Annotated in this window: 62 protein-coding genes and 1 pseudogene (2 of these 63 cut by a window edge); 43 read left to right on the forward strand and 20 right to left on the reverse strand. The window is 38.3% G+C overall.

The window, feature by feature from the left end; genetic code table 11:
* The 9 genes from AC58NB_RS13655 to AC58NB_RS13695 form a co-directional block, all read left to right on the forward strand.
* Nucleotides 1–631, forward strand: partial view of a methionine ABC transporter permease gene (locus tag AC58NB_RS13655; protein WP_497427394.1) — the 3' portion only. It extends 38 nt beyond the left edge of the window; 631 of the gene's 669 nt are visible here — the last part of the coding sequence; its start codon lies beyond the left edge, outside the window; its stop codon occupies nt 629–631.
* Between the two features lie 12 nt (nt 632–643).
* Nucleotides 644–1,477, forward strand: a complete 834-nt coding sequence (locus AC58NB_RS13660) for a MetQ/NlpA family ABC transporter substrate-binding protein (RefSeq protein WP_497427395.1) — start codon at nt 644–646, stop codon at nt 1,475–1,477.
* Between the two features lie 300 nt (nt 1,478–1,777).
* Entirely contained in the window at nt 1,778–1,930 is a 153-nt protein-coding gene (locus AC58NB_RS13665; RefSeq protein ID WP_491133301.1) for a YuzK family famiily protein, read from the forward strand.
* 360 nt (nt 1,931–2,290) lie between these two features.
* Nucleotides 2,291–3,076 carry a Fe-S cluster assembly ATPase SufC gene (gene sufC, locus AC58NB_RS13670; protein WP_497427396.1) on the forward strand — a complete coding sequence of 262 codons (786 nt, stop codon included), beginning with the start codon at nt 2,291–2,293 and terminating at the stop codon, nt 3,074–3,076.
* A gap of 17 nt (nt 3,077–3,093) precedes the next feature.
* Entirely contained in the window at nt 3,094–4,398 is a 1,305-nt protein-coding gene (gene sufD, locus AC58NB_RS13675; protein ID WP_497427397.1) for a Fe-S cluster assembly protein SufD, read from the forward strand.
* The gene (locus AC58NB_RS13680) at nt 4,398–5,627 is read left to right on the forward strand and encodes a cysteine desulfurase (RefSeq protein WP_497427398.1); all 1,230 of its coding nucleotides are present in this window, start codon (nt 4,398–4,400) and stop codon (nt 5,625–5,627) included. Before sufD ends, AC58NB_RS13680 begins: the two co-directional genes overlap by 1 nt.
* Entirely contained in the window at nt 5,617–6,051 is a 435-nt protein-coding gene (gene sufU, locus AC58NB_RS13685; RefSeq protein WP_497427399.1) for a Fe-S cluster assembly sulfur transfer protein SufU, read from the forward strand. Before AC58NB_RS13680 ends, sufU begins: the two co-directional genes overlap by 11 nt.
* Nucleotides 6,052–6,115: 64 nt before the next feature.
* Nucleotides 6,116–7,513, forward strand: a complete 1,398-nt coding sequence (gene sufB, locus AC58NB_RS13690) for a Fe-S cluster assembly protein SufB (protein ID WP_497427400.1) — start codon at nt 6,116–6,118, stop codon at nt 7,511–7,513.
* Between the two features lie 175 nt (nt 7,514–7,688).
* Nucleotides 7,689–8,570 (forward strand): mechanosensitive ion channel family protein, encoded by an 882-nt coding sequence (locus AC58NB_RS13695; RefSeq protein ID WP_497427401.1) that lies wholly within the window; start codon nt 7,689–7,691, stop codon nt 8,568–8,570.
* A 112-nt stretch (nt 8,571–8,682) separates the two neighbouring features.
* Here AC58NB_RS13695 and AC58NB_RS13700 read toward each other — a convergent pair whose 3' ends face one another.
* Entirely contained in the window at nt 8,683–8,985 is a 303-nt protein-coding gene (locus AC58NB_RS13700; RefSeq protein WP_497427402.1) for a c-type cytochrome, read from the reverse strand.
* 400 nt (nt 8,986–9,385) lie between these two features.
* On the opposite strand from AC58NB_RS13700, the gene adhE reads away from it, so the two are divergent.
* The 7 genes from adhE (at nt 9,386) to yunB (ending at nt 17,953) form a co-directional block, all read left to right on the forward strand.
* Complete coding sequence (gene adhE, locus AC58NB_RS13705) at nt 9,386–11,989, forward strand: bifunctional acetaldehyde-CoA/alcohol dehydrogenase (protein ID WP_497427403.1); 2,604 nt, start codon at nt 9,386–9,388, stop codon at nt 11,987–11,989.
* Nucleotides 11,990–12,111: 122 nt separating this feature from the next.
* Complete coding sequence (locus tag AC58NB_RS13710; RefSeq protein ID WP_497427404.1) at nt 12,112–12,957, forward strand: DUF72 domain-containing protein; 846 nt, start codon at nt 12,112–12,114, stop codon at nt 12,955–12,957.
* A gap of 260 nt (nt 12,958–13,217) precedes the next feature.
* Nucleotides 13,218–14,042: a sulfite exporter TauE/SafE family protein gene (locus AC58NB_RS13715; RefSeq protein ID WP_497427405.1), complete on the forward strand. Its 825-nt coding sequence runs from the start codon at nt 13,218–13,220 to the stop codon at nt 14,040–14,042.
* 10 nt (nt 14,043–14,052) lie between these two features.
* Nucleotides 14,053–15,420, forward strand: coding sequence for a bifunctional metallophosphatase/5'-nucleotidase (locus tag AC58NB_RS13720; RefSeq protein ID WP_497427406.1), 1,368 nt, complete (start codon nt 14,053–14,055; stop codon nt 15,418–15,420).
* Between the two features lie 65 nt (nt 15,421–15,485).
* Complete coding sequence (locus AC58NB_RS13725) at nt 15,486–15,785, forward strand: YunC family protein (RefSeq protein ID WP_497427407.1); 300 nt, start codon at nt 15,486–15,488, stop codon at nt 15,783–15,785.
* Nucleotides 15,786–16,026: 241 nt separating this feature from the next.
* A complete protein-coding gene (locus tag AC58NB_RS13730) occupies nt 16,027–17,139 on the forward strand; it encodes an HD-GYP domain-containing protein (RefSeq protein ID WP_497427408.1) in 1,113 nt (370 codons plus the stop codon).
* Between the two features lie 49 nt (nt 17,140–17,188).
* Entirely contained in the window at nt 17,189–17,953 is a 765-nt protein-coding gene (gene yunB, locus AC58NB_RS13735; protein ID WP_497427409.1) for a sporulation protein YunB, read from the forward strand.
* Between the two features lie 140 nt (nt 17,954–18,093).
* Here the strand turns inward: yunB and AC58NB_RS13740 are convergent, their stop codons facing one another.
* Nucleotides 18,094–19,086 (reverse strand): M23 family metallopeptidase, encoded by a 993-nt coding sequence (locus AC58NB_RS13740; RefSeq protein ID WP_497427410.1) that lies wholly within the window; start codon nt 19,084–19,086, stop codon nt 18,094–18,096.
* Between the two features lie 247 nt (nt 19,087–19,333).
* On the opposite strand from AC58NB_RS13740, the gene AC58NB_RS13745 reads away from it, so the two are divergent.
* Nucleotides 19,334–19,609 (forward strand): YutD-like domain-containing protein, encoded by a 276-nt coding sequence (locus AC58NB_RS13745; protein WP_491077637.1) that lies wholly within the window; start codon nt 19,334–19,336, stop codon nt 19,607–19,609.
* 49 nt (nt 19,610–19,658) lie between these two features.
* Here AC58NB_RS13745 and AC58NB_RS13750 read toward each other — a convergent pair whose 3' ends face one another.
* Complete coding sequence (locus tag AC58NB_RS13750) at nt 19,659–19,925, reverse strand: DUF3055 domain-containing protein (protein WP_497427411.1); 267 nt, start codon at nt 19,923–19,925, stop codon at nt 19,659–19,661.
* Nucleotides 19,926–20,128: 203 nt separating this feature from the next.
* Between AC58NB_RS13750 and AC58NB_RS13755 the strand changes: the two genes are divergently transcribed.
* The 3 genes from AC58NB_RS13755 to AC58NB_RS13765 all read left to right on the forward strand — a co-directional run bounded on the left by AC58NB_RS13755 (nt 20,129) and on the right by AC58NB_RS13765 (nt 23,069).
* On the forward strand, nt 20,129–21,427 hold the full coding sequence (locus AC58NB_RS13755) for an EAL domain-containing protein (RefSeq protein ID WP_497427412.1): 1,299 nt from the start codon (nt 20,129–20,131) through the stop codon (nt 21,425–21,427).
* A gap of 46 nt (nt 21,428–21,473) precedes the next feature.
* Nucleotides 21,474–21,923 carry a DUF86 domain-containing protein gene (locus tag AC58NB_RS13760; RefSeq protein WP_497427413.1) on the forward strand — a complete coding sequence of 150 codons (450 nt, stop codon included), beginning with the start codon at nt 21,474–21,476 and terminating at the stop codon, nt 21,921–21,923.
* Nucleotides 21,924–22,304: 381 nt separating this feature from the next.
* Nucleotides 22,305–23,069 (forward strand): TIGR01457 family HAD-type hydrolase, encoded by a 765-nt coding sequence (locus tag AC58NB_RS13765; protein WP_497427414.1) that lies wholly within the window; start codon nt 22,305–22,307, stop codon nt 23,067–23,069.
* A 65-nt stretch (nt 23,070–23,134) separates the two neighbouring features.
* Here AC58NB_RS13765 and AC58NB_RS13770 read toward each other — a convergent pair whose 3' ends face one another.
* Nucleotides 23,135–23,632 (reverse strand): phosphatidylglycerophosphatase A family protein, encoded by a 498-nt coding sequence (locus AC58NB_RS13770; RefSeq protein WP_497427467.1) that lies wholly within the window; start codon nt 23,630–23,632, stop codon nt 23,135–23,137.
* Between the two features lie 433 nt (nt 23,633–24,065).
* On the opposite strand from AC58NB_RS13770, the gene AC58NB_RS13775 reads away from it, so the two are divergent.
* Genes AC58NB_RS13775 through thrB form a run of 3 tightly spaced genes read left to right on the forward strand, consistent with a single transcriptional unit; the run spans nt 24,066 to nt 27,323 of the window.
* Nucleotides 24,066–25,358, forward strand: coding sequence for a homoserine dehydrogenase (locus AC58NB_RS13775; protein WP_497427415.1), 1,293 nt, complete (start codon nt 24,066–24,068; stop codon nt 25,356–25,358).
* 1 nt (nt 25,359) lies between these two features.
* Complete coding sequence (thrC, locus tag AC58NB_RS13780) at nt 25,360–26,421, forward strand: threonine synthase (protein ID WP_497427416.1); 1,062 nt, start codon at nt 25,360–25,362, stop codon at nt 26,419–26,421.
* Nucleotides 26,418–27,323, forward strand: a complete 906-nt coding sequence (gene thrB / locus AC58NB_RS13785; protein WP_497427417.1) for a homoserine kinase — start codon at nt 26,418–26,420, stop codon at nt 27,321–27,323. The genes thrC and thrB overlap by 4 nt, the downstream gene beginning before the upstream one ends.
* A gap of 46 nt (nt 27,324–27,369) precedes the next feature.
* Here thrB and AC58NB_RS13790 read toward each other — a convergent pair whose 3' ends face one another.
* Complete coding sequence (locus tag AC58NB_RS13790; protein WP_497427418.1) at nt 27,370–27,606, reverse strand: NifU family protein; 237 nt, start codon at nt 27,604–27,606, stop codon at nt 27,370–27,372.
* Between the two features lie 114 nt (nt 27,607–27,720).
* Here AC58NB_RS13790 and AC58NB_RS13795 point away from each other — a divergent pair, with 114 nt between their 5' ends.
* Nucleotides 27,721–28,074 (forward strand): YuzD family protein, encoded by a 354-nt coding sequence (locus tag AC58NB_RS13795; RefSeq protein WP_497427419.1) that lies wholly within the window; start codon nt 27,721–27,723, stop codon nt 28,072–28,074.
* A 91-nt stretch (nt 28,075–28,165) separates the two neighbouring features.
* Here AC58NB_RS13795 and AC58NB_RS13800 read toward each other — a convergent pair whose 3' ends face one another.
* Complete coding sequence (locus AC58NB_RS13800; protein ID WP_497427420.1) at nt 28,166–29,233, reverse strand: NAD(P)/FAD-dependent oxidoreductase; 1,068 nt, start codon at nt 29,231–29,233, stop codon at nt 28,166–28,168.
* Nucleotides 29,234–29,580: 347 nt separating this feature from the next.
* On the opposite strand from AC58NB_RS13800, the gene AC58NB_RS13805 reads away from it, so the two are divergent.
* Nucleotides 29,581–29,817 (forward strand): YuzB family protein, encoded by a 237-nt coding sequence (locus tag AC58NB_RS13805; RefSeq protein WP_497427421.1) that lies wholly within the window; start codon nt 29,581–29,583, stop codon nt 29,815–29,817.
* A gap of 61 nt (nt 29,818–29,878) precedes the next feature.
* On the opposite strand, the gene AC58NB_RS13810 is transcribed toward AC58NB_RS13805, so the two are convergent.
* Nucleotides 29,879–30,679 carry a TraR/DksA C4-type zinc finger protein gene (locus AC58NB_RS13810; RefSeq protein ID WP_497427422.1) on the reverse strand — a complete coding sequence of 267 codons (801 nt, stop codon included), beginning with the start codon at nt 30,677–30,679 and terminating at the stop codon, nt 29,879–29,881.
* Between the two features lie 215 nt (nt 30,680–30,894).
* Here AC58NB_RS13810 and AC58NB_RS13815 point away from each other — a divergent pair, with 215 nt between their 5' ends.
* Nucleotides 30,895–31,260, forward strand: a complete 366-nt coding sequence (locus AC58NB_RS13815; RefSeq protein WP_497427423.1) for a HesB/IscA family protein — start codon at nt 30,895–30,897, stop codon at nt 31,258–31,260.
* 126 nt (nt 31,261–31,386) lie between these two features.
* On the opposite strand, the gene AC58NB_RS13820 is transcribed toward AC58NB_RS13815, so the two are convergent.
* The gene (locus tag AC58NB_RS13820; RefSeq protein WP_497427424.1) at nt 31,387–32,385 is read right to left on the reverse strand and encodes an NAD(P)/FAD-dependent oxidoreductase; all 999 of its coding nucleotides are present in this window, start codon (nt 32,383–32,385) and stop codon (nt 31,387–31,389) included.
* A gap of 312 nt (nt 32,386–32,697) precedes the next feature.
* Here AC58NB_RS13820 and AC58NB_RS13825 point away from each other — a divergent pair, with 312 nt between their 5' ends.
* The 5 genes from AC58NB_RS13825 to spsC all read left to right on the forward strand — a co-directional run bounded on the left by AC58NB_RS13825 (nt 32,698) and on the right by spsC (nt 36,365).
* Complete coding sequence (locus AC58NB_RS13825) at nt 32,698–33,906, forward strand: NAD(P)/FAD-dependent oxidoreductase (RefSeq protein ID WP_497427425.1); 1,209 nt, start codon at nt 32,698–32,700, stop codon at nt 33,904–33,906.
* 97 nt (nt 33,907–34,003) lie between these two features.
* Nucleotides 34,004–34,483, forward strand: coding sequence for an NUDIX hydrolase (locus AC58NB_RS13830; protein WP_497427468.1), 480 nt, complete (start codon nt 34,004–34,006; stop codon nt 34,481–34,483).
* A gap of 563 nt (nt 34,484–35,046) precedes the next feature.
* On the forward strand, nt 35,047–35,172 hold the full coding sequence (locus tag AC58NB_RS13835) for a YuiA family protein (protein WP_497427426.1): 126 nt from the start codon (nt 35,047–35,049) through the stop codon (nt 35,170–35,172).
* 91 nt (nt 35,173–35,263) lie between these two features.
* Nucleotides 35,264–35,587: a YuiB family protein gene (locus AC58NB_RS13840; protein WP_497427427.1), complete on the forward strand. Its 324-nt coding sequence runs from the start codon at nt 35,264–35,266 to the stop codon at nt 35,585–35,587.
* Between the two features lie 115 nt (nt 35,588–35,702).
* A complete protein-coding gene (gene spsC / locus AC58NB_RS13845; RefSeq protein WP_497427428.1) occupies nt 35,703–36,365 on the forward strand; it encodes a stationary phase survival protein SpsC in 663 nt (220 codons plus the stop codon).
* 69 nt (nt 36,366–36,434) lie between these two features.
* Here the strand turns inward: spsC and AC58NB_RS13850 are convergent, their stop codons facing one another.
* On the reverse strand, nt 36,435–37,286 hold the full coding sequence (locus AC58NB_RS13850) for an alpha/beta hydrolase (RefSeq protein ID WP_497427429.1): 852 nt from the start codon (nt 37,284–37,286) through the stop codon (nt 36,435–36,437).
* A 248-nt stretch (nt 37,287–37,534) separates the two neighbouring features.
* On the opposite strand from AC58NB_RS13850, the gene AC58NB_RS13855 reads away from it, so the two are divergent.
* The 6 genes from AC58NB_RS13855 to ymaG all read left to right on the forward strand — a co-directional run bounded on the left by AC58NB_RS13855 (nt 37,535) and on the right by ymaG (nt 43,976).
* Nucleotides 37,535–38,509, forward strand: a complete 975-nt coding sequence (locus AC58NB_RS13855; protein ID WP_497427469.1) for an iron-hydroxamate ABC transporter substrate-binding protein — start codon at nt 37,535–37,537, stop codon at nt 38,507–38,509.
* Between the two features lie 15 nt (nt 38,510–38,524).
* Nucleotides 38,525–39,529 (forward strand): FecCD family ABC transporter permease, encoded by a 1,005-nt coding sequence (locus AC58NB_RS13860; RefSeq protein ID WP_497427430.1) that lies wholly within the window; start codon nt 38,525–38,527, stop codon nt 39,527–39,529.
* Nucleotides 39,522–40,544, forward strand: coding sequence for a FecCD family ABC transporter permease (locus tag AC58NB_RS13865; protein WP_497427431.1), 1,023 nt, complete (start codon nt 39,522–39,524; stop codon nt 40,542–40,544). The genes AC58NB_RS13860 and AC58NB_RS13865 overlap by 8 nt, the downstream gene beginning before the upstream one ends.
* Nucleotides 40,545–40,558: 14 nt before the next feature.
* Entirely contained in the window at nt 40,559–41,344 is a 786-nt protein-coding gene (locus AC58NB_RS13870) for an ABC transporter ATP-binding protein (RefSeq protein ID WP_497427432.1), read from the forward strand.
* A 746-nt stretch (nt 41,345–42,090) separates the two neighbouring features.
* The gene (locus AC58NB_RS13875) at nt 42,091–43,599 is read left to right on the forward strand and encodes a leucyl aminopeptidase (protein ID WP_497427433.1); all 1,509 of its coding nucleotides are present in this window, start codon (nt 42,091–42,093) and stop codon (nt 43,597–43,599) included.
* 134 nt (nt 43,600–43,733) lie between these two features.
* Nucleotides 43,734–43,976 carry an inner spore coat protein YmaG gene (ymaG, locus tag AC58NB_RS13880; RefSeq protein ID WP_497427434.1) on the forward strand — a complete coding sequence of 81 codons (243 nt, stop codon included), beginning with the start codon at nt 43,734–43,736 and terminating at the stop codon, nt 43,974–43,976.
* A gap of 42 nt (nt 43,977–44,018) precedes the next feature.
* Here ymaG and AC58NB_RS13885 read toward each other — a convergent pair whose 3' ends face one another.
* Both AC58NB_RS13885 and AC58NB_RS13890 read right to left on the reverse strand, forming a co-directional pair.
* On the reverse strand, nt 44,019–44,441 hold the full coding sequence (locus AC58NB_RS13885; protein ID WP_497427435.1) for a YuzC family spore coat inner layer protein: 423 nt from the start codon (nt 44,439–44,441) through the stop codon (nt 44,019–44,021).
* Between the two features lie 115 nt (nt 44,442–44,556).
* Nucleotides 44,557–44,736 carry an asparagine synthase gene (locus tag AC58NB_RS13890; RefSeq protein WP_497427436.1) on the reverse strand — a complete coding sequence of 60 codons (180 nt, stop codon included), beginning with the start codon at nt 44,734–44,736 and terminating at the stop codon, nt 44,557–44,559.
* Nucleotides 44,737–44,926: 190 nt separating this feature from the next.
* Here AC58NB_RS13890 and AC58NB_RS13895 point away from each other — a divergent pair, with 190 nt between their 5' ends.
* On the forward strand, nt 44,927–45,313 hold the full coding sequence (locus AC58NB_RS13895; protein ID WP_497427437.1) for a hotdog fold thioesterase: 387 nt from the start codon (nt 44,927–44,929) through the stop codon (nt 45,311–45,313).
* 52 nt (nt 45,314–45,365) lie between these two features.
* On the opposite strand, the gene mnhG is transcribed toward AC58NB_RS13895, so the two are convergent.
* The 7 genes from mnhG to AC58NB_RS13930 are packed head-to-tail and all read right to left on the reverse strand — an operon-like array spanning nt 45,366 to nt 51,119.
* Complete coding sequence (gene mnhG, locus AC58NB_RS13900) at nt 45,366–45,722, reverse strand: monovalent cation/H(+) antiporter subunit G (protein ID WP_497427438.1); 357 nt, start codon at nt 45,720–45,722, stop codon at nt 45,366–45,368.
* Complete coding sequence (locus AC58NB_RS13905; protein ID WP_497427439.1) at nt 45,709–45,990, reverse strand: Na(+)/H(+) antiporter subunit F1; 282 nt, start codon at nt 45,988–45,990, stop codon at nt 45,709–45,711. The genes mnhG and AC58NB_RS13905 overlap by 14 nt, the downstream gene beginning before the upstream one ends.
* A complete protein-coding gene (locus tag AC58NB_RS13910) occupies nt 45,990–46,466 on the reverse strand; it encodes a Na+/H+ antiporter subunit E (RefSeq protein WP_497427440.1) in 477 nt (158 codons plus the stop codon). Before AC58NB_RS13910 ends, AC58NB_RS13905 begins: the two co-directional genes overlap by 1 nt.
* Before the next feature lie 7 nt (nt 46,467–46,473).
* Nucleotides 46,474–47,958: a Na+/H+ antiporter subunit D gene (locus AC58NB_RS13915; protein WP_497427441.1), complete on the reverse strand. Its 1,485-nt coding sequence runs from the start codon at nt 47,956–47,958 to the stop codon at nt 46,474–46,476.
* Nucleotides 47,951–48,292: a Na(+)/H(+) antiporter subunit C gene (locus tag AC58NB_RS13920; RefSeq protein ID WP_497427442.1), complete on the reverse strand. Its 342-nt coding sequence runs from the start codon at nt 48,290–48,292 to the stop codon at nt 47,951–47,953. The genes AC58NB_RS13915 and AC58NB_RS13920 overlap by 8 nt, the downstream gene beginning before the upstream one ends.
* Nucleotides 48,292–48,714 (reverse strand): Na(+)/H(+) antiporter subunit B, encoded by a 423-nt coding sequence (locus AC58NB_RS13925; RefSeq protein WP_497427443.1) that lies wholly within the window; start codon nt 48,712–48,714, stop codon nt 48,292–48,294. The genes AC58NB_RS13920 and AC58NB_RS13925 overlap by 1 nt, the downstream gene beginning before the upstream one ends.
* Entirely contained in the window at nt 48,711–51,119 is a 2,409-nt protein-coding gene (locus tag AC58NB_RS13930) for a Na+/H+ antiporter subunit A (protein ID WP_497427444.1), read from the reverse strand. The genes AC58NB_RS13925 and AC58NB_RS13930 overlap by 4 nt, the downstream gene beginning before the upstream one ends.
* A 359-nt stretch (nt 51,120–51,478) precedes the next feature.
* On the opposite strand from AC58NB_RS13930, the pseudogene AC58NB_RS13935 reads away from it, so the two are divergent.
* Both AC58NB_RS13935 and kapD read left to right on the forward strand, forming a co-directional pair.
* Nucleotides 51,479–51,694 (forward strand): annotated as a pseudogene (locus tag AC58NB_RS13935) (hypothetical protein); the annotation flags it as partial.
* A gap of 407 nt (nt 51,695–52,101) precedes the next feature.
* Nucleotides 52,102–52,722 (forward strand): 3'-5' exonuclease KapD, encoded by a 621-nt coding sequence (gene kapD / locus AC58NB_RS13940; protein WP_497427445.1) that lies wholly within the window; start codon nt 52,102–52,104, stop codon nt 52,720–52,722.
* A 41-nt stretch (nt 52,723–52,763) separates the two neighbouring features.
* On the opposite strand, the gene kapB is transcribed toward kapD, so the two are convergent.
* Entirely contained in the window at nt 52,764–53,150 is a 387-nt protein-coding gene (gene kapB, locus AC58NB_RS13945) for a kinase-associated lipoprotein KapB (protein ID WP_497427446.1), read from the reverse strand.
* A 130-nt stretch (nt 53,151–53,280) separates the two neighbouring features.
* Between kapB and AC58NB_RS13950 the strand changes: the two genes are divergently transcribed.
* Both AC58NB_RS13950 and AC58NB_RS13955 read left to right on the forward strand, forming a co-directional pair.
* Complete coding sequence (locus AC58NB_RS13950) at nt 53,281–54,021, forward strand: peptidylprolyl isomerase (protein WP_497427447.1); 741 nt, start codon at nt 53,281–53,283, stop codon at nt 54,019–54,021.
* 159 nt (nt 54,022–54,180) lie between these two features.
* Nucleotides 54,181–54,384 (forward strand): hypothetical protein, encoded by a 204-nt coding sequence (locus tag AC58NB_RS13955; protein ID WP_497427448.1) that lies wholly within the window; start codon nt 54,181–54,183, stop codon nt 54,382–54,384.
* A gap of 120 nt (nt 54,385–54,504) precedes the next feature.
* Here the strand turns inward: AC58NB_RS13955 and AC58NB_RS13960 are convergent, their stop codons facing one another.
* Entirely contained in the window at nt 54,505–55,677 is a 1,173-nt protein-coding gene (locus AC58NB_RS13960; RefSeq protein WP_497427449.1) for a MalY/PatB family protein, read from the reverse strand.
* A 220-nt stretch (nt 55,678–55,897) separates the two neighbouring features.
* Here AC58NB_RS13960 and AC58NB_RS13965 point away from each other — a divergent pair, with 220 nt between their 5' ends.
* Nucleotides 55,898–56,387, forward strand: the 5' portion of a protein-coding gene (locus AC58NB_RS13965; protein WP_497427450.1) for an Lrp/AsnC family transcriptional regulator. Its footprint extends 11 nt past the window's final position; 490 of the gene's 501 nt are visible here — the first part of the coding sequence; its start codon is at nt 55,898–55,900; the stop codon falls past the right edge of the window.

Raw genomic sequence — 56,387 nt, forward strand, 5'->3', positions numbered from 1 at the left:
TATCTATGAAAGTACATGGGAAACCATCTATATGACAGGTATCTCATTAGTAGCAACTTTCTTCTTAGGAATTATATTGGGTCTCCTTTTATTCCTGACCTCCAAGGGAAATATGTGGGAAAACAAAGTGGTTTACGGAATTGTAGGTGCTTTCGTTAATATTTTCCGTTCCATTCCTTTCATCATATTGATCATTCTGCTCATTCCTTTCACAAAGGCGTTGGTGGGAAGCATTATTGGTGTCGAGGCTGCTTTGCCAGCTTTAATTATTGGAGCTGCCCCGTTCTATGCACGAATGGTTGAAATTGGTTTGCGCGAGATTGATAAAGGTGTAATTGAAGCTGCAAGATCTATGGGTGCCAGTTCATTTACGATTATTAGAAAAGTGCTCATACCAGAATCATTACCTGCATTAGTTTCAGGTATAACAGTTACCGCGATTGCGTTGGTTGGGTATACAGCGATGGCTGGTATGATAGGTGCTGGTGGACTGGGGAACCTTGCCTATCTTGAAGGATTTAGCCGAGGCCAGACAGATGTCACGTTTGTTGCTACTGTTTTAGTATTGGTTATTGTGTTTATTCTCCAATTTATTGGAGATTTTATAACAAGAAAATTAGACAAACGATAGGGAGGAACCAAAGTGAAAAAGTTATCATTCATACTTGTTTTAGGATTAACTCTTCTATTGGCAGCTTGCGGAGGGTCAGGAGATGAAGCCAATTCAGGTGACAAAGATCTAAAAACGATTAAAATTGGTGCTTCAAATGTTCCGCATGCGGAAATTTTGGAAGAAGCGAAATCTCTTCTTGAAGAAAAAGGTATTAAACTCGAAGTTGAAGTATTTACAGATTATGTAATGCCGAATAAAGCATTAGAAGATGGTTCAATTGATGCAAACTATTTTCAGCATATCCCTTATTTCGAGAGCCAAGTGAAAGATAATGGGTATGATTTTGCTAATGCAGGCGGTATCCATATTGAGCCGATTGGTGTCTATTCCAAGAAGTACGATAGCTTGGACGATCTGCCTAAGGGTGCAACGATTATCATGAGCAGCTCGGTAGCTGACCATGGACGTATGTTATCCATGCTTGAAACAGAAGGCTTAATAAAGCTGGAAGATGACATTGATAAAACAACTGCAACTGTAGATGATATTGCAGAGAATCCTAAGAAATTAAAATTTAAAACAGATATTGAAGCACCTATGTTAACGCAGGTTTATAATAATGATGAAGGTGATGCGGTACTGATTAATTCCAACTATGCAATTGATGCAGGTTTGGTTCCAGCAGAGGATGCCATCGCTCTTGAAAGTGCTGAAAATAATCCATATGTTAATATCATTGCCGTTAAATCCGAAGACAAGGATAAAGAAGAAATTAAAACTTTAGTTGAAGTCCTTCATTCAACAGAAATCCAGGATTTTATTACTGAAGAATACAAAGGGTCCGTTGTCCCTGCAACTAAATAATTTTTGAAATAAAAAGTACAGCCAAATTAGTGGCTGTACTTTTTTCTTCTATTATAAATAGTGTCTCTTAAGCCTGTGCTTCAGCCGCTTTTTACCATGATTATAAAGTCTCTTGGGTATCATTTTTCCGAATAGTTAAGAATTTCCTTGAATAAATACGCCAAATCGCTTTTAAGATGTGCTCAGTGTGGTATATAGACTTTGAGGGTTCTTCTCTATAGTGATACCCTTATTATAATAAATAGAAAGGAATGATTTATTATTTTTGACAATCAGTTACAACTTCGAGTAACAGATGAAATGGATAAGGCGATGAGACAGGCACATGGGGTTGGATATCAAGTATATAGCCAAAATTTGAATGTGCGTATGAAAGTTGAAGAGAAGCGTGAACGCAGTTATATGAAGAGCAATCAAATCTTAAATGATGTGAATAGAAGAGTTTATGGATAAGTGAATATAGTCTTAAAGGGACTATCTAATACGTTCTTAAATAAAAACAGGCAGAGGAAAAATGAGTTTTTTTCCTCTGCCTGTTTTTATATTTTTAGATTTCCCTTTTAAAATTAACGGATAAATCGTTATTTCTAGTGGTTGTGTGTTTCAGAAAATGCTGGTCCTTTTCTTTCGTCAAATTTAACTTTATAATGTCAATAAGGTAGACATTATGGTGGGATATTGTGTCCATTATATGTAATTTTCTCGTTTCAAAAAGTTGAATCTAGATTTGATTTGTTATAAGATTGTAATGAGAATAAATTGAGAATAGAAATAATCTAAAACATTAGATGACTATATATTGGAGGTATAAGAATGGCTGGTTCAGTTCTTACAATTAAAGATTTACATGTTGCAATAGAAGGTAAAGAGATTCTTAAAGGGGTAAACCTTGAAGTTAAAGGTGGAGAAATTCACGCAATTATGGGACCGAATGGTACAGGAAAATCTACATTATCTTCAGCTATCATGGGTCATCCGAAATATGAAGTAACAAGTGGATCTATCACGATGGATGGTGAAGATGTACTTGAAATGGAAGTTGATGAACGCGCTCGTGCTGGTCTGTTTTTAGCTATGCAATATCCAAGTGAAATCACTGGAGTTACAAATGCAGACTTCATGCGTTCTGCTATTAACAGTAAACGCGAAGAAGGCGACGAGATTTCTTTGATGAAATTCATTAAAGAAATGGATAAAAAAATGGATCTATTAGAAATGGATCAAGACATGGCTCAACGTTATTTAAACGAAGGCTTTTCCGGCGGAGAAAAGAAACGTAATGAAATCCTTCAATTATTAATGTTGCAACCTGCTATTGCGATCCTTGATGAAATCGACTCCGGTCTAGATATCGACGCTTTAAAAGTTGTTTCCAAAGGAATCAATCAAATGAGAAGCGAAGATTTTGGCTGCTTAATGATCACTCACTATCAACGCTTATTGAACTATATTACTCCTGATTATGTTCACGTTATGATGCAAGGTAAAATCGTGAAATCCGGCGGTGCAGAACTCGCGCAACGTTTAGAAGCAGAAGGATATGACTGGATTAAAAAAGAATTAGGTATTGAAGACGAAACAGTAGAAATTGAAGCATAAGCTATAGGAGGATCGTTATGACAATCGAAACTACATTACTCGAAAAAGACGTTGTATCTTCTTTTTCAAAAGGACATAGTGAGCCTGCCTGGCTTGAAAGCTTCCGTTTAGACGCCCTTTCAGCCTCTGTTGAGCTCCCTATGCCGAAACCTGATAAAACGAAGATTGATAAATGGAATCTAGAGGATATGAAAGTGAACTCCGTTACAAGTGAGACATTTGCTTCTATTGATGAGCTTGCTGATGACGTGAAAAAACTAATCAATCCTAATGAGAATAGAAGTTTATATATACAACGAAATCATACAGCTGCGTATTTAACATTATCACAGGAGCTTCGTGATAAAGGGGTTATTTTCACTGACATAAGGACGGCTGCTAAAGACCATCCTGAACTTTTGCAAAAATACTTCATGACTACGAGCGTACCTGTAAAAACAAATAAACTGACAGCTTTGCATGCAGCACTTTTTAATGGAGGAGCTTTTCTCTATATTCCACGCAATGTGGTAGTAGAAGAACCAATCCAAGCTATATTCATGATTGATAATGCAGATACAGAACTATATAATCACGTGCTTGTTGTTGCAGAAGACAGCAGCTCCGTCACATACGTTGAAAACTATATTTCATTGGCTGACGGGAAAGAAACGATTGGAAATATTATTTCTGAGGTAGTAGTCGGAAACAACGCAATTGTTAAATATGGCGCAGTTGACACATTATCCAAAAACATGAGAACCTATGTAAACCGTAATGCCTATGTAGGAAATGATGGAAGAGTGGAATGGGCATTGGGCTTAATGAACGATGGCAACACGATTTCTGAAAATATTACAAACCTACATGGTAATGGTGCTTATGGTGATACTAAAACCGTAGTTGTTGGTACTGGTAAACAAACTCAAAACTTTACAACGAAAGTGGTTCATTTTGGTAAAAACTCAAATGGATATATCCTGAAACATGGTGTTATGAAGGATGAAGCATCTTCTATTTTCAATGGCATCGGTAAAATTGAACATGGTGCAACTAAATCTGACGCCGTACAAGAATCCAGAGTATTAATGCTTAGTCCAAAAGCACGTGGGGATGCAAATCCTATTCTGTTAATTGATGAAGATGATGTAACAGCAGGTCACGCCGCTTCTGTTGGCCGTGTAGATCCTACTCAACTTTATTATCTAATGAGCAGAGGGATCAGTAAGTCTGATGCAGAACGTTTAATTATCCATGGGTTCCTTGCCCCTGTAGTTAATCAATTACCTGTAGAGGCTGTTAAGAAGCAGTTGACAGAGGTAATTGAAAGGAAAGTTAAATAATGATTCCAACTACTATTAAGGAACTTTTCCCAATTTTAAATGAGAAAGTCAATGGTCATTCATTGGTATATCTGGACAGTGCAGCAACATCACAGAAACCAGCATCCGTTATTCAGACTATTGATGAGTATTATAAACGGTATAACTCAAACGTACACCGTGGTGTTCACACGCTTGGAACACTGGCTACGGATGCTTATGAGGGAGCTCGTGAAAAGGTAAGAAAGTTCATTAATGCCAAATCCATCGAAGAAGTTGTCTTTACAAGAGGGACCACGACTTCTATTAATACTATTGCAGCTAGCTATGGAAGATCAAACCTTCAAGCTGGAGATGAAATTGTAATCAGTATGATGGAGCATCACAGTAATATCATTCCGTGGCAGCAGGTAGCTAAAGCTACTGGTGCCACTCTAAAATATATCCCGCTTGAGGAAGACGGTACAATATCGATTGATACAGTTAGAGAAGTAATCACTTCAAAAACTAAAATCGTGTCAGTTATGCATGTATCGAATGTACTCGGTGTGATTAATCCAGTTAAAGAAATCGGCCAAATTGCACATGAACATGGCGCGGTAATGGTAGTAGATGGTGCGCAAAGTACACCGCATCTCAAAGTAGATGTTCAGGAACTTGATTGTGATTTCTTCGCCTTTTCAGCTCATAAAATGTGTGGGCCAACAGGCATTGGTGTCATGTATGGGAAAAAGGAATATCTTGAGAAAATGGAACCAATTGAATTTGGTGGAGAGATGATTGATTTTGTAGGATTGCAAGATTCTACATGGAAAGAGCTTCCTTGGAAGTTTGAAGGTGGTACACCGATTATTGCGGGTGCCATTGGACTGGGAGCAGCAATCGATTTCCTAAGTGAAATTGGTCTTGATCATATTGAAGCGCATGAGCATAAGCTTGCTGCTTATGCAATTGATAAATTATCAGATATTGATGGGCTGAAAATCTATGGCCCTAAAGATCCAAAATCAAGAGCTGGGGTAGTTACATTCAATCTTGAGGATGTTCATCCGCATGATGTGGCTACCGTTCTCGATGCTGATGGAATTGCAATCAGAGCAGGGCACCATTGTGCACAGCCTCTTATGAAATGGTTAAACGCTTCGTCAACGGCGAGAGCTAGTTTCTATCTATATAACACGGAACAGGATATCGACCGTTTGGCAGAAGGACTCGTTAAAACAAAGGAGTATTTCAGTAATGGCTTCTAATAATTTAGATACCCTTTACAGGCAAGTGATCATGGATCACTATAAAAATCCACGGAACAAAGGAAGCCTGGAAGACGGCAGCCTTGTAATTGATATGAATAATCCGACATGTGGAGATCGAATCCATCTTACTTTAAAAGTAGTTGACGGAATGGTGCAGGATGCGAAATTCGATGGAGAAGGTTGTTCCATCTCTATGTCATCTGCTTCCATGATGACTCAAATCATCAAGGGAAAAAGCATTGAGAATGCATTAAAACTTGCAGGCATTTTTTCCAATATGATGCAAGGTAAGGAATACGACGAAGGTGATTTGGACCTTGGTGATATAGAAGCCCTTCAGGGTGTATGTAAGTTTCCAGCACGCATAAAATGTGCGACGCTTGCCTGGAAAGCGATGGAAAAAGGGCTTAACGAAAAATAAAATGACAAGGCATGAGCTGGATATAGGAATCAGCTCATGCCAGAAAGAATGGAGGAAGCGATCGATGGCTAAAAAAATGCCTGATATCGGTGATTATAAATACGGCTTTCATGATAAGGACGTTTCCATCTTTCGTTCTAAACGCGGATTAACTAGTGAGATAGTTGAAGAAATCTCTCGCATGAAGAACGAACCACAATGGATGTTGGACTTCCGCTTGAAGTCTCTTGAACTTTTCTATAAAATGCCAATGCCACAATGGGGCGGCAATCTTTCAGGTTTAAACTTTGATGAAATTACGTATTATGTAAAACCATCCGAGAAATCCGAAAAATCATGGGATGAAGTACCTGAAGAAATTAAACGTACGTTTGATAAGCTTGGTATCCCTGAAGCTGAGCAAAAATATCTTGCTGGTGTTTCCGCTCAGTATGAATCTGAAGTTGTGTACCATAACATGAAAGAAGATTTGGAAGAAATGGGAATCGTCTTCAAGGATACAGATTCCGCTTTACGCGAAAATGAAGATATTTTCCGTGAACACTTTGCAAAAGTAATTCCACCATCTGATAATAAATTTGCTGCATTAAACTCTGCAGTATGGTCCGGCGGATCATTTATCTATGTACCACCAGGTATTAAAGTGGATACGCCATTGCAAGCATACTTCCGTATTAACTCTGAAAACATGGGTCAATTTGAGCGTACTTTAATCATCGTTGATAAAGATGCGTCTGTACATTATGTAGAAGGATGTACAGCTCCTGTTTACACAACTAATTCACTTCACAGTGCAGTTGTTGAGATCATTGTTAAGGAAAATGCTTACTGCCGTTATACAACGATCCAAAACTGGGCGAACAATGTGTATAACCTTGTTACGAAACGTACAGTGGTTGATGCAAATGGTACAATGGAATGGGTTGATGGTAATATCGGTTCCAAATTGACAATGAAATATCCGGCTTGTATTTTACGCGGAGAAGGCGCTCGTGGAATGACTCTTTCCATCGCGATTGCCGGTAAAGGTCAGCATCAGGATGCCGGTGCAAAAATGATGCATTTAGCTCCAAATACTTCATCCACTATTGTTTCTAAATCGATTTCCAAGCATGGTGGTAAAGTATCTTACCGTGGTATTGTCCACTTTGGTAAAAAGGCTGATGGAGCACGTTCCAATATCGAGTGTGATACGCTTATTATGGATAATGAATCGACTTCCGATACTATTCCATACAATGAAATCCACAATGATAATATTTCTCTTGAACATGAAGCGAAAGTTTCCAAAGTATCTGAAGAGCAGCTCTTCTATCTAATGAGCCGCGGTATTTCAGAACAAGAAGCAACAGAAATGATCGTTATGGGATTCATTGAGCCATTCACGAAAGAATTGCCAATGGAATACGCTGTTGAAATGAACAGATTAATTAAATTTGAGATGGAAGGTTCTATCGGTTAATACTGATACAACAAAATCTCACATATAGGAAAGAATCCGAATTTAAATTCGGATTCTTTTTTTTAAGAAAAGCAAAGAAGTTAGAATTAATTATAAGGATCCTTCTGCTATACTTGGATAACAACAGAGTTTTTTAGTAGAATTTAGTAAGCTTGATGCTAAATGGGGGATGGAAATGGATTTTTTTAATAGAATACAAAATACTATCAATATTGACTGGTCTCAACTTAAAAGTTATGGCTTATCTATTCTTTATACAGTTATAATCACGTATGCATTAATCTATTTGGTTAGGTTTATTCTGCACAAATTTTTTAAACATACCCATTTTCTTAGTGAGAAAAAGGAACAAACAATTGAATCTGTCGTACGAAACACGTCTACTTATTTAGCCTTTTTTATTATTATTCTCGCTATGATTAAACCATTTGTAGATATTAAAAATATACTTGTGGCTGGTGGAGTATTAGGAATAGTAGTGGGGCTTGGGGCCCAAAAGATTATGACTGATCTTTTAGCCGGGTTTTTCATGATATTTGAAAAACAATTTCAGCGTGGGGATTTTGTCCATGTGAATGGGGAGATAGACGGTGGAACGGTCGAGGAAATGGGATTTAGAGTGGTGAAAATCCGCTTAGTGAATGGAAAGCTAATGACTGTACCCAATGGTGAAATCCGCAAGGTTGAGAATGGAAATGTTGAAAAAAGAAGGATTTTTGAGAGTGTAATTGTTAGTTTCAAAGAGAACCCTGCTAAAATAGAAGAGTTACTTGCTGAGGCCTGTGTTGAGCTTAACGAAAAGTATTTCTATTATCTCAAAACGGATATAAACAATGAATATCTTGAACCCTATCAAGTCCATGGATTATCTTCTTTAGATAGCAGCCCCTTTGGCTATCGATTCTCCGTTAAGGCTACTGTGGATGATGAACATTATTTAGACGCAGCCTTATTAGTAAAGAAAGTCATGGCTCAAAAAATGTATGATAATCAGATTTGTTTAGCGTCACAACAATTTTCTATACAAGATAGACAAAAAGAATATACAGAACAATAGGAAATGCCGTCATCATATGGTGACGGCATTTCTTATAATTCTTGCTTTCTTTTTAACCCTAGTTTCTAAAATTTATAAAGAGAATGGACCGATTGATCCTTTTTTGCATCCTTTATTTTTTCTTCGCAAGCCATGCAGCTACCTTATCTGCCTCTTCCCCCTGAATTAACTCCGATGGCATTCCATTCCCGCCATTATTGATGATTTCCAGGATTTCTTCTTTGCTCATTTTACTTCCTATATCTTCTAACTTTGGACCGGCAGATCCTTCTAACGCATTACCATGACAGGAAGCGCAATTATTAGCATATATTTTTTCTTCTTCCGTTTGAGGCTTTTGAGATTCTTCATTGTCGGAAGAGCAGGCAGCTAATGAAAAAAACAAGCCTACTAGTATGAGTGCTTTTTTGTACATTAGATTTGTTCTCCTTTCTAGTCTATATAAGAATTACTTTACTTGAGATTCTTTTATTGTCCACTATAAACACTTGATTAATAGTCGTACTCTGTTGCTTCAAGAAAGAGAGGAAACCGAATAGTAAAGTCCTAGGATAAAGGACTCAATTTTAAAAATCAGCTGTAAAAGATAGACATCTGCTTACAATGAGAATATACTAAGTATGTGAAATGTTTCACAAATATTTCGAGATATAGGTTAAGGTGTTCACAATTTATTTACAGATTATTTTTGAATAATCTGATAGTATTTAGTTGTTAGATAGTACGCCAAAATTTTTTTCGCTAATAGGGACACTATTTATCCCTGTGGGACTATTAGTGACCAGCAAATGGTTTTCTACAAGGAGGAAATAAAAATGGGTATTAAAGAAGAACAAATAGAAGAAGTCCTTGCCGTGTCTGAGATGATTGAAGCGTTAATTGAAAATGGAAAATCTGCCCTTCGAACATTTGAAACCTTTGATCAGGAAAAAGTCGATGATATTGTTCATCAAATGGCGATTGCCGGTCTTGACCAACATATGCTTTTAGCTAAAATGGCAGTAGAAGAGACTGGAAGAGGGATTTATGAAGATAAATGTACGAAAAATATATTTGCAACTGAATATATTTGGCATAGTATTAAATATGATAAAACCGTTGGTGTTATATATGAAGATGAACAAGCAGGTGTACTGGACATTGCAGAGCCTGTTGGGATTGTTGCCGGGGTTACGCCTGTTACGAATCCAACTTCCACTACTATGTTTAAAGCCCTAATATCGATTAAAACACGTAATCCTATCATATTTGCTTTCCACCCATCCGCACAGCAAAGCTCGAAGATGGCAGCACAAATCCTACATGATGCGGCTGTGGCTGCCGGCGCACCTAAAGGATGCATCCAATGGATTGAATATCCATCAATTGAAGCAACCAAGCAATTGATGAATCATAAAGATATTGCGTTAGTACTGGCTACAGGTGGAGCAGGAATGGTTAAATCAGCTTATTCCACAGGTAAACCGGCACTAGGTGTTGGTCCTGGTAACGTACCATGCTATATCGAAAAATCAGCTAAGTTAAAACGTGCAGTCAATGATGTCATTTTATCCAAATCGTTTGATAATGGGATGATCTGTGCATCTGAGCAAGCGATTATTGTCGATGATGAAATTTATGAAGAGGTTAAACAAGAGTTTATTAAAAATAACTGCTATTTTGTAAATGGCAAAGAATTGAAGAAGCTTGAAGGTCTTGTTATTAATGAAAGTACTTGCGCTGTTAACGCCAATATTGTTGGTAAATCTGCTACTGATATAGCTGAAATGGCTGGAATTAAAGTACCGGAGCATACAAAAATCTTAATTGCCGAAATTGAGGGTGCTGGTCCAGAATATCCTTTATCTCGTGAAAAATTAAGCCCGGTATTGGCTTGTATCCGCGTGAAATCTACAGAAGAGGGATTCAGTGCTTGTATGGATATGCTGAACCTTGGCGGACTTGGACATTCAGCCGTTATTCATAGCACAGATGAGCAGATCCAACGGGAATATGGCTTGAAAATGAAGGCTTGCCGTATCATTGTCAATGCTCCATCTGCTCAAGGGGGAATTGGTGATATCTATAATGCCTTCATCCCATCTTTAACACTGGGCTGTGGCTCTTATGGAAATAACTCAGTTTCTGAGAACGTATCAGCTACTCACCTAATTAACGTGAAGAAGATGACACAACGACGTAATAATATGCAATGGTTCAAATTGCCGCCTAAAATTTACTTTGAAAAATATTCAACTCAATATTTAGCAAAAATGAGGAAAATCAAACGTGCTTTTATAGTAACGGATCCTGGTATGGTAAATCTCGGTTATGTGGATATTGTCAAAGAATATCTATGGAAAAATAAAGGGATTGAAGCCATTGAAATGTTTGCGGATGTAGAACCGGATCCTTCTGATGAAACAGTTTTCAAGGGAGCTAAATTAATGCACAGTTTTGAACCCGACGTGATTGTTGCTTTAGGTGGAGGCTCAGCGCTCGATGCAGCTAAAGGCATGTGGTTATTTTATGAACAACCGGAAACGACATTCTTTAACATTAAACAAAAATTCATTGATATCAGGAAACGTACGTTTAAATATCCTGACTTAGGTGAAAAAGCCCAATTTGTTGCCATCCCGACAACATCCGGTACTGGCTCTGAAGTAACGCCATTCGCCGTTATTACAGATAAAGAAACCAATGTGAAATATCCATTGGCTGACTACGCCCTAACACCGGATGTAGCTATTCTGGATTCCCAGTTTGTGATGACTGTTCCAAAAAATATCACTGCAGATACGGGGATGGACGTGTTAACACATGCAATTGAAGCGTATGTATCCGTTATGGCAAATGATTATACAGATGGATTAGCTTTAAAAGCAATTGAAATTGTCTTTAAAAACCTAAAAACAGCATACTATGATGGAGCCAATGAAGAGGCCCGCGAGAAAATGCATAATGCGTCCTGTATGGCAGGGATGGCTTTCTCCAATGCGTTCCTTGGAATCAATCATAGCCTGGCCCATAAGATTGGAGCTGAATTCCATATTCCACATGGCCGCTCCAACGCGATTCTTATGCCGCATGTTATCCGATATAATGCGATACGCCCAAGAAAACATGCGCTCTTCCCTAAATATGAATACTATTGTGCGGATGAGCGATATGCGCAAATTTCAAGAATGCTTGGACTTCCTGCAGGCACAACAGAAGAAGGCGTTCAATCCTTAATCCAAGCTGTCACCGAGCTTGGTAAATCATTAGAAATCGATATGAGCATTAAAGGACAAGGAATCACAGAAGAACGTTTTGAAGAACAAGTAAAAATCTTGGCAGAACGTGCATTTGAAGATCAATGTACAACAGCTAACCCAAAATTACCGCTAATCAGTGAACTTGAAGGAATTTTAAGAGAAGCCTATACAGGTATTTAAACGTTTAAAAAGACAGCACTTGGTGCTGTCTTTTTTTGTACAATAGTGTTTATCAACGAAGGAGCTCCATTATCCAAGTATCTATATTCTTATGCTATGATATGACGTAGGAGGGATCCTTTATGATTTATATTGGAGTAACCGGATGGGGTGACCATGATACCCTATATCCTGCAACTATAAAAGCTAAAGATAAACTGGCTGAGTATAGCAGCCATTTTCCCGTAGTGGAAGTTGATGCATCCTTTTATGCGGTTCAACCGATTAGAAACGCCGAGAAATGGGTAAAAGAAACACCGGATTCTTTTCGTTTCGTAGTGAAAGCCTATCAGGGAATGACAGGGCATCAACGGGGCGATATACCTTTTGAGACAAAGAAAGAGATGTTTGTTGCTTTCAAGGAATCCTTAAAACCATACTTAGATGCAAATAAATTAGCAATGGTACTCTTTCAATTTCCACCATGGTTTGATTGTAAAAAAGAAAATGTCCAATATTTAAGATACTGTAAAGAAATGATGGGAGATTGTAAGGTAGCGTTGGAATTTCGGCATCGCTCATGGTTTAGTGAGAAGTATCGCGAAGCAACGCTATCTTTTATGAAAGAGGAAGGGTGGATTCATTCCATAGTAGATGAACCGCAGGCGGGAGAAGGTTCTATCCCGACAGTACCCGTTGCCACGGATTCAGAACTGACACTTGTACGAATGCACGGAAGAAATGTGTATGGCTGGAATAAACCGAATGATGCGAATTGGCGTGAAGTTCGTTATCTATATAAATATAATGAAGAAGAGCTACTGGAATGGAGAATGAGAATTGAAGAGTTAGCAAAGGATACAAAGAATATCATTGTGTTATTTAACAATAATTCCGGTGGCGATGCAGCTGGTAACGCAAAGGAATTTCAAAAGTTGTTGGGGATTGATTATCAAGGTCTGGGCCCAAGACAAATGGGCTTATTTTAACTTGAAACAGTAGAAGCCTTCCACCATAGATAGGTGGTTATTGAATACGAGAATAAGAAATTAAATTCAGTGGTAACTCAAGTTCCGAACTACTTCAAATGATAAGCCTCTGGCAGATGGCAGACAAATCGAGAGGATTTAAATCTTATACCTAGTGATATTTCGTCACTATAATGATGAGTTGTTATGGGTTATATAAACGAAAAGCGGCTATAATCAAGCAGCTTTGTCTATATATTGAAAAGTGAAAGGCGGTTTTTATGAGTTATATTTTATTAGTGATTGTTGGATTGGCAGCCGGTTTTTTCGGTTCCCTGGTTGGATTGGGAGGAGGAATTATCATCGTTCCGATTCTTCTTTTTTTATCTGGTGGAATTCTTGGCAACCTCAGTCCTCAAATGGCGGTGGGCACTTCTCTGTTCACCTTGATTTTTACGGGGTTGTCATCAACCCTCGCCTATTTAAAACAGAAAACTGTAGATTATAAAAGTGCTTATTTATTTCTGATTGGGATTGCACCGGGCAGTTTAATCGGAGGATGGGCCAATTCCTATTTAAATGTGGATGCCTTTAATATTCTCTTTGGGATTCTTATGATCTTCATGTCCTTCCTGTTAATGATCAGGAACAAACTAAAGCCTAAGAAGAGTGATTTTAATGGCATGGTTACCCGTACATACATCGATAAGGAAGGGCAAGAGCATCTATATGGATATAAAAAAAGCAGTGCCATATTAGTATCCTTTGTTGTTGGTTTTATATCCTCTTTATTTGGGATAGGCGGAGGCTCGCTCATGGTTCCAGTTATGCTGTTAGCTTTCCATTTTCCTCCTCACGTCGCAGTAGGTACATCGATGTTGTTAATATTCTTCTCATCCATTATTGGATCCGTTAGCCATATCTTGCAAGGCCATGTCATGTGGCTCTATGCATTGGCTCTTATTCCTGGCGGATATATCGGAGCAAAATTAGGTGCATATGTTAATACAAAAATGAAAAGTACAACCTTGGTTATCGCACTCAGAATCATGCTGGTAGTAGTAGGCATAAAATTAATCTGGGAAGGGGTACAAGCGTTTATTTAGAGGTGGAAATATGAAGGAAACGATTCATTTGTTTCATATAAATGATTTACATAGTCACTTTGAGCATTGGGATAAAATGGTGACATATATGAACAACCAGCAAGCCGGATACGAAGAAGCGGGAGATACCGTGTTCAAGCTTGATATTGGTGATCATGTTGACCGGTTTCATCCTTATACGGAAGGTACAATGGGAAAAGGAAACGTTCAGTTATTAAACGAAGCTGGGATCAGCGGAGCAACAATTGGCAATAATGAAGGGATTACTTTACCCCATAAGGATTTGGATCATTTATACGAGGAAGCAAAATTCCCCGTAACCGTAGCCAATCTTTATAAGCCAGATGGAAGTAGACCGAATTGGGCTGTCCCCTATTATATCAGGGTAACACCGAAAGGAAGACGTATTGCTTTCTTTGGAGTAACAGCACCATTTACTGAATTGTACCAGCTCCTTGGATGGTCCGTAACAGATCCATTCATTGAAATTGAGCGTATTGTGAAGGAATTAAAGCAGAAGGCAGATATTATTATTTTACTCTCTCATTTAGGTCTGCCCAGCGATGAAATAATAGCTGCTAAACATCCGGAAATCACTGTTATTCTTGGCGGACATACACATCATATTCTGCATAGCGGAAAAAGGATTAATCATACACTCCTATGCTGTGCAGGTAAATATGGGATGTTTGTCGGGCATGTTGAATTAACAATAGATGAAGGATTTATTGCAACTCGAGCTAGCCTTAAAGACATGAGAGTAAATGGATTGACAGAAAAAGAACAGGAACTGGCAAATCATTTATATAGAATCGGAGCGGCATCACTTGATGAAACGATTCTTACGTTAAAACAGCCATTAAAAACAGACTGGTTTCATAAATCGGACCTCCCTGATTTACTTTGCCAAGGATTAAAGGATTGGTGTAATGCTGATATTGCTTTAGTAAACTCAGGTTTATTACTGGAGGGGTTGAAAGCTGGTGCTGTGACAAAATTTGATATTCATAGAATCTGTCCACATCCAATCAATCCATGCATTTTAACGATAACTGGAGAAAAATTGATTCAAATTTTAAACATGACTCGCAATCCCGACTGGCCTCACTTACAAGTAAAGGGTCTTGGTTTTAGGGGGAAAGTGATGGGGTTATTTGTATATGCTGGACTACAATTGCTAGAAACGGAGAATCAAAGCCAGTGGCTGCATAATGGCCAAAGGATCGAGACTAACAAACTGTACCGGGTAGCCATTCCTGATATGTTTACATTTGGGCATTTATTTCCGGCGGTCAGGGAGGTTGAGAACAAGAAGTATCTTATGCCAGAGTTTTTAAGAGATATTCTTGCCTGGAAATTAGCCATGGTTGCAACTTAAGGGTATTTTTCAGTATGAGTGTCCATATACTTTACAAATGGTACCTTGAATAAGGGGTGGAGCTCATGATTGAAATGTTGCCCTTTGAAATAGCTGGTAAATTTTATAAGGGAGTATGTGTACATTTGCCAAAAACATCCCTCCTAGTGATAGCGGGACAGGATGGGTATATTATGTGCGGAGCGCTGGATATTGGGTTATTGAATGAAAGGCTTAATGGACGGGGGATTATCGCCGGCAGAGCCGTAGGGGTACGTACCTTTGAAGAATTATTAAATGCCCCGCTCGAATCAGTAACGGATGAAGCTAAAAAAAGAGGCATTAAACCGGGGATGATTGGAAAAGATGCCATTCAATTAATGTAAGAGCATTCCTCGTGTGGGGAATGCTCTTTCTGTTTTTCTAAAAGTTTTAAACCGATCTTTTCAAAGCATTATAATGAGAATACTTACGATCCAGTCAATGAATCTTAAGCAATCAAAAACAGCGATTATTTATTTTATATTCCAAAATTTAAAAAAGAAATTTGGTTTAATCTGTTATAATGAGGAAGAAGATGTCAACTTATAGACATTAAAATCTTTCTTCTTAACAGAGGTATAAAAAATGAGAATCATTCAGACAGCTTATTTATCATCGGGTGCCGTTCTAGGGAAGCCGATTGTTGATATGAAGGGCCGTATCCTCTTGAATAAAGGCGTCCAAATTACAGATTGGCACATTAAACGGCTGCAGAAATATAATATTTTATATGTTTATATTGATGATATAGAAACCAGTCATATCATTCCTGAAGATAGTATTCCAGATAAACTCCGAAGAGGAGCTATTGTGACAATTAAAGATACTTTTGAGAATATGAAGGATGAAATTAATCAATCCAAAAGTATGGTTATCGAACAAGCTACACTTACCATGTCAAAGCTTGTTGATCAACTTACAGATGAATTAAACGGACACCAAGATTTATTTCATATTATTTCTGATATCTATACATTCGACAACTATGTTTTTAATCATTCCTTAAATGTCACTTTATACTCACTGGCCATTGGTTTGGAAATGAAATTAAAACCGGAGGCACTGAAAACTTTAGGACTTGGTTCTATCCTGCATGATGTGGGGAAAATGGCCGTTCCAGAAGAAATCCTATTTAAACCTGGAAAGCTTCTGGAGGAGGAATTCCAAATCATTAAAAGGCATTCAGAGGATGGTTTCAATATACTCAGGCAGGTTCATAGCTTGTCATTGCTCGTGGCTCATTGCGCATATCAACATCATGAACGACTTGATGGAAGTGGATATCCCCGCGGACTAAAAAATAATGAAATCTTGTACTTGGCTAAAATTATTGCTGTGGCAGATGTTTTTGATGCGGTTACTTCTAACCGCGTATATAGGGAAGCGATGTTGCCTAGTGAAGCTTTAGAGCTTTTGTATGCAGGAGTCGGAACTCAATTTGATAAGGAAGTAGTAGATGCATTCAAGAGGTCAGTTGCCATTTATCCAGTAGGTATAACAGTGGTATTAAACGATGGACGCAAGGGTATTGTGTCTAGGCAAAATATTGGTTACAGTGATCGCCCGGTTATTGAAGTATATGAAAAAAATGGCGAACCTCTCCCATTCAGGTATGAGGTTGATCTAAATAATCAGTTGGATGTCACCATTCAAAAATGCGACGTGACTTACAGCAACCATACGCAGAAATTAAGCTAATAATCCCCTTCTTACAAGCATAGGTATACTTGTAAGGAGGGGATTATTTATGAAACGGGGTAGAAGGAAACGATCAATTATGCGAGGTCCCTTGCCTGTTAAACATGTTATCCTCATTACGTTTCTGTTTTTTATCGGAACGAGCTTGCTCAGCCTTTGGATTGTGAATGCAGCAATTGAACCAACATTAATGCGTTATGCCGAATCTGAAACCAAAAAACTTACCAGCCTGGTCATTAATCATGCGATTGAAGAAACGATTTCTAAAAATAGTGATATGAACGAAATTATTACAGAAGTTCCGAAGCAGGGTGATAATATAGCAGTGGACGGGATCCAGTTTAACACTGAAATTATTAATAGGATTCGTTCCGAAACGTCGTTGCTTATTCAAAAACAATTAAGTCAAATAGAAAAAGGCAATTTATCATCCTTTGATTATTTAAAGGGTCAAGTAATGGCAGATTCCAATGATTCAAAAGGAATTATTCATGAGGTCCCCCTTGGGAAAGCAACCAATAATGCGTTATTAGGAAATTTTGGACCAAAAATTCCGGTAGAGATGGAAACCATCAGTGATGTTCAAAGTGACGTGAAAACTACATTGGAACCATATGGAATAAACAACGCACTAATTAAAGTCTATTTAGAAGTTGAAGTTCATGCACAAGTTATTATTCCATTTGCATCAAAGCCAACGAAGATAAAAACAAGTATTCCAATGGGGATGAGAGTAGTATCCGGTCATGTCCCAACCTATTTCAATGGTAGTGGAACTGGTGGAGGCCCGGCCATTCAATTACCGACAAAATAGAAGCGGGTAGAAAATAATCCGTGATTATTTACTCGTATGTATAACAAAAAGTGAATGGCCTTAATCTTGTAACCAACAGGATTAAGGCCAATCCTTTGTTTCGTCTATCTGTCTTTTTTTGCGTAAGTCTGATTGATTTTTCACTTTGCTTTTGCAGCTTTCTCCGCTCTTTCCCACATTCTTAAATAGGGATAAGGGTCAAAGGACCATTCTGTTCGTCCATTTTCTTTATACATGCCATAATGAAGATGGGGAGGGAATTTACCGGATGTACCAGGTGGTCCATAGCCCGAACTGCCAACACTGCCAAGCAGAGTGCCAGGTTCAACTAATTGCCCGACCTTGATCCCCTTAGCAAAACCATTCAGATGGGCAAAATAATGATAGGTGTTATTGATATCCCGGATACCAATTCTCCATCCGCCAAATTTATTCCAGCCTTTCAGTTCAACAATTCCATAACAGGTAGACCTGACGGGCACTCCATAACTCGCAAAGATATCTGTCCCTTCATGAGTTCGGCGGCCACCCCAGCCACGGGCCACTCCCCATGTACTGTTATACGTATAATGGCTGCCTAAAGGAACGGGAAAAGCCTTTTTTTGCAAAGCAATGGTTTGATGTTTTTTAAATAATTCGGCATTGCTCATAATAATACTTACTGCCCGGTCCCTTTTATAGTATTCCCAAATGCCAATACGGAAATTATCTTTATCTATTCCATAGGAAAGCAAGTATTGGTTGATTGCAGCTAATTGATCATATTCATTTAGACGATCTGCTTTTCCATCTTGATCACCATCCACCCCCATGCCTCCGAAAAAAGAAATGGTTAATGGATTAGTGTCTTCGTTATTTACATTTGTGAGGCCAGTCCACTTATCAGCCGGGATAAGAATACCCAGTAATTTAGGGTCCGGAAGGTCTTTTCGAGCCAATCTGATACTTCGTTCATATTGATCAAAAGCAGCTATATAGTACCAGGGGAGTTGGGTCGAGTCTTCAACTCGTTTGTATAATTCCATTCGGTTTTTTAATAGTTGCTGTTCATCTTGGCTTGCTGAAGCGTGCAGGGGTATACAAGTAGAAATAGTAGCCGCCAGGATGAATAAAATCAATATACGATAGAACATATGGAACACTCCTTTACTGTTCGTTAGTATACCGATAAATATGGATGATTATTTTAATGGGGAATTGGAAATTAATTGTAATTCGTGTAAGATTAATCATCTGGGATAAGCGGGTAAAGGGTAATCAAGAAAACAAAAGGCATACTGGCGTTAATTACAATTGCCAAATAAAAAACTTCATGGTTATATGTGGAGAATGATATAATAAGGAAACAAATCATGGATGAAATGAGTAAGAGGTGAACAAATGATTACCATTAATAACACTCAATATGAGATTGTAGAAGAATATGGTGACGGATTTAATGAAGAGACCTTTAAAAGCCGCTTCAGTGAAATATTAAACCGTTATGACTATATACTTGGTGATTGGGGATATGGGCAGCTTCGCCTTAAAGGGTTTTTTGATGATCAGAATCAAAAAGCATCATACGATAATAAAATCAGCACCATCAAAGAATATCTTTATGAGTACTGTAATTTTGGCTGTTCATACTTTATTTTAAAGAAAACTAAGAAGTAATTGAAAAGCCCTCAAGTTAAATTGAGGGCTTTATGCGTTCATTCTGTTGCTAGATAACCTCATCTAAAAACTTTTTCCACTCCATTGCTTCATCACTCGTTATAGAAAAAGCATATTCCAAATAACCGGGCTCCTCCAAATCATCAGGACCCATAATGGCAAATCGATTTCCCTGCATATCCAACACGAGTGTCTTTCCATAAAAACGATCGGTTCTAGTTAATGCCAGGTCAATTCTGCTGTTGTCCCCCATAAAACTGACAAACCTAGTTTTCGTATCATATGTATCATCATAGAGAAAAAATCGCTCAGACATGTAATCCCTCCGCCTTTTTATTTGTACTATTACAGCTATTCCAACTAACCATTTCTGTTTCATTCTACTCCTATCTTATTCTAACATTTTTCAACAAAAATTTTAAAAAAAGGATATAATGGGAATATAGTGAAAATTTGCGCTGGAAAATTTAATATTCCAAGTTTACTCCCTACTATGCTTCTTTGAGAGGATTGTGTATTATGGTTCATTTGAATAATGGAAGAGAAAAATGGAGTAAGTGGCTATCCATTATTCTTCCTAATTCCAGACTTCTGTTCTATCCTCCCAAATTTACAATTAGAAATCCAATTGTATCCAGGATAGCAAAAGCATTTAGGAATCAAAAGGAAATTGCTGTTGTTGTATTTCATATAAGCAAGATGGATGAATTGAAGGAAATGGATGGTGAGAAAGCCTATTATTCCTTCTTTTATGAGTTGAAAAAAGAATTCGAAGCAGCTATAAAAACGTATATTTGTTCGACAAATATTATGGGTGTAGAGGATTTTAATCAGGATAGTATTGTATTGTATGTGAAGAGTCCTTTGTGCACACCAGGGACCGGTCAATTGGATAACATTATAGTAAATATCCATCAGTCAGTCCTGGCATCTCATGTATACAGACATTCTCCGCTTGAACTGACGATTGGACATGGATATATGTACTGCGACCGTACATATAAAAGTGTGGAAACAGCGGTTAATCGGGCATTTGTTTTGGCGCACTCAATGGCTCGTAATGAAGTGGAGCCAGATTATAATGATATGATTCATCAGCTTACGGGTATTATCCAGGATAAATCGATTCGCCTGATGTCGCAGGCTATTTTAGATGTGGAATCGGGCAAAGTTAAAGCCTGGGAGATGCTGTCGAGAGGACCGGCCGGAACCAAGCTTGAGAATCCGTTAACGTTATTTGCGGTTGCTAAACAAACAGGCAGGCTATTCACTCTTGAAATGATTGTATTGGAAAAGGTATTTCAGCATATCCAAAAAACTGATATAGAGGGCGATATCTTTATCAATTTTACACCAATTACAATGGGAGAACGTAATTTTCCGAGCCATGTAGAGATGTTACTAAATAAATATCAGATTGATTCATCCATGGTTGTATTTGAAATAACAGAAAGAGATTCAATTGAAGGAATTCATTTATTAAGGTCGAATGTCGGCTATTTGCGTTCACTTGGGATCAGAATAGCTATTGATGATACAGGTGCTGGCTATGCTAGCTTACATATTATCGGTGAAGTATTGCCGGATATCATAAAGATTGATCGAACCGTCATACAAAATATCCATTCAAACCGTGTGAAAGAATCCATGCTTAAAGGTCTTCTACTCATTGCTAAGGAAACTGGTTCCCTTGTCGTTGCGGAAGGCATTGAAAATGAAGATGAAGCCAGGGTGATGGTACGAAATAAGGTAGACCTCGCACAAGGTTATTTTTATGGGAGACCCCAATTTCTTGAACTTTCGTTAGCAACCATTTAAGCTTAAAGGAAAGTCATGTGGTTAGGTGAATGAGGAGGAATAAAGGATGTACTTCATAGATCGAGAAGCAATTGAGGATAAACTGCGCTATTTAGAAACACAGACAAATCTTCTGAGAAATCAGGGAGAATGGACTCACTCGGTGATTGAGAAGCTGGCATTAGAGCGTATCTTTCAAACAATTGTTGACGCCATTCTGGATGTCGGAAACGCGATGATAGATGGATTTATAATGAGAGATCCAGGTAGCTATGAAGACATTATTGATATCCTGATGGATGAAAAAGTAATCAGTACAGAGATGGAGCCTGAATTAAAAGCATTGCTCCCATACAGAAAAGAACTCGCACAAACCTACACAACAATCCAACATGAGAAACTGCAAAAAGCAATTTATGAAAACTTGAACACTATTCAACAATTCCCTGTCTGCGTAAGAAGCTATATCGAAACTGAATTAGGCGTCGTTACAGCTTTTAAACCATATAATAAATAATAGATACACATAAACGATGAGCGGCATGCTCGTCGTTTATTTTTTTATCCAAATTGGCAGGAATAAAGTAGGAATCAGGATAATCCAGCCGGATTGAGCACGAATCCCGCCGGAGTTGGCTAAATACCGGCCAAATTAGTTCAAAATCCAGCCGATCATAACTAAAATCCAGCCAAGTGCTCTACTCGCGAGGAAAAGGCGAGTCCAATTTAAAAAGGACAATTTGGGTAACCTAAGATTTCCCGAAACATCTGCCAAACGAAAAACGAATAATGAAGCTTTAAAGGAGAGGGATCTAACGGGCTTTTGCTTTTCGATTGATTTCTACTGTGGTAAAGTAAATGAAGTAAATCTAACACGTCTTAGGAGAGTACGATACGTATGAAAAAATATAAAGGTTATTTAATTGATTTAGATGGAACGATGTATAAGGGAACAGAACGGATTTTAGAAGCAGTCCACTTTGTTCAGGAACTTAAGAGACAAGATATTCCTTATTTATTCGTCACAAATAATTCATCACGTACTCCTGAGCAGGTAGCTGAAAAGCTGCGCCAATTTGAAATTCCTGCTACAGGAGAGCAAGTGTTTACAACTAGCATGGCTACGGCAAATTATATCTATGAAAAAAAACAAGATGCATCCGTTTTTATTATTGGTGAAGACGGTATTATTGAAGCGTGTAAGGAAAAAGGATTTGCCTTTAAAGAAGAAGATGCTGATTTTGTGATCACTGGTATTGACCGTGGTATTACATATGAAAAACTCACGGTTGCCTGTCTGGCTGTCCGTAATGGAGCCACATTCATTTCAACCAACGCGGATATTGCAATTCCAACTGAGCGAGGCTTATTACCGGGTAATGGTTCCTTAACTTCTGTTGTTACCGTATCCACACAAACAGAGCCTATCTTTATCGGCAAGCCCGAATCTATTATTATGGAGCAGGCTATGAAGGTGCTTGGCGTTTCGAAGGAAGAGACACTAATGGTTGGCGATAACTATGATACAGATATTATGGCTGGAATGAACGCAGGCATCGACACACTGCTTGTTCATACAGGTGTTACGACTCGAGAACATTTAACTGGATACGACAGGAAGCCTACCTATACAATTGATTCCTTGGACCAATGGACGATTTAATCTAAAAATGGGACTCACTAAAGAAGGATTTATCCCTCTTCAGTGAGTCCCTTCTTATTTTTTGTCTACTCCACATTTTCAACACGATGTGCGAGTCGGCTTGAGGCTGCAGCTGCGATGGCTCCAACAATATCGTCAAGAAAAGCATGGCATTCTCCGGTTGATTTATCATTTAAGCGCTTTAGGATACCAGGTTTAAGTTTATCGACATATCCATAGTTGGTGAAGCCAATGGAGCCATATACATTAACAATGCTTAAGGCAAGAATCTCATCCACACCATACAAACTTTCATCACTTTGAATAATGGACTGGATAGGTTCCTCCAATAACCCCTTTTCAGCTAACATATCTAATTGAATGCCTGTTAAAATAGCATTTTGAACCTCTCTTTTGGAAAGTACTCGTTCCACATTGTATATGCAATCCTCTAATTGTAAGTCATCATGATACTTATGCTGAAGATACATAACTAGTTCACCTATATCTTTAATTGATACGCCGCGATCTTTTAACCATTGTTGCGCAACCTTTTCCGTTTTAGTAATGGGTTTGTCATTCATAAAAAGCACACCGACTTCCATTCATAGTACGTACAAATAACTGATAAAAGAAAATATATACAGGCAAATTCTTTTATTAACCGGATATTCTGTTTTTCCTATGATCACTTGAGGCGAAAATTCTTTTTCTATATCTTAGTAATTTTCTTGATAAGGGGTGATTAGTTTTTTACTAAATATGAATGATTTTAATTCAAGAAATAGGAGGAAATAAACAGCTCCATCTGGAGCAGAAGGGAAAATAAATGGCGATTGGTCTATGCTTGGTTAAAGAAATCTAATAAAGTAGTTTGAATATTGTGTATAATAAAAGGATAAAGAAAAATTTATTGTATTTTCAAAAAAATAAGTTGTAAACAAGGGTGTTTATATTTATAATGTCCTTTATACATAGACAAATGTGTTTTATAAAGGACAAAATGGAGGGGATAGGGTGAAGCCAATCACAATTGGATTAATGGGACTGGGAACAGTCGGAACAGGTGTGGTACAAATTATTCAAAATCATCAGGACAAACTGATGCATCAGGTTGGTTGCCCGGTTGAGATTAAAAGAGTCCTCGTTAAAGATTTATATAAAGACAGGGGTATAGATTTAGTATCTGAACTTTTAACAACATCCCCTATGGATATTATTTCTGATCCTGAAATTGATGTCATCATTGAAGTAATTGGTGGTGTAGAAGACACCTTCTTATTGCTGATGCAGGCATTAAAAAATAAAAAACATATTGTAACAGCCAATAAAGATTTAATGGCAGTCTATGGACCGGAATTATTGCGTTCAGCTTCTGAGAATGGCTGTGATTTATTTTATGAAGCAAGTGTAGCGGGAGGAATTCCTATTTTACGAAGCTTGGTAGATGGCTTGGCATCTGATCATATTACTAAAATCATGGGAATTGTCAATGGTACGACGAATTATATTATGACAAAAATGACTAAAGAAAAGGTATCTTATCAGGAAGCATTAAAAGAAGCGCAGGAGCTTGGATTTGCTGAAGCTGATCCAACTGCCGATGTAGACGGTTTAGATGCAGCGCGGAAGATGGCTATTCTGGCAACCTTGGGATTTTCCATGAATATCGGTTTGGAAGATGTAAGAGTTCAGGGAATTACCACTGTTTCTGATGAGGATTTAGCGCTTTGTAAGAGACTTGGCTATACCATGAAACTCCTGGGGGTTGCCAATCGAAGCAATCAGAAAGTAGAAGTGAGTGTCCAACCCACACTTTTACCGGAGGAACATCCTCTTGCTACTGTAAATGATGAATATAATGCAGTGTATGTATATGGAGAAGCAGTTGGGGAAACCATGTTTTACGGACCGGGAGCCGGGAGTCTGCCAACAGCAACTGCAGTCGTATCAGATCTTGTCGCCATCATGAAAAACATGAGGTTAGGTGTTAATGGTCGAAGTGCCGTTATCCCTCAATTTGAAAAGCAATTAAAGACGGATGAAGAAATGATTAGCAAATACTTTCTGCGGATTCATGTAAAGGATGAGGTGGGGGTATTTGCCCAGCTAACGGCTATTTTTGCTAATCATGGGATAAGTTTTGAGAAAATTATGCAGCTGCCGATTAAAGTAAACGAATTATCGGAGATTATACTTGTTTCACATCAGGCTCCGCTGGCTAAATTTGATTATGTTCTGCGTGAGCTGGAATCACATGAAAAAGTATACTCCATTAAAGGCACATACCGAGTCGAAGGGGGAGTATAGAATGAGCTGGAATGGATTATTGCAGGAATTTAATGAGTTTTTACCAGTGAATGATCAGACGCCTGATTTGAGTTTGCTGGAAGGAAATACACCCTTAATTCATTGTCCTACTCTTTCAAAGGAATGGGGAATTAATCTATATGCCAAATATGAAGGAGCGAATCCAACAGGTTCCTTTAAGGATCGAGGCATGGTCATGGCAGTGGCAAAAGCAATTGAAGCAGGAAGTGACACAATTATATGCGCATCAACCGGTAATACATCTGCTGCAGCTGCGGCTTATGCTGCCCGCTCCGGTTTACGCTGCATCGTTGTTATTCCTGATGGCAAAATTGCAATGGGAAAGCTTGCTCAGGCAGTTATGTATGGAGCTGAAATTTATGCCATTAAGGGGAATTTTGATCAGGCATTGGCGATGGTTCGCTCCATAAGTGACCAATATCCGATTACTCTTGTGAACTCGGTAAATCCTTATCGAATTGAAGGACAGAAAACAGCTGCTTTTGAGATCTGCAGACAATTAGGGAAAGCACCTGATGTGCTGGCTATTCCAGTTGGAAATGCAGGTAATATTACAGCTTACTGGAAAGGGTTTAAAGAATATAACGGTCATTACCAAACAGGCCTTCCTGAAATGAGAGGATTTGAAGCGGAAGGTGCTGCAGCAATCGTTCATGATCGGGTGTTTGAACAGCCGGAAACCATTGCAACTGCTATACGAATTGGAAATCCGGCAAGCTGGGAATATGCGGTTGAGGCTGTAAGGGAATCGAATGGTAAAGTGGATGAAATCAGTGACGAGGAAATTGTACAGGCCTATCAATTAGTAGCCAGAAAAGAAGGGATCTTTGCTGAACCAGCATCCTGTGCTTCTGTTGCAGGCATTTATAAACAATTACAAACTGGTGAGATCAAGAAGGGACAAACTGTTGTTGCAGTACTAACTGGTAATGGCCTTAAAGACCCTGCTACGGCTGTAGAGTATAGCCACATTACCCCTAGGGTCATCGAAAATGACGCAGATGAATTGGTGAAATGCTTTGGCGGTGTGTTTTCATCATGAATTTGCCTGACATATTGCACATTCAAATACCGGCAAGCACTGCAAATCTGGGTCCGGGATTTGATTCCATTGGAATAGCATTGGGTTTGTACCTAAAAATAGAGGCTAAACTTTCAGATGAATGGAAGGTAGTCTTGAAGTCGAAAGAGTTAGATTCTACTCCTACGGATGAACGAAATTATATTGTCTGTATGGCTAAGAAAGCAGCAGCCTATTTTGGATCAGAAATGCCGGCTTGCCAATTAGTCGTGGAAAGCGATATACCCTTGGCTAGAGGACTGGGCAGCAGCGCTTCTGCGATTGTTGCGGGAATCGAGCTTGCTAATGCATTTTGTAAACTGGGATTAAGTAAACAAGATAAACTGAGATTCGCGAGTTTAGAGGAAGGGCATCCTGATAATGTAGGGGCTTCCATATACGGAGGATTGTTCGTCGGCCTGCATACTGAAGAGGAAACCAATCTGGTAGCATTACCGACTGGGGATGTTCAGGCAATTGTAACCATTCCTCCATTTGAGTTAAATACGGAAAAAGCTCGCGGTGTATTGCCAGCCCAACTTCCACATCCTCAAGCGATTTCCTCAAGTGCAGCAGCGAATCTTCTGGTAGCAGCTGCTGCCATGAATAATTGGAAACTGGTTGGAGAGATGATGGAGATGGATGGCTTCCATGAAAAGTATCGCAGGGAGTTAATTCCTCACTATTCAAGAATTAAACAGCTCGCTAAAGAGGCGGGGGCATATGGAAGCTCGATAAGTGGAGCAGGACCGACTATTTTTACATTAGCTCCTCATGAGTCTGTTCCTTTTATATGTGAGCGTCTGCAAAGGGAGTTGCCTGATATGACGGTTCTACATGTTCCATTAGTAGATAAAGGGTCAATTTTACAGATGAAGAAATAAAAACAGCGATTCCACCAGAGGGGAATCGCTGTTTATGTTTTGGTGATTAAAATACTTGTTCAACTTCAACAACGCCTGGAACTTCTTCAAGAAGTGCACGTTCGATGCCAGCTTTCAATGTGATCGTGGAGCTGGGACAGCTTCCGCAAGCCCCTAAAAGACGTAATTTTACAATTCCATCATCCACATCAACTAGCTCACAGTCGCCGCCGTCGCGAAGAAGAAATGGACGTAATTTATCAAGTACATCCTGAACTTGCCCAAATAACTCTTGTTCTGCCATGGCTATCGACTCCTTTCCTACTCATATTATAATGATTTTACCTTAAAAAAGCTATCTCCTTTCCTTACCTTATAGTTAAAATTTGTTTCCTCTATTTAAATTATGTAATATGGAATGAAAAGGGATAAATTAGGAGGAGAACAGGTGACGGTTGCCAATTTATATGTATATGGAGCGACGCAAATATGTGCAAGCTGTGTTGGGATGCCATCATCAAAAGAAACATATGAGTGGCTGCAGGCTGCTTTATCGAGGAAATTTCCGAATCAGCCATTAATCATCTCGTATATCGATATCTATCATCCGCCAGAAGATCAGGCAGTTAAAGAAATGGCTATGAAAGTTGTTGAAGGAGAATATTTTTATCCTTTAGTCGTTCTGGACGGGCAAATAGTAGGTGAAGGAAGCCCACGATTAAAAACGATTGCGGAAGCTTTAAAGGAATACGGCTATAAAGATTCATTATGAATAATAAGAGAGAAAGCTTGCATCCTCAGGGAGGATTTGCAAGCTTTATTTAATGCAATGCTGCTGGCGATGTATGCAGGAGAGAACACGATTATCCATTGTGATATTTGTACATCCACAAAACACCGGATTTTAATAACCGGGCCATTCTACCGGTAATAGGGCGCTCAGCCATTAAACCGAAACCATGCTTTTTACCTAAAGAGCCGAGAATCCCTTTCAGTTTAATCGGAGGGAAAGACTCAGGAAGTGGTTCGCCAGCCCATTTTTTGAGGAGAACCTGGTAGATCTGTTCCCCCTGCCCCTCAGCCAACTGTGCACTTGGTGCGTGACCGAGACTTGCGCAATCTCCAATAACAAATACATCCGGGTATTCCGGAATGGTGTGCTGAGCAGTCAGCTTTATTTTGTTACCGCTATCTTTTTCCACCGGCATTTCTCTGACTGGCTGTACTGGCTGAATTCCGGCTGTCCAAACAATGGCGTCACATGGAATGGAAACGTCACCATTATAAAGCAAATTTTGTTCGATCTTTGTAATATTACTGTTCGGGACCAGTTCTACCTGATGTTCAATAAACCAGCTTTCTACATAATTACTTAATTTAGAAGGGAAAGCTGATAGGATATGCTCATTGCGGTCAAAAAGCTTAATATGTAAATCCGGACGTCCTTCAATTAATTCACTTGCTAATTCAATCCCACTTAATCCTGCACCGATAATGGCCACTACTTTACCTGGCCCAAGATTATTGAGAGCTTGATAGGTACTGCGTGATTTATCAATCGATTGTATGCTATACGTATATTCTGCAGCGCCAGGAACATTATGGTAGTTATCCTCACAGCCCAGGCCGATAATCAGTTCATCGTATGCAAGTGGTTCCTGATCATTGATCAGGACTTGTTTATTCGGTAAATCTATGGAGTGTACTTCGCCATACTTGTAATGAATTCTTTCATGCTGAGGAAATGAAACACGTATCGCGTGGTCAGAAATGGAACCGGCTGCAAGTGCATAAAATTCGGTTTTTAAACAATGATACGGGACTCTATCGACTAGAGTAACCTGAATATCTGTAGGGAATTGATGGTCAGTGAGCTTGTTCAGTATTCTCATACCACCATACCCACCACCTAGGATGACTAAGTTTTTCATTGAAATGACGACTCCTTTGTTGGATATACAATTTTCTAATTTCAATGTCGCTAGATTACTAATGTGAGGTGAATATTTTATTTAGCATATTATTGTTGAGAAAAGTTGTTAATATTGTAAAATTCCATACAAAGTATATCGAAAATAGGGGAAAATAACAACTGAATTGTGTATAAGTTGTGAAAAGTCTTTCTATTTTGTGAGGTCAAACAATCCATTTTACAAAGGAACTATGACGTTATAAAGGGGAGAGTGGGCGTTAATATAGCCTGTTTGCTTTGTCTAAATTAATTGACTATTAGTATGTTTTAGAGTAGGATTTTGTTGTACTGAGGGGTGACCATTTTATGAAACCAATTATTGAATTCTGCGTCAGTAATCTTGTTAGCGGATCACAGCCTGCTATGGAGATTTTAGATAAAGATCCCAATTTAGATGTGATCGAATATGGATGTCTTAGTTATTGTGGAATCTGCTCAGCCAGTATGTATGCCCTTGTAAATGGAGAAGTTGTGACAGGGGACACTCCGGAAGAACTGGTTGATCATATTTATGAATATCTGGAAGAGAATCCAATGTTTTAATATAAAAAAGGGAAGAAGCAGGCGTATTACGCTTATTTCTTCCCTTTTATCGTAGATAGGTTTAATCATTATCATTTGTATCTTCAGTATAGGGATCTTCTTCATAAGGTTTTAAATCTCCAAAGGAAGTCATGATTCCTTCTTCGTCCAATAGGTCCTTTAATTGCTGAAGTTCGGTTGTGGGATAAATTTGTACATTTTTGCCCTCTATATCGTTCCCTGCAAAATTTTCAATATCCTCCACATACCCGATATGTTCATCCGAATTCAAGTAGACTTGATCGTAATGCTCTTTTGGATCATAATAATCAGATGGACTATCTGAACTTCCCCATTCTGCAACAGCCTGCCATGAATCCTCTTCATCAAAGCCATTTACTTCTGTTTCATGTTTCTTTTCATACAAGGGATGAAGAACTTGTTCTTCTACTGGACGTTCGTGAGAAACGGTTTGTTCAGTACTGTGCTCGATGCAATAGGTGGAAGATGGAATGGCCTCAAGTCGTTCAAAAGGGATGTCACATCCACATGTTTCACACTTTCCATATGTCCCCTTTTCCATTGCTTCCAAAGCTCGGTTAACCTGAGCAAGTTCATTCTCAAAATGTTCGTTTAAGGCTATGTCTTTACCGCGTTCATATAATTCAGTAGCAGTATCAGCCGGATGGTTATCATATGTGGATAGCTCTCCTACATAATTATAAAAATTTTCATCCTCTCCGATACCAAAATGATTATTCAAGGATATATGATGTTCAAGTTCCTTTTTTTGATCTTTTAGTTTTGATTGAAGATTGGATTGTTGTTCAGAAGAAAGCATCATGGAAACTCCTTTCGATTTCGTCCTTCTATTTTCTTTCATTCTGCAACGGTTTATGTAAAAAATATAATTCATTCTTTTGGATAAAATAATAAGGTGATTTTGTTGAAGATTTTTTTATGATAGTTACACTATAAAAGGATGCAATATGTATATTATGGGCGACATCCAAGGTTGAGAGGACTCGGATTAATGTATATACTAATGAGTAGAGGATAGAATTTCCTTCTACCATTTTTTAAGGGGGAATATAAGATATGAATAATGAAGTTATTATTGTTACGGAAGCGGCAGCTATTCAAATAAATACGATGATAAAAGAAAGCGGCGAGAATCAGCCATATTTGCGTGTATCCGTTCATGGAGGAGGCTGCAGCGGTTTATCCTACGGTATGAATTTTGAACAGGAAAAATCAGAAAATGACCTTGAAACAGTTCAGCATGAGATTCATTTTCTAGTCAATAAAGAGGATGCACCTATCCTGACTGGAACGCGGATAGATTATAAACAATCTATGCTAGGCGGAGGCTTTACGATTGATAATCCTAATGCGATTGCTACATGTGGGTGCGGCTCTTCATTCCGTACAGCGAAAGCTACGGGAACTCCCGAACAATGTTAGACTAAAGATTTATAAAAAATGTCTAAACAGTGCCTGGTAAAAATACAATAAAAAAGGAATTCAGAAGGGGGAACATAAAGTTCTCGCTGATCTGGATTCCTTTTCTTTTTTGTAGCTTAGCGGTAATTAATCTTTAAACATACTTGTACTGTGAAGAGGCTGGATTCTTGCTTTAGGATCCATATATGCTTTTGCATTGTTAATGGCAGTTGGCGCTTCACCAAATCCGCTTGCAATCAGCTTCACTTTCCCATCATACGTACATATATCTCCGGCTGCATAAATACCCGGTATATTTGTTTCCATTTTGCTATTTACAACGATTGAATTCTTTTCAATTGTAAGTCCCCACTCTTTAATTGGACCGAGTGAAGAAACAAAACCAAATGTAACTAATACGTCATCAACATCAATTGTTTCTTTATGCTCACCGTTTGCATCATCTAACACAATTTGTGTAATGGTATCTTCATTGCCAACTAATTCAGAAGGGATATACGGAGTTTTAATGTTTACGCTAGAGTTTTTAAGATTTTCTACACTATGTTCATGGGCGCGGAATTTATCACGGCGATGAACGATTGTTACTTCCTCTGCAATTGGCTCAAGCATTAATGCCCAGTCTACTGCAGAATCTCCTCCGCCACACACGACGACTTTTTTACCAGCGAATTTATTTAAATCATCAACAAAATAATGAAGATTATTTCCTTCGTATTGAGAAGCGTTTTCGAGTTCAAGCCGTCTGGGTTGGAATGCACCATTGCCAGCTGTAATAATTATCGTTTTGGAATAATGAACTTCTTTATCTGTTGTTAATTTAAAAATGCCATCTGCCTGTTTTTCAACATTAAGAACAGCTTGTTCCAGACAAATAGTAGGTTCAAACTTAGCAGTTTGTTCCTTGAGATTATTAACTAAATCTTGGGCGAGTATCTTTGGAAAACCCGCAACATCATATATATATTTTTCAGGATAGAGTGCGGATAATTGCCCGCCTAGTTGGGGCAGACTTTCGATGATTTTCACAGTGGCTTGCCTCATACCACCATAAAAAGCAGTGAACAATCCTACAGGTCCTCCACCGATGACCGTTACATCATATACTTTTTGATCTTCATTCACATGATAACCCCCTAAATTGTAAAAAATCCTTAATAACATAAATAGTACCATATATCTTGGTATAACGTTCCTCTAAAGGCTAAGAGTGGATATATTATGATAATAAGATTAAATATTCTAAAAAGTCAAAGCAGAGCATATACCTTTTAATATACTTTTAAAATCCAGTACTTGAAAAATTAACCAAAAGAGAATATAGTAATCTATAGCTAATTGTTAATATTTTGTGACATTTTTACCTATACATACGTGAATGCCATCACAATATATTTTGAATTTTTATATTTTATAAAAAAGGTGGTTACGATACAAGTGAAAAAGCCTCATATCGTCATTCTTGGAGCAGGTTATGGCGGATTATTAACTGCTAAACGCTTGCAAAAAAAATTAAATGTGAATGAAGCAGAGATTACATTAATTAATAAGCATCATTATCATTATGAAACAACTTGGTTGCATGAAGCATCTGCAGGTACATTACATCATGATAAAGTCCGTTACGGTATTAGCAGTATCATTGATCGGAGCAAAGTAACATTCGTTGAAGATACCGTTGTAGAAATTAAGAATGATGAAAAAATGGTAATGTGTGAGAATGGTAATGTTTCCTATGATTATTTAGTCATTTCTTTAGGTGCTGAATCTGAAACATTTGGTATTGAAGGATTAAAGGAATATGCCTTCAGCATATCCAGTGTGAATAAGGCACGTCATATTCGTGAACATATTGATTATCAATTTTCTCAATATCAAGCAGATAAAAAGGAAGAAAGATTAACGATCATTGTAGGTGGTGCCGGCTTTACTGGTATTGAATTTATTGGAGAGCTTGCCAACCGTTTGCCTATCCTTTGTGAAGAATATGATGTTGATCCTAAAAAAGCACGTATTATATGTGTCGAAGCGGCCCCATCCGCATTGCCAGGATTTGACCCGGAACTTGTACGATACGCTGTAGCCCGTTTGGAGAAAAAAGGCGTAGAATTCATGATTGGTACACCGGTCAAAGGCTGTACAGAAGAGGGAATTCTGGTGGGTAAAGGTGAAAATGAAACGGAATTAATTAAAGCTGGTACAGTTATATGGGCAGCGGGAGTCAGGGGCAGCAGCATCATTGAAAAATCCGGAATTGAAGCGATGCGTGGCCGTGTGAAAGTGAAGCCAACTTTACAAGCACCTGGACTAGAGGATGTTTTTGTCATTGGAGATTGTGCCTTAATCATTAATGAGGAGATTAATCGTCCTTATCCGCCAACAGCCCAAATTTCCATGCAGCAAGCTGAAGTATGTGCCGAGAATATTATTGCTCTGATTAGAGGTGACAAGCTAAAAGATTTTGTTTATGAACAAAAAGGGACAGTATGCTCACTTGGTGATGATGATGCAATTGGCGTCGTTTTTGGTAAAAAATTAAAAGGTAGCAGGGCATCAGCCATGAAAAAAGTTATTGATAATCGTGCTTTATACATCATGGGAGGTTTACCGCTTCTTATGAAAAAAGGGAAATTTAAATTAATCTAAAATAAGAACATTATAATTTTGGAAGCTGTCCGTTTAATTCAGGGCAGCTTTTTGTATAATATCATGTTACTTTAGGAAAGGGGGGTGAAATGAAATGTTGGAAAGAAGTAAATATGTATGGCTGGGAGTAGCAGGACTGGTCATAACAAAAGACGGCAGGTGGCTCGTTGTAAAGAAGTCATATGGCGGTTTAAAAGGGAAATGGTCTTTGCCTGCAGGTTTTGTAAAGCCAGGGGAAACAGCCGATGAGGCTGTGGTTAGAGAGATTAAAGAAGAGACGGGGATTGATACAAAGGTTATAGGGTTATTTGGTCTTAGGACAGGTGTCATTCGTAATGAGATTAGTGATAATATGCTATTGTTTTTACTGGAACCCATTGCTGGAGAGATTATGATTCAAAAAGCTGAATTATCAGATGTTGCCTTTATGGACGAACAGGCAATCAAGAGAGATCCGGACAGTTCGCTGTTATTAAAGGAAATAAACGATAAGCATGCGTCTCTTCATAAAAAACCACTTGAAGGAATTAATCCAGGTGATGTATTTCAATATACAGCTTATAAATTGTTTATTTAAAAGACTGTTCAAGATAGGTTGAACAGTCTTTTAATTTTGTCCTATAGCAAAAAAGGTATTATTATTAAAAAATAATCTCATTTATATACTTAATCTTTCCACTATCAATATTTACTCCATACCGTCCATTTGTAGAAGAATGACCTGATAGCAAGGTAGAATATCTTACAATAATATAATTATTTACCTCCCCATCATATAGTACAAAATGGTTTTCATCTTCAATTAATTCATTTCTGTCGCGTAGATAATCTTTAACTAAAGAAATGGCCCATTCCTGATCATTTATATCGGTATTTGTATGAATTTGGTATGTACTCCATTATCGAATAATCTGAACGTTATCTTCTGATTCTTTACGTACTTCATATCAAGACAGGATTGAGAAGTGACAGAGGGACCCATCAAAATAAATGATTTTCTTGTGTATAAGCGAGTATATAATAGGATTACTAAGTTGTATGCGCTTACACTTGGTTTGTGCCTTATATGGAGCACTTTTCATTTCTCTTAATTTCTGTTATATTATCAGAATATTCAATAAATAAAGGGGTGGTAAGGTTATGAATCAAAAGTCATATCAGTGCCCATATTGCTATGGAAAAGGTTATTTTCAATTATTACTAGGTGGATCAGAAACTTGTTCATGCTGTGGCGGCAGCGGAAAAACAAAGAATAACAATAAATAGCGGATAACGTTATTTCAAAAACAACCCAATTGACGAAAATTCTTCCATCCTATAAACTTACTTTTGTACGACTTAGGGGGGAGTATAGAGAATGGGCATGTCGATTCCGGTTGTTATTGTTTCTTTTGTTTTGTTCTTTATCTTATTTTTTGGGCTGGGATTTATTTTAAATATGCTGTTTAGAAAGACATGGATTATGGCAGTAATCTATCCTTTGGTATCTTTATATATTATTAATAGCCTAAAGGTAAGGGAGTACTTTGTAAATCCGTCTTCGAGTTTTCAATTATTAAAAGAGCATTTACTCAACCTTGCCATCGCGGATACGATTATTCTTTTCGGAGGTTTTGCAGGTTCTATTCTATCTGGTATTGTGATTAGAATTCTCCGTTCAAAGGGATACAGAATGTTTTAACCTTTTTCGAGTAATCGTTAAAGGTTTTTTATTTAATGTAGTGTACACATTTCTGAAAATAGAATAGTTTGTCTGAGGTTGGGAAGAATGGTTTGTGTGAAAGGAGATAAATCACATGGACCATTCTTTTAAATTAATCAGAGCCATTTCACTAGCTCTTTTATTTCTACTGGCAACCTTTGTTACCCTTTCATATTTTACAGGAATCAATGTTCGTGAGTTTCCTGTTCTTCGTCAGATCCATTCCAAAATAGCAAAGGATCAACATAGTAAGCCAATAGATCATGTATCTTTATCAAGCAATACCGCCTCAACCGCTAAACAGATAAAACCAGCTTCCTCATTGGAAGATAATGATGACTGGAATAAATATCCTGTTGAAGAGGTAGTCGCCACAGGATATACAGCGGGGTACGAGTCTACCGGGAAATATCCTAACCATCCTGGATATGGGATTACATTTTCCGGTGTAAAGGTAAAACGAGATTTGTATTCAACAATAGCAGCAGATACAAACGTTTTTCCAATCGGGACCATTCTCTTTATTCCATCTTATGGATATGGAGTAGTAGCTGATACAGGCTCGGCTATAAAAGGGAATAAAATTGACCTATTTTACAATAGCGTGGAGGATGTATATCAGCAATGGGGGAAAAAGCAGCTAAAAGTATATGTAATCAGTAAGGGAACAGGCAAGCTAACTGAACAAGAGCTAAAGGCATTAAATGAAACAGAAAGCTTGCAAGTATTTAGAAATCAAATCATTAACAAAAACTAAAGAATTTTATCCTACCGTTCCTTATGGGCGGTTTTTTTCGTTTTCAGAATTCGCCCCTGTTACATTCGTTTATATGCTACAAAGTCTAATGGCACGATTTATTAGTGGCAATAATACAGAGACATGACTTTCATCAGAGAACTCCTTAAACTGAATATGAATTCCATATGGATTCAACTCATGGAGGTCCTCGTACATTTCAAAAGCATTTTTGTTCATCCCACTAAAATGCTGTTTTTCGAGTTCCCCTACACCAATTAAAACATGTAGTTGACGACTTGTTTGCTTTAATGTTTGGATGAAAGCCTCTTTCTGTATCATGAAAAATTGTGGATCCCAATGAATCGAAGGGCTGCCCGCAATATATGTATTGAATAATTCCGACTGTGAAAAAAGAGTTTGTAATACAAATAATCCTCCAAGCGAATGGCCAAATAGCGTTTGTTTGCTTTTATTGATCGACAGCATGCGCTCTATTTCTGGTTTTATATCTTCCCTGATAAATGTGGTGAAATGCTCAGCGCCGCCATGAGGGGCCCATTCCAATCCTTTTGGGTGCGGTGGTAAATCTTTATTTGATATGGGTCTGGTAAAGTCATAAACACGATATGGTGAGAAGGGTTGATCTGTTTGATAGCCAATTCCGACAATAATAGCAGGGAATACGCCAGTTTTTTCTGGTTTCCCACTCTGTACACGCACCGCTTCAACAAATGTGCTAAATACAGCGTTGGCATCCAACACATAGATTATCGGATATCCCTCAGCAGGGGGGGATGTTTCAGGCCTGTAAATGAAAATGCGATAGGAACGTTCCTGCTTTGGATCACTCATATCAACTTGCCAAGTGTTAGGTAAAGATACATGCTGCACCCAAGGAAAGCTGCTTTCAAAAAGATTTTCTGGAAGTGTCTGGTTCATATTGTCCCTCATTCCTATTTGATTTACGAAACCAAATGACAAATAAATCATAAAAAATCAAAATTTTACATAAATTTATTGAAAATTTCAGGTTATTAATATATATTCTATATAATAACTGATAATGATTATCATTATCAACTTTTGCGAATAAATTGGAAATTGGAGGGTAGGTAAAACAGCTTTTTACAGATATGAAAACGAATACATAAAAATGTGAAGATAAGAGAGGATGATAGAAAATGAATGTGAAAAAGAATTTATTAATAGTGGGATTATCAGCAATGACTTGCCTTAGTCTGGCAGCGTGTAACAGTACAGAGTCAAAAACCAATCAATCTGAAAATACAGCAAAAGCAGATGAGAGCAAGCAATCAGAGGTTAAAACCCAAACCATTACTTACCTAGATAAAGAATACAAGGTTCCATCTGAAGTGAAAGAAATCGCTACCGCTAGCCTTGAATCGATGGAGGATGCAGCTATTTTGGGAGTTAAACCAGTCGGGGCGATTACAATTGCCGGGGAACTGCCGAAATATTTGGCAGATGATTTAGCTGGTGCCCAGTCGATAGGAGAGAAGACACAGCCAAATTATGAAACATTACTAGGTTTAAAGCCAGATGTGATTCTATGGACTTCCAAAGCGAAGGAGAATGTTACTGAACAATTAACAAAGGTGGCCCCAACATTCCCATATTCTCATATCTCTACAAATTGGGAAGATAATTTGAAGCTAATGGCTCAATTGACTGGTAAAGAGGCTGAAGCGGAAAAGATTATATCTAATTATAAAAAAGATGCTGAGTCCGCTAAAGCACAATTAGGCGAAACCATGAAAGGTAAAAAAGTAATGGTCTTGCGTATTCGAGGTGGCAGTGTTTATGTGTATCCAGAAAATATGTACCTTAACCCGATACTATATACTGATTTGGGGCTTGAGGTACCAGAAGTGGTGAAAGCTGCAAAAGCACAGGAAGTCATCTCCATGGAAAAACTTGCAGAAGTAAATCCGGATTATGTGTTCCTTCAATTTGAAGAAAGTGAAAATGCTGATAAACCGAAAGCATTGGATGAGTTAGAAGCCAACCCAATTTGGAAAAGTATGAATGCGGCTAAAAACGGAAACGTATTCGTCAATACTGTGGATCCTCTTGCTCAGGGTGGTACGGCATGGAGTAAGACAGCGTTTCTGAAAGCTGCAACTGGCTCTTTAGCTGAGTAAGGATTGTTTAGAGGAATGGATAAGAAGACAATCCCTATATTAATCATATGTGCGGCCCCCATACTGATAATCGTGATCACCCTGTTATCCGTTCTTTATGGAGCTAAGCATATAGATTATACAACGGTTTGGAATACTTTGTTTCATTATGATGCCGGTAATGTGGATCATGCCATTATTATGACTTCCCGATTACCGAGAGCGATAGGCGCACTTCTAGTTGGTGCCTTTCTTGCTATATCGGGTGCATTAATGCAGGGGATGACAAGAAATTATCTTGCATCCCCTTCAATTATGGGAGTAGCGGATGGTTCGGCTTTTATCATAACTTTATCAATGATTTTCCTGCCCAATATGACATCTATTGAGATGATTTTATTATCAATGGTAGGATCAGCGCTCGGTGCCGGAATTGTTTATGGACTCGGGTCCATGCTTCCTAATGGTCTATCGCCTGTTCGTTTAGCGATTATTGGTACTGTGATTGGGACTTTTCTAAGCAGTCTGTCTCAAGCATTGGCTTCGTATTACCAAGTCTCACAAAATATAAGTTTTTGGTATAATGCGAGATTGCATCAAATAGACCCTGAATTATTATCACTGGCCGTGCCATTTGGGCTGGTTGGGATTTTTCTTGCCTTGTTTGTTTCAAAATCGGTGACCATCCTATCTCTTGGTGAGGAAGTTTCGATTGGCTTAGGCCAGCGCACCGGGCTAGTCAAAGTGATTTGTATTTTGTCTGTAATCTGTTTAACTGGGACGGCAATTGCTTTGGTTGGAAAAGTTGGTTTCGTAGGTCTAATTATTCCTCATATAAGCCGTATGCTAGTTGGCATGGATTATAAATGGTTGATTCCCTGTGCAGGTATATTGGGGGGTGTATTTCTCGGTTTATGTGATATTTTAAGTAGATTTATTAATTATCCCTTTGAAACACCTATTGGCGTTGTGACTGCATTGATTGGTGTACCATTCTTCCTTTATCTAATTAGGACAAAAGGGGGAAGCAGCCATGCATAAAACATCAAAGACAAGATATTACCTAACATTATCGATAATCTTACTGGTCATAACAGCCGTTATAGTTTATAGCTTGATGGCTGGAACATTCCAATTATCTGTTATGGATGTCATACGGACATTATTACGACTAAATGAAAATCCTGAATATGATCTAATTCTATTTGATTTCAGGTTGCCTCGTATACTGATTGCCTGTCTTGTTGGAATAGGGCTTGGAATAGCGGGTACCGTGATTCAGGGAGTAACCAAGAATGGTCTGGCTGATCCGGGTATACTCGGGATTAATGCAGGTGCCGGTACAGCTGTGGTTTTATTCATGTTTTTCTTTCATAGCTTGTTTCAAGGGATGACATGGCTTTCTATTATGGCTATGCCCTTATTTGGCTTGGTTGGAGGACTCCTGGCCGCCCTAATCATCTTTGCTTTTTCCTGGAAAAACGGTTCCCTTGATGTAGAGCGACTCATTTTGACAGGAATCGCTATTGGTTCAGCATTTAGTGCTGTCTCCCTGTATTTATCTCTGAAAATGAAGGCGACTGATTTTGAGATGGCTGTAGTGTGGAGCACGGGCAGTATATACGATGCAAATTGGTATTATATCCTGGCCATGATCCCCTGGCTGATCATCTGTATACCAATTATCTTTAAAAAGGCCTATATATTGGACTTGCTCCAATTGGAGGATAGTAGTGCTATCAGTTTGGGGATTGCCATTAATAAAGAAAAATCAATCTTACTGCTAAGCAGTATCGGTTTAATAAGCGCTTGTGTATCTGTATCAGGAAGCATTGGATTTATTGGCTTAATGGCGCCTCATATATCCCGTTATCTTGTTGGTGTACAAAATAGATATGTTCTTCCTATAAGTGCAGCTATCGGTGCGTTGTTGGTGGTCCTGGCTGATTATATTGCCAAAACCGTCATTGCCCCTGCTGAACTGCCAGTTGGTATTATTGTATCCATAATTGGCGTACCTTTCTTCTTATATTTATTAAAAAACGCAAAAGCATAAAGGAGATTCTTGAAATGAGTATTTTACGTGCAGAAAATCTTGAAGCCTGTTATGAAAAAAAGACCGTGTTTCAAAATTTAAGCATGGATATTACTGAGGGTAAAATAACTACTATTATTGGACCAAACGGTTGCGGAAAATCTACCTTGCTAAAAACAATGGGGCGAGTATTGAAACAAAAGCAAGGAAAGGTATTTTTACAGGAACAAGATATGAACACAATTTCGACGAAAGAAATTGCGAGAAAACTCTCCATGCTGCCACAAAGCCCTAGTTCGCCCGGAATGCTCGGAGTGGAAGAACTGGTATCATATGGGCGTTATCCGCATCGCAAAAGTACGAATACACTGACAAAGGAAGATAAGGAAATCATTGAGTGGGCGATGATGGTTACCAAAACAGAAACGTTTCGAGATAGAAGTATAGCAAACTTATCGGGCGGGCAAAGACAAAAGGTTTGGCTGGCCATGGCACTGGCTCAGAAAACAGACGTTATCTTACTGGATGAGCCCACAACTTATTTGGATATGGCCCACCAGCTGGATGTATTGCAAACTATTCAGGAGCTCAATCGACAAGAAAAATGTACGATTGTCATGGTCCTACATGATATTAACCATGCGGCACGATATTCAGATGTGGTTATCGCCATGAAAGATGGATGTATTATAAACTCCGGTTCACCATGTGATATTATCAATCGGGAAGTATTAAAAGAGGTGTTCCAAATAGAAGCCAGAGTCATCATCGACCCCTATGACCAGTCCCCCATATGCATAGGATATGAATCATTAATATAGTGCTGAAACGGCTTGCCCAGAAGCGAAGAGCATAAGACAGGGGATCGAAAGGAGGTGTTCTTCCTCCTGCAGAGACCATGCTTATGTCCTGAGCTTCTAGCCGTTGAAGCCGGATTACATATAGTGCTGAGACGACTGGTCAGGAGCGACAAGCATAAGACGAATACACGAAGGGAGGGTTAATTGAGGAGCAAAGTCTACAAACGCCACATCCTGTGGCAACGCCTTTGTGACCTACATCCTGTAGGCCTCCGTAGTGTATTTGCTTATGCTCGAGCTCCTAGGAATCGAAGCCGGATTGGACATAGTGCTGAAGGGCCTTGTTCAGATGCGACAAGCATAAGACAGAGGCTCGGAGGGGACGTTCCTCCCCCGCTGAGGCTATGCTTATGACTCGAGCGTCTAGGCCCTGAAGCCGGATATAGTGCTGAAGGGCCTTGTTCAGATGCGACAAGCATAAGACAGAGGCTTGGAGGGGACGTTCCTCCCCGTAGTGGCTATCCTTATGACCTCGAGGAGCTAGGAGTTGAAGCTGGTTTATAGCGTAAATGACAGAGGTGCCAAAAACCTCTGTTTTTTTATGGTTATTTATATATGTTTTGAATGATATAGATTGTTGTAGTTAGCAAAATGAAAATGCGTGATTGGTACTAAATAATGATGTCAATGGTAAGATAAAAGGGGAAGTGTCGTACTGGTGACAGTATAAGGCAACAGGTAAAGAAACATGATTAGGAGGAGTTTTTATGTTTAAAGTAATAAATGAGAATCCGAGTCAAATACAGATTCCTGTTTTGGTAACAGGAGCATTTAATCATCCGGTTACACTAGCGGCCAATTTATCGGACGCAGACAAAAGGATGAACGGTAAACTTCAAGAACTGGCTAAGATCGGTGATATTTCTGCTCGAAAGAAAAGAGTATCGATTTTACATACACTTGGTTTAATTCCACCGGAAAGATTAGTATTCATTGGACTTGGTAAACAAAAAGATTTAACCTTTGAAGAACTTAAAGAAGCTTTTGGTAAAATGTTTCAGAAAGTCGAAGGTAGTGGATGGACACAGATTGGTATTGACTTAACATCATTCCTGACCGATGACATTACGATTGAAGATGCAGCTCATGCCTTAGGTGAAGCATTTGCTTTATCTACGTATGAATTTGAAGGCTATAAGCAAAAGAGTAATGAAACTGACAAAAAGGTAGAAGAGATTACTGTTTATACGGATGCCGATCAAGAGCTTGTTGAATCCTCTCTTTTTGTTGGATATACCTATGGGAAGGGAACCAATTCAGCGCGGACATTAGTGAACCTGCCTGGCAATATGTTGACGTCAACAGACATGGCGAATTATGCCGTAGGACTAGCTGATAAGTATCAGTTTGAATATGAGATACTTGAAAGGGAGGATATGCTGGAACTTGGAATGGGAGCTTTGCTTGCCGTCAATCAAGGGTCTGAAGAACCACCTAAAATGATTGTCCTAAAATATCAAGGGAAATCTGACTGGACCGATGTGATTGGATTGGTCGGCAAAGGGATTACATTTGATACAGGCGGGTATTCCCTGAAAACAAAAGCAGGTATAGTTGGAATGAAAACAGATATGGGGGGAGCAGCCGCTGTCCTTGGAGCTATGGAGATTATTGGGGAGTTAAGACCTGAACAAAATGTTGTGGCAGTAATTCCATCAACAGACAATATGATTTCTGGAAATGCCTTTAAGCCAGATGATGTCATTGTCTCTATGGCTGGCAAAACAATTGAGGTTCTGAATACAGATGCAGAGGGACGCTTGGTATTAGCGGATGCAATCACTTATGCGAAACAGCATGGAGCAGATTATTTAGTTGATGTGGCTACATTAACGGGTGGGGTTATAACTGCTTTAGGTGTTGATATGACAGGAGCAATGACGAATAATGAAAGCTGGTTTGAAGAAGTATTAAAAGCTTCAGATGAAGCCGGAGAACCGATGTGGAGATTGCCGATTACTGAAAAGCATAAAGCACGTGTCCGCAATAGTAAAATAGCTGATTTAAATAATTCTCCAGGAGGAGAGGGTCATGCCATTATGGGTGGAGCCTTTGTTGGTGAATTTGCTGAAGATACTCCTTGGGTGCATTTAGATATTGCCGGCACATCCACGAGGCGCTCAGACTATGAACTTGGCCCATCGGGTGCTACCGGTGTGATGGCAAGGACATTAGCCGTGCTTGTTGAACGTTTTGGCTTGGATGGAGAAGAATGATCCAACTCCTAAAGAATCATTAAAGGTAATTACAAAGAAATGCCATCCTTTAAGGGACATCCGCCCTTACCTGTTGTTAGGTTTATGCATACATAATAGTGTAGGCATTAAAACACACAGGAGGTATTTTACAGATGGATTATAGACAGAGACCATGGGGTAGACCATGGGGTAGACCGTGGGGCGGACCGTGGGGAAGACCATGGGGTAGGCCAGGTTTTGGTTTTGGATTTGGAGGTCCGATCGGGGGATTTGGTTTAGGATTAGCCGGCGGATTAATAGGTGGAGCATTGCTTAGCAGACCATGGGGATATGGATATGGTTATCCTCCGTATGGATATGGTTCCCCATGGGGATATGGTGGCGGATTCTATTAATAAAAAATGTAATGAAACCAGCAGATTTCAAACTGCTGGTTTTTAGCTCCATCTGATAACAACTCCCACTTCACAGCAGGGTGGAGAGGTTTGTTTGTCAGTGAAAACGAGCCGTATCCCCTCTGGATCATAATAAATGGAAGGAGCTATTAGGATACCGGTTGAAAGTAATAATTGATTTACTTGGCTAATGTTATTAAGCTCTGAGGCAGTCATTATTTTGTAAGCCAGTTCCTGAGATGTGGAAATTCGATTGGTGATTTTTAATGCTTCAGCAAGATAAGAAGCGGTTTTATTGGCCGAATTTCTAAATTTGCTTGTATCTACAGCAGGAACTTTCCGGCTATATGGAGAATAATAATTCGTGTTAGGCACAGAAGGTACAGGTGGATTGATCCACATAGGTATTTGATAATGAGGTCCAAGACTTTGATTCCAGCTGTAAAATTGTTGATTTCCGTACATATAGGCACCTCCTCTTTTTAATTACATGTATACCTATATATAAGAGAAGGTAGGATTGTATTAGACCAAAAAAATAAGCAACGGTTAAGTTGCTTATTTCTCGGTAAAGGGATCGTTAATAGTGGTTTCGATGTTCGACTAAATCGATTACTCCAAGTGCTATATGGGCAAGTCCAAACCCAAATAGTGTATTGGCAAACATTTTATTGCTGTTATGCGATTGTTTCATGGCATAACCTGCAGCAGCGACAGCAGTACCTAATACTGTTGGAACCATTCCTTCTCGAATATCCATTTGATCAATCCTCCCATTAGATGTGCCTCTGTAAAGTCATACGGAATCCAGTTCAATTATAATGTCACTTAAAAGGAGTCACGCCTAAAACCAAATTTCTAGGGCATTGGTTTAAGAAGACTTTACATCTTTATGTTTCCGCTCTTTGACAAATTGATAACTAATAAGCGATGGGAAGGATGGCAATTAAATGGATTTAAGCCAAACATTAATGGGGACATTAGGAATAGAAATTATGGAAGTCAGTGAAGGAAGAGTTGTGGCAACGATGCCTGTTGACCATCGTACACATCAGCCAATGGGACTTCTTCACGGCGGGGCATCAGTAGCCCTGGCTGAGACGGTAGCCAGCCTTGGAGGATATTCAATGGTTGATAAGGAAAACGAAGCGGTTGTAGGATTAGAAATTAATGCGAACCACCTTAAAAGTAAGAGAGATGGATTCGTGACAGCTACTGCATCTATCATACACAGAGGTAAAAAAACCATGGTATGGGAAATTAAAATAACGGATGAAGAAAATGATCTGATCTGTATTAGCAGATGTACGCTTGCTGTGATCCAAACAAAGAAATGAGGATGTTCACGAGGTCATTTAAGACCTTGTGATCATCCTCATTTTTTTGTCGTTAACTATTTTTTTGCTTTTTTCTTGTCTCTTTTAAGTCATCACGAACACTATGTTCCCATAATTTAATGCCTGTATTATAGGCAGCACGACTGATTAAATGTCCTGCAACAGGGGCTGTCATAAAAATAAAAAATATCGCCAATATTAAACGGGAGTTGAAATTATCTTTTGTAATCCAAAAGTATAAAAATGTACCAAGCAACACTAGGGTTACACCTAAAGTGGATGTTTTTGAAGCAGCATGGCTTCGTGTATATACATCAGGTAAACGGAGTATTCCGAGTGCAGATATAACGGTTAATATAGAACCAAATAAAACTATACCTACAAAAATATAGGAACTAATTTCGTTCATTTTCTATGATTTCCCCTTTCTCTAAGAATTTTGAAAAGGCAACCGTACCAGTGAACGAAAGAATACCGATTAGAAGGATTACCTCTAAAAACATAGATGTGTCGAGTAAAAGAGACAAAATGGCAATCATGCAAATTAAGTTCATACCTATAGCATCCATAGCCACCACACGGTCAGGGATACTTGGTCCCTTGATTACTCTGTAGATTAGAATGAGCATGGAAATAGCTACAAACAGTAGGGATAGTTGAAGGAAAAAATTAATCATTACTCACTCACCTCCAGAATAAGCCGTTCAAAGGAATTTTTTATGCTATTTTGCATTTCAGTAATCTCCGATAAATTTAAAGCATGGATAAATAATGTCTTATTATCAGAAGAAATATCCAACACTAATGTACCGGGAGTCAAGGTTATCAGACAGGAAAGAAGAGTAATCTGCCAATCCGATTTAAGCTCTGTTTCATAAGTGAAGATGCCTGGTTTCAATTCAAGCTTTGGTCTGATAATGGTTTTAAAAACATCAAAATTTGCAATCAGTAATTCACGAATAAAGATCCCTAAAAGATGAAGCACAGCAACTACTTTATGCATATAAAAACGAGTTGAAAAAAAGCGTCTGAATAAAAAAAGGATAATCGCCCCAATTAAATAACCAATAATAAATGAAGCGGCTGTATCTGATGTTGTCAGGAACATCCAGGTCAAGGCCAAAATTACATTTAATAATATTTGATAAGACATATCTTCATCACTCCTTCAGTACGGCCTGAATGTAATCTGATGGATTCATTAATACATCAACTGCATCAGAAACATACGTATAGACAAATTCTGAACCTAATCCGTACAAGATTGAGACTACGAGTAAAATACCAATCGGCAACAGTAAAAAGCGATTGTCTTTTTTGGATGTTTCCTCGTCGTAAGTCTTTTTCTCTCCCCAAAATGCAAATATGAAAATTCGCATTACGGAATATAAAACAATTAAACTTGAGAATAGAACTACTAATCCTCCTACATAGTGTCTTTCATCAAAAGCACCTTGTATGATTAGCAATTTTCCAGCAAACCCACTGAATGGCGGAACTCCGGCTAATGATATAGCAGCGATGAAGAACATCCAGGCTAAAAGTGGAGATTCATGAATTAATCCACCCATGCGCTTAATATTACTCGTCCCTGTTTTGGCCATCATGACTCCAATTAGAAGGAACAGAGCTGCTTTAATCATCATGTCATGAAGTGTATACATGATTGAACCGGATATGGAAGCCGTATTCATAATTGAAATACCAAAGATAATGACACCAATGGCAATGACAATATTGTATATAATGATTTTTTTACCATCCATATAGGCCAATACACCAATACAGCCGAAAATGATGGTCAATATTCCAAGGTATTCGAGCAATGTATGCGTATAATCGGTTTGGTGATAAAACAGTATGGTAAAGGTTCTAAGAATGGAATAAACCCCTACCTTGGTCAAAAGGGAGCCGAATAGGGCCAGGATAGGAATTGGCGGTGCAAAGTACGAACCAGGCATCCAAAAATATAAAGGAAAGATGGCTGCTTTTAAACCAAAAACTATCAGGAACAGAACAGCTATAACTGTAATAATTCCCGGTTGATCTACCTCTGCAATTCTTTCTGAGATATCCGCCATATTCAGCGTACCAACAACAGAGTAAAGAAAGGCAACTGCGGCAACAAAAAGGCCAGATGCAATCACATTTACTAGCAAGTATTTGATGGATTCGCGCAGCTGTACTTTTGTTCCACCAGTGACCAGCAATACATAGGAAGACATCAGCATGACTTCAAAAAATACGAATAAGTTAAAGATATCGCCTGTCAAAAATGCTCCATTTACTCCAACAATTAAAAATTGAATAAGGGCGTAATAAAAATACTTTTCACGCGCTGCATCAATATTTTTAAAAGAATAAATAATCGTCACTAATGTAATGAGTGATGTGGTTAAAACAAGCAAGGCTGCCAGCATATCTGCCACAAGGCTGATACCGAATGGTGCATCCCAGCTGCCGGCTTGCAAGGTTAATATGCCATTTGTTTTCACTTCGATTAAAAGTGAAATGGCAACGACTATGAGCAATATCGATGAGAATAAAGCGACTATTCGTTGAGCATTTAGTTTATTTACAAGGAATAACAGTAATATTCCAGTCAATAATGGTAGCAAAATTGGTAATATAACAAGGTTATTCATATGACTTATTTCCTCTCAGTTGATCCATGTTATCCGTTCCAAGTTCCTGATAGGAACGATAGGCCAATACCAGGAAGAAAGATGTGACACCGAAGCTAATAACAATCGCTGTCAGGATTAATGCCTGTGGCAGAGGATCCACATAAGATTTTGCCTGCTCACTTAAAATAGGCACGGTACCTTGTTTTAATCCTCCCATGGTAAGAACCAATAAATTCACCGCATGGCTCAATATACTTGTTCCAATAATGATCCGAAGCAAGCTTTTAGATAAAAGTAAATAGGTAGCTATGGTAAACAATATTCCTATTGCAACACACATTAAAATTTCCATCATTCACTCTCCCCAATTGTTTGAATAATGGTCATCGTAACTCCGATTACAACCAGGTAGACACCGGTATCAAAGATAACCGCTGTATGGAGTGATGTATGACCGAAGAGCGGTAAATCAAAATATTGATAGGCATGTGTCAGGAAAGGAGCATCAAAGAGTAAAGCGCCGGCTCCTGTTCCTACAGATAATAACAGCCCTACCGCTATCAGTGATAAATAATTGATTGGCAGAAAACTTTTAACGGTTTTTAAATCAAAAGCCAGCAATAAAAGAATGATGGCTGATGAAGTCATTAGACCACCGATAAATCCTCCGCCGGGAGTGTAATGTCCGGCGAAGAAAATGTGTATAGAGAATAAAATAATAATAAATGTTGCGATTTTAGTAACCGTCTGTAAAATCAAATCATTTGTTTTCATTCTTCCCCTCCTCTTTTCGTGAGACGGAGTTTAATCATGGTATAAATTCCAATGGCCGCAATGGATAAGACTGTGATTTCAAACATTGTATCCAAACCACGGAAATCAACGAGAATCACGTTAACCATATTTTCTCCACCAGCTTCTTTGTACGTAACCTCTTTATAAAATTCAGAGATAGACTCAAATAGCTTCGTACTGTGAGAAGCAAGTGCGATAAGTGTCATCGTAAATCCTACACCAAGAGAAATGACTAGGTTCGTCAATTTAAAGCGCATGCGCTTTTCCTTTGGTTTATACTTCGGCAAGTGAAAGAAACAAAGCAAGAACAGGGATGTAGATACTGTTTCAATGACAAATTGTGTTAATGCTAAGTCAGGTGCTCTGAATAGAACGAATAAAAGAGATACTGTATAACCAACCGCTCCCATTAAAATAATCGAAGTTAGTCTCGATTTTGCAAACAGGATCATGGATGAAGCCAGGATTAAGATAAAGACCAAAATAACCTCATAAACCCCAATTGGAGTCATGCTGGTTGTTTCGATAGTAAAGCTATCGGTTTTCCATACTGTATAAAGTAAACTGATGATCATAAATCCAAATACATAAACTAAATAATCGTGGATACTTCCATTCATATATCCGCGCGTGATGATACGGGAACCTGTATCCAGTGACCTTAATCCCTTGTTATACGCATTGTTTAATGTGTATTTATCAGAGAAATACGTATAAATCTTGCTCCATTTTGGATAGAACTTATAAAGGATGATTCCTAAAAGTACAACTCCAATTGTCATCAGCAATGCACCATTTACGCCATGCCACATTGCAATGTGCAGATGCTCTGGATTGCCGTTCTCATACAGGCTCGGCAGGATAGCCGAAGTGGCTGGTTCAATAATGGTTGCAGATAGGATGTTAGGAAACAGTCCAAATATAATAACTAATACTGCAAGTATAATGGGTGAAATCAATAAGCCAATCGGTGCTTCATGTGGCTTTTTATCTAATTTTTCAGCTTGAAGTTTACCGCCAAATGTTCTAAACAAGAGAATCATACAGTAAACAAATGTGAATACACTAGCGAGCCAGCCAATAACAGGGAAGAGAATTCCCCATGTTTGCAGGTTAAGGAAATCAGCCTGAGCTATGTCTAACAAGCTACCAAAGAACATTTCTTTACTTAAGAAACCGTTGAATGGTGGTAAGCCCGCCATTGAGAATGCCCCAATCACTGCAATTGTAAATGTGATTGGCATTATAGTCATTAACCCGCCGAGTTTACGAATGTCTCTTGTTCCTGTTTCATGATCAATAATACCAACGACCATGAACAACGAACCTTTAAAGGTTGCATGGTTAATTAAATGGAAAACTGCTGCAGAAACAGCAGCGATATATACATTCGAATCAGCAGATCCAAAATGTATGGATGCTGCGCCAATGCCAAGCAGGGACATAATTAATCCGAGCTGGCTAACTGTTGAATAAGCAAGAATTCCTTTCAAATCATACTGACGTACCGCATTAAAGGAACCCCAAATGAGTGTAATGATACCAACAAGACCTACAATCCACATCCACTCACCTGATAGTGCGTAAATTGGACTCATCCGTGCTACTAAATAGATCCCTGCTTTAACCATTGTTGCTGAATGGAGATAAGCACTGACAGGTGTTGGTGCTTCCATTGCATCAGGTAACCAAATATGGAATGGGAATTGGGCAGATTTTGTAAATGCGCCTAACAATACGAGTATCATGGAAAAATAAAATAGTGGGTGGTTAACCAAATCTGGAGCCATTAAAATTAATTCTCTGATACTGAAGGTATTTCCCATGACGGATAGGGTAATGAAACCTCCGAGCATGGATAAGCCACCTAAAAAGGTGATTAATAAGGATTTTTGTGCTCCATAGCGAGATCCTTTCCTATCATGCCAATATCCAATTAGCAGGAAGGAGGAAAGGCTTGTAAATTCCCAGAACGTATAAAGGACGATTAAGTTGTCAGATAAAACAACCCCAAGCATTGCCCCCATAAATAATAGTAAATAAACATAAAAATTGCTTAGTTTTTCTTTCGTTTTATCCATATAAAAAATGGAGTACAGAATAACTAGCGTACCAATACCCGTAATCAGCATAGCGAAAAGCAGGCCTAATCCATCCACATAAACATCAAAAGATATATTTAGTGAAGGAATCCATGCAAAACTTGCTGTTATGGATTGATGATCTGCGATTTCAGGCAGGAACGTAAACAAATAGCTAAATAATACAATAGGTATAATAAGTACGAACCATCCGGTATGTATTTTACGAGCATATTTGCCCAGGAACGGCACACAGATCGCAGCTAAAAAAGGCAATAATATACTCAAGTGAAGCATCGACATAAGGACCTCCCTAATTTGTTTATAAAATATTGAAAATTTACAACAAAATGTACGTATATGTACATTTAGCATAGCAAATTATACAGGAAATTTATATTAGACTGTACTTGTAAAGACTGGTATTCATAATCTTAAGCGCGATATTATATGAAGGAAAAAATAAAAAAAATTAAATTTCCCCATGAAAAAATAATGTATATCTAAAAATAAAAGAAAAGAAATAACCATAATGAGGACTATATATATTACAGACTATTTTCCTTTCCTATCTATTATGGCATTTTAGTCTTTCGTTTACTGTCCATAACGATAACCTTTTAAAAAGCAAGATTGTATAAAGGAATGCGAGCTTCTTTTCAGATACTACTATTAAATTATCCTTATTATTGATCTTTATCTGCTTTTTTATGTTATTTACTGGATTAAAGTCTATTGTAGATACTTTCACATGGCTAACCCTGCTTAAAGCCGCTTTAGGTAGGGTGAATTTAATCTTCTTATATGTAAGATACACCTATAAAAGGGGATGTTTTCTAATACCCGTTTTTGAAGCAATCGAAGCCATACGGTATTAACTGATTTGATCATGATCGAGCAGTAAGCCTCCATATGATGTTTGACCGTAATTCAGGCAATAGTTATCTGTACATATCTACGAAGTGTCTCTTTATTGAAAAAAATGAAGCAATCGATCTCAATTAACTAACCAATAAGATCTAAATACAAGCATTGACTAGAAAGTGGCCCCAGGCTGTCGAAAACTTGGTAGGCCCGGTTAAATGTTGACGGTTTATATGTTTTTCCCCCAATCAACGAGACAAGCTCTTGAGTAGAATGGTTTATAACTCCTGCTTATGTTTTACCGTTTTATAGGGAAGGGAGCTAATAAGGGATGTTTGGCTTTTCCTGTATTTCGAGATTGAGATAGATGTAGAGCGTGATTCCATAGGTTACTAATAAGAGAGTAAGGAGATGATAGACCTTGAATAAGGACAATCCCTATTTATTTATAGATTTTGAATTTACAATGCCAGAGAGAAGAGACGATCCAAAAGGATTCTTTCCAGAAATTATTGAATATGGAATCATTGAGGTAAAGCGGGGAAAGGTCGTGAACCAATATAATTCCTATGTGATGCCGAGGGCATTTCCAATTTTGACAAACAGATGCAAGAACTTCTTAAAAATTACTGAAGACAATCTTAAGACAGGTGTGGAATTCAAAGATTTTTTAGCCTTATTAGAAACTTTAAATCTCCCGGATTATCCGACCATTGCAACATGGGGAAACATGGACATGAAGGTATTGCGACAAAATTGTCAGTACTCCGGGGATGCGTTTCCTTTAACCGGAAAACAAGTTGATTTATCGATTGAGTATAAAAAATTTTTCGGAGACCGAAATCAGACCGGTTTACGGAAAGCCGTTCAGCAATATGGGGACAAGGGTGCTGGTGTTTGGCATCAAGCCTTGGATGATGCCAGGATGACTTACGAATTATTTAGATTAATTGAGCAGGACAGGAGATATGTGGATAACTATAAGCCAACAACAATCGGAGATGTTGTAGATTTTTCGAAGCTATTCAAAGGGTTAGCGTAAAAAACCAAATCAATTGCAGATGATTTGGTTTTTTACGTAAATCATGATGGGAAATACTCATGTTCTAAATTGGATAAACAGGCTAAGCACATTTCTGCCCATTTAGATTCATCATTTTGTAAATCCTTTTTTAAACTTTCAAGAGATAACCGAAGGGAACTTGTATAGTCAGGAATTTCTCCTGTAAAAGGTTTTACCATATTAGCAGGGATATTTGTTTGTTCTTTAAAAGCTAAAGCCTTTCGTTCATGGAAAAAATCAACCTCTGTTTGTTTTGGGTTATGTAGGTCTCCTTGCATAGGATGTTTCAATACCGCTAATGTCTTAACCACAATATAGCCGTTTGGACGGATATTTGTGATTTCTCCTACATACTTTCCTGTTTTGTAATGGGCAGTTACATTGTCGCCGATGTGATGTTCAATCATTTTTATACCTCCATACAGTCCTGTTTATATCCATCATACTGGTGTCTGTTAGACAATCCCAGAAAAAGACTTCCGGAAAGATGCTTTTTTTTTGAGAATCGTGTAAAGTGAAAAATTGGAGGTAGTTTAAATGAAATGGAAAACCATGATACTATTATTAATAATCCTCCTTGGTGCAGTGATTTGGAATTTCTTTATCAAAGATAAGACTCTTCAAACTGTTGAGCAAACAAGTCTTAAGCTGGACCAAACTATTATAGAGAAAGCAGGCGATGAAAAAATGACAGTATTACCTCAATTTACAGAAGTACAAGGTAATGAAAGATTAGTGGAGATGGTAACAAATAAAGGTTCCATCCAAATTAAATTATTCCCGGATCAAGCTCCTAAAGCAGTAGAAAACTTTTTGACTCATGCTGAAAATGGATACTATGAAGGAATCATTTTTCACCGTGTCATTAATGATTTCATGATTCAAGGCGGAGACCCAACTGGAACAGGAATGGGCGGAGAAAGCATTTGGGGACAATCATTTGAAGATGAATTCACTATGGATTTATTTAATTTCCGTGGAGCATTATCTATGGCAAATGCCGGCCCTGGTACAAATGGAAGCCAATTCTTTATTGTTCAAAAGGGTGCTGTTGAAGCAAACCTTAAAGGCCAAATGGAGCAAGCAGGATATCCACAAGAAGCTGTAGAAAAATACATGGAAATAGGCGGAACTCCATGGCTAGACCATAGACATACTGTTTTTGGACAGGTTACTGAAGGTATGGATGTTGTCGATGACATTGCAACGACTAAAGTAGGTCCTAATGACAAACCAGTATATGATGTTGTCATTGAAAAAATCAACATTTTAAAATAAGCTGAAGTAATAAATATAGCTGCCCACGATCAATGGGGCAGCTTTTTTTGATGGAAAACGCCTTATTGAAGCAATTCAAATATCACTCTTTACGATTTGTATCGTGTTATAATATGGGTAATCTTCAAATGTCTTCAAATTAGGAAGGGTGTTTCTACTATGTCACAACCATTAGCGTTTATCATAGGGCTATTCTTATATTTTCCAGAAGATAAACGAGAATACATTCCAGCGGGATTAACGATGGCTATATTTACTTTGTTTGCGGTGTTAACCATGCGTTTTATTATTATTTACAATCGTAAGCAAGTACAGAGAGCAAAAGAATTAGAGGAAAAATTAAAAGAGCAAAATATCGAGTGATGGCTGCACCAGTAAATGTGTGCAGTTTTTTTATGCTGATTTCGAGTCCAATAACATAATAACTGAAATCACTATGATCTATTTAAAAAGCATCTGCCAAAAGGGCAGATGCTTGTTCTATTAAGATTGGAGATCACTGAAGGCGTCATACAATCGACGCAAGCCCTCATGAAGGGTTTCCTTCGAGCATCCAATATTCATTCGGACGAAGCCTTGGCCATCCTGACCATACTTCGTACCAGGTTCAAGTGCCAGTTTTCCTTTATGGATGAGTCTCTCGGTTATTTCAACATCTGATATTCCCATGGCCCGTAAATCAATCCATACTAGGAAAGAGGCTTGAGGGATGATGATGTTTATTTTTGGTAAATGTTTAGAAATGTAATCAGTCAGGATTTCCATATTCTCTTCGATTTTCAATACAGTTTCTTTCAGCCACTCAGCACCATGTTTATAAGCTGCTTCCATCGCCGTATACGCAAGTACATTAATACCATGAACGCCTTGTTTGAGAAACTCCTGTTCCATTTTCTGAAGGTATTCTTTGTTTTCACTAATAACCAATGAACCTTGCAGCCCAGCGATATTAAAGGTTTTACTTGGTGCCATAAGCGTAATTACATCTTTACTAATGGTACCAGCTGGTGTGTGTGCGTGGCTGTAGAGAACCAAATCAGCGTGGATTTCATCAGAAATTACAGGTACTTGATACTGTTGGCACAGGCTGATCATTTTCTTTACATCTTCCTTTGACCAAACGGTCCCGCCAGGATTATGTGGGCTGCATAAAAGGAATAACTTCACTCCATCACGAAGCTTATTTTCAAAGTCTTCATAATCAATCTCAAAGCGGTCATTTTTTATTTCCATTCTATTTTTGACAAGAATTCGGTCATTCCTATTGACTACATCATAGAATGGCCCATACACAGGTGTTTGAATCATGATTTGATCCCCTACTGCTGTAAATGCACGAACAGCTGCTGATAAAGATGGAACAACACCCGGGCTGAAAGAAATATTTTCTTTTTTAATCATCCAGTGATGCTTTTCTTCGATCCAATTTATAATAGTCTGGAATACTGAATCAGCCGCATATGTATATCCGAAAATTGGATGCTGAATACGGTTAAGCAATGCCTCCTGTACTTGAATAGGTGAAGCCCAGTCCATATCTGCCACCCACATTGGCAAGAGGTCACTACCTGAAAATAATGAATCAACATAATCCCATTTTACTGAACCTGTTTCTTTGCGACTCAAAACAGTCTCTGTATTTGATGTACCGCTCATGTTTCCACCCCACCTTTTTTATGATTCCCTTATTTTATCATATATTTATATTCTGCTAGCTGACTTAAGCATTTAATAATTGGGTTGTTTCCTCAAAATACGTATTCCATAGGGGAAAATCATGGATTATATATTCATTGGTAGAAAATAAGTGTTATAATGTTAAAAGTTTAATTTAAATTTTCAGATATTTAAACTAACATCATATGGAGGTGAGGTTATGAACCTTACTAATAAAGAAATTGAAATCTTAAATATTCTTGAAGAAAACGCCAGAATCTCTCTGGATGATATAGTGAAAATGACAGCCATGTCTAAAGAGGAAGTGGAGCTAGCGGTAAAAAAACTGAAAGACTCTAATATTATTGTCGGATATGCTGCTCTGATCGATTGGTCTAAGGTCAAAAACCATGAAGGTGTTACGGCTATGATTGATGTAAAAGTAACTCCTAAAAGAGGTGTGGGCTTTGATGAAACAGCTAAACGAATTTATCGTTACGAAGAGGTTTCATCCGTCTATTTAATGTCGGGTGCCTATGACCTATCGGTTGTCATAGAAGGGAAATCGATGAATGAGGTTGCTCGTTTTGTATCTGACAAATTATCGACCCTGGATTCAGTTATTTCTACAACGACTCACTTTATCCTTAAAAAGTATAAACATGATGGAACGGTATTTTTACCTCAGGATGAGGATAAAAGGATTGTGA

The organism is Pradoshia sp. TA40_28 (assembly GCF_059694525.1).

What these genes read in the sequence shown, in the direction of transcription:
- AC58NB_RS13795 (WP_497427419.1), top strand. Translation starts at nt 27,721, where the DNA reads ATGAAAAGGGATAAATTAGGAGGAGAACAGGTGACGGTTGCCAATTTA.
- AC58NB_RS13730 (WP_497427408.1), top strand. Translation starts at nt 16,027, where the DNA reads ATGAGAATCATTCAGACAGCTTATTTATCATCGGGTGCCGTTCTAGGG.
- sufD (WP_497427397.1), top strand. Translation starts at nt 3,094, where the DNA reads ATGACAATCGAAACTACATTACTCGAAAAAGACGTTGTATCTTCTTTT.
- AC58NB_RS13840 (WP_497427427.1), top strand. Translation starts at nt 35,264, where the DNA reads ATGGGCATGTCGATTCCGGTTGTTATTGTTTCTTTTGTTTTGTTCTTT.
- AC58NB_RS13750 (WP_497427411.1), bottom strand. Translation starts at nt 19,925, where the DNA reads ATGTCTGAGCGATTTTTTCTCTATGATGATACATATGATACGAAAACT.
- adhE (WP_497427403.1), top strand. Translation starts at nt 9,386, where the DNA reads ATGGGTATTAAAGAAGAACAAATAGAAGAAGTCCTTGCCGTGTCTGAG.
- sufU (WP_497427399.1), top strand. Translation starts at nt 5,617, where the DNA reads ATGGCTTCTAATAATTTAGATACCCTTTACAGGCAAGTGATCATGGAT.
- AC58NB_RS13700 (WP_497427402.1), bottom strand. Translation starts at nt 8,985, where the DNA reads ATGTACAAAAAAGCACTCATACTAGTAGGCTTGTTTTTTTCATTAGCT.
- AC58NB_RS13865 (WP_497427431.1), top strand. Translation starts at nt 39,522, where the DNA reads ATGCATAAAACATCAAAGACAAGATATTACCTAACATTATCGATAATC.
- AC58NB_RS13800 (WP_497427420.1), bottom strand. Translation starts at nt 29,233, where the DNA reads ATGAAAAACTTAGTCATCCTAGGTGGTGGGTATGGTGGTATGAGAATA.
- AC58NB_RS13910 (WP_497427440.1), bottom strand. Translation starts at nt 46,466, where the DNA reads ATGTCTTATCAAATATTATTAAATGTAATTTTGGCCTTGACCTGGATG.
- thrC (WP_497427416.1), top strand. Translation starts at nt 25,360, where the DNA reads ATGAGCTGGAATGGATTATTGCAGGAATTTAATGAGTTTTTACCAGTG.
- AC58NB_RS13915 (WP_497427441.1), bottom strand. Translation starts at nt 47,958, where the DNA reads ATGAATAACCTTGTTATATTACCAATTTTGCTACCATTATTGACTGGA.
- yunB (WP_497427409.1), top strand. Translation starts at nt 17,189, where the DNA reads ATGAAACGGGGTAGAAGGAAACGATCAATTATGCGAGGTCCCTTGCCT.
- AC58NB_RS13850 (WP_497427429.1), bottom strand. Translation starts at nt 37,286, where the DNA reads ATGAACCAGACACTTCCAGAAAATCTTTTTGAAAGCAGCTTTCCTTGG.
- AC58NB_RS13765 (WP_497427414.1), top strand. Translation starts at nt 22,305, where the DNA reads ATGAAAAAATATAAAGGTTATTTAATTGATTTAGATGGAACGATGTAT.
- sufC (WP_497427396.1), top strand. Translation starts at nt 2,291, where the DNA reads ATGGCTGGTTCAGTTCTTACAATTAAAGATTTACATGTTGCAATAGAA.
- AC58NB_RS13725 (WP_497427407.1), top strand. Translation starts at nt 15,486, where the DNA reads ATGATTGAAATGTTGCCCTTTGAAATAGCTGGTAAATTTTATAAGGGA.
- AC58NB_RS13745 (WP_491077637.1), top strand. Translation starts at nt 19,334, where the DNA reads ATGATTACCATTAATAACACTCAATATGAGATTGTAGAAGAATATGGT.
- AC58NB_RS13895 (WP_497427437.1), top strand. Translation starts at nt 44,927, where the DNA reads ATGGATTTAAGCCAAACATTAATGGGGACATTAGGAATAGAAATTATG.
- AC58NB_RS13805 (WP_497427421.1), top strand. Translation starts at nt 29,581, where the DNA reads ATGAAACCAATTATTGAATTCTGCGTCAGTAATCTTGTTAGCGGATCA.
- sufB (WP_497427400.1), top strand. Translation starts at nt 6,116, where the DNA reads ATGGCTAAAAAAATGCCTGATATCGGTGATTATAAATACGGCTTTCAT.
- AC58NB_RS13815 (WP_497427423.1), top strand. Translation starts at nt 30,895, where the DNA reads ATGAATAATGAAGTTATTATTGTTACGGAAGCGGCAGCTATTCAAATA.
- AC58NB_RS13870 (WP_497427432.1), top strand. Translation starts at nt 40,559, where the DNA reads ATGAGTATTTTACGTGCAGAAAATCTTGAAGCCTGTTATGAAAAAAAG.
- ymaG (WP_497427434.1), top strand. Translation starts at nt 43,734, where the DNA reads ATGGATTATAGACAGAGACCATGGGGTAGACCATGGGGTAGACCGTGG.
- AC58NB_RS13835 (WP_497427426.1), top strand. Translation starts at nt 35,047, where the DNA reads ATGAATCAAAAGTCATATCAGTGCCCATATTGCTATGGAAAAGGTTAT.
- AC58NB_RS13925 (WP_497427443.1), bottom strand. Translation starts at nt 48,714, where the DNA reads ATGAAAACAAATGATTTGATTTTACAGACGGTTACTAAAATCGCAACA.
- AC58NB_RS13760 (WP_497427413.1), top strand. Translation starts at nt 21,474, where the DNA reads ATGTACTTCATAGATCGAGAAGCAATTGAGGATAAACTGCGCTATTTA.
- AC58NB_RS13665 (WP_491133301.1), top strand. Translation starts at nt 1,778, where the DNA reads ATGGATAAGGCGATGAGACAGGCACATGGGGTTGGATATCAAGTATAT.
- AC58NB_RS13860 (WP_497427430.1), top strand. Translation starts at nt 38,525, where the DNA reads ATGGATAAGAAGACAATCCCTATATTAATCATATGTGCGGCCCCCATA.
- mnhG (WP_497427438.1), bottom strand. Translation starts at nt 45,722, where the DNA reads ATGAACGAAATTAGTTCCTATATTTTTGTAGGTATAGTTTTATTTGGT.
- AC58NB_RS13695 (WP_497427401.1), top strand. Translation starts at nt 7,689, where the DNA reads ATGGATTTTTTTAATAGAATACAAAATACTATCAATATTGACTGGTCT.
- AC58NB_RS13875 (WP_497427433.1), top strand. Translation starts at nt 42,091, where the DNA reads ATGTTTAAAGTAATAAATGAGAATCCGAGTCAAATACAGATTCCTGTT.
- AC58NB_RS13930 (WP_497427444.1), bottom strand. Translation starts at nt 51,119, where the DNA reads ATGTCGATGCTTCACTTGAGTATATTATTGCCTTTTTTAGCTGCGATC.
- spsC (WP_497427428.1), top strand. Translation starts at nt 35,703, where the DNA reads ATGGACCATTCTTTTAAATTAATCAGAGCCATTTCACTAGCTCTTTTA.
- AC58NB_RS13905 (WP_497427439.1), bottom strand. Translation starts at nt 45,990, where the DNA reads ATGATTAATTTTTTCCTTCAACTATCCCTACTGTTTGTAGCTATTTCC.
- AC58NB_RS13955 (WP_497427448.1), top strand. Translation starts at nt 54,181, where the DNA reads ATGTCACAACCATTAGCGTTTATCATAGGGCTATTCTTATATTTTCCA.
- AC58NB_RS13680 (WP_497427398.1), top strand. Translation starts at nt 4,398, where the DNA reads ATGATTCCAACTACTATTAAGGAACTTTTCCCAATTTTAAATGAGAAA.
- AC58NB_RS13885 (WP_497427435.1), bottom strand. Translation starts at nt 44,441, where the DNA reads ATGTACGGAAATCAACAATTTTACAGCTGGAATCAAAGTCTTGGACCT.
- AC58NB_RS13920 (WP_497427442.1), bottom strand. Translation starts at nt 48,292, where the DNA reads ATGGAAATTTTAATGTGTGTTGCAATAGGAATATTGTTTACCATAGCT.
- kapB (WP_497427446.1), bottom strand. Translation starts at nt 53,150, where the DNA reads ATGATTGAACATCACATCGGCGACAATGTAACTGCCCATTACAAAACA.
- thrB (WP_497427417.1), top strand. Translation starts at nt 26,418, where the DNA reads ATGAATTTGCCTGACATATTGCACATTCAAATACCGGCAAGCACTGCA.
- AC58NB_RS13770 (WP_497427467.1), bottom strand. Translation starts at nt 23,632, where the DNA reads ATGAATGACAAACCCATTACTAAAACGGAAAAGGTTGCGCAACAATGG.
- AC58NB_RS13710 (WP_497427404.1), top strand. Translation starts at nt 12,112, where the DNA reads ATGATTTATATTGGAGTAACCGGATGGGGTGACCATGATACCCTATAT.
- AC58NB_RS13720 (WP_497427406.1), top strand. Translation starts at nt 14,053, where the DNA reads ATGAAGGAAACGATTCATTTGTTTCATATAAATGATTTACATAGTCAC.
- AC58NB_RS13715 (WP_497427405.1), top strand. Translation starts at nt 13,218, where the DNA reads ATGAGTTATATTTTATTAGTGATTGTTGGATTGGCAGCCGGTTTTTTC.
- AC58NB_RS13890 (WP_497427436.1), bottom strand. Translation starts at nt 44,736, where the DNA reads ATGGATATTCGAGAAGGAATGGTTCCAACAGTATTAGGTACTGCTGTC.
- AC58NB_RS13810 (WP_497427422.1), bottom strand. Translation starts at nt 30,679, where the DNA reads ATGAAAGAAAATAGAAGGACGAAATCGAAAGGAGTTTCCATGATGCTT.
- AC58NB_RS13960 (WP_497427449.1), bottom strand. Translation starts at nt 55,677, where the DNA reads ATGAGCGGTACATCAAATACAGAGACTGTTTTGAGTCGCAAAGAAACA.
- AC58NB_RS13755 (WP_497427412.1), top strand. Translation starts at nt 20,129, where the DNA reads ATGGTTCATTTGAATAATGGAAGAGAAAAATGGAGTAAGTGGCTATCC.
- AC58NB_RS13950 (WP_497427447.1), top strand. Translation starts at nt 53,281, where the DNA reads ATGAAATGGAAAACCATGATACTATTATTAATAATCCTCCTTGGTGCA.
- AC58NB_RS13740 (WP_497427410.1), bottom strand. Translation starts at nt 19,086, where the DNA reads ATGTTCTATCGTATATTGATTTTATTCATCCTGGCGGCTACTATTTCT.
- AC58NB_RS13790 (WP_497427418.1), bottom strand. Translation starts at nt 27,606, where the DNA reads ATGGCAGAACAAGAGTTATTTGGGCAAGTTCAGGATGTACTTGATAAA.